This window comes from Paraburkholderia tropica (genome assembly GCF_914484835.1).
Classification (GTDB): Bacteria; Pseudomonadota; Gammaproteobacteria; order Burkholderiales; family Burkholderiaceae; genus Paraburkholderia; species Paraburkholderia tropica_A.
In genome coordinates this window covers 1-57,671 of record NZ_CAJZAR010000054.1, presented here as the reverse complement: position 1 = coordinate 57,671, position 57,671 = coordinate 1, and the positions used below count along the sequence as shown (strand labels likewise).

The window sequence follows — 57,671 nt, the reverse complement described above, 5'->3', positions numbered from 1 at the left end:
CACGAAAGGCGCACGCCAAACGCTAAAACAAGGAACGCACACGATGGAAACCGGCATGATCGACACGCAGGAATCGCTGCAATTCGCGGGCATGGCTACGCGCGTGATCGCGGGGCTGAGTACGGCCGCCCCTTACACAGTGATGGAGATGCGCGTGGAGCCGGGCGGCGGCGCGCCCCTGCATCGCTCGCTCGACGAGGACAAGACTTTCGTCGTGCTCGAAGGCGCGCTGGATTTTCGTTTCGGCGAGAACGTGCGCGAGGCGGGCGCGGGCGAGACGATCGCGGTCGCGCCCGGCGACGTGCACGGTTTCACCAATCGCTCGGCGACGTCCGCGCGCGTGCTGCTGGTCGCCTCGCCCGCGCGACACGATGCCTTCTTTCGCGCGATGGCCGCGCTGCCGGTGCCGCATGAACCTGACGCCGTGCGGCGCGTCTGCGCGCAATTCCGGCAGCAGATCGTCGGGCTTTAGTTGCTTGAGTTGCCCGAGTTCTTTCCCGCGCGCGCCTGGCGTTCGTGGATGCGGCCCGCTTCGTCGGCGATGTCGAGTTCCTTGCGTTCGCGGCGCTCCTCGTTGCCGCGCCGCGCGCGCATGCGCTGACGCGAAAGCACGCTGATGATCTCGCCGGTGCTGGCGTTTTCGGGGATCTCGTTGCGGATCACGTTGGGCACCATCGGCAGTCCTTGACGCTGCCGGCGCAGCGCCTGCGAGATCGCGCGACGGCAGTCGTCGCCGTGGCAATCCCACTCGTCGCGCAGCTTTCCGCAATATCGGCATTTGTCCATCGATTGAGTTTAACCGGAATCGCGGCCCGCCTTTCGGGGCGCGAGCACGCCCGCGCACGCACGAACACGCGCACGCGGCGCGCTGCGTGCGCAGGCCGACGCAGCGCAGCAATCGGGGAAACGCGCGGAGTTTCGACGGCGCTATCATCGGCGATGACTCGGAGCGGGAGCGGCCCATGACGGCGACGGCGGCGCACAGCGGCAAAATCGGCACGGTCCTGTTCGACATGGAAGGCGTGCTTTCGCACTACGACCGCGACGCGCGCGCGGCGCGGCTCGCGGCGCTGACCGGCACCACGCCGGAGGCCGTGCGCGCGGCGATCTGGGGTTCCGGCCTGGAGACGCGCGCCGACGCGGGCGAACTCGCACCCGACGCCTATCTGCGCGCGCTCGGCGAACTGCTCGGCTGCGCGATGGACCGCGAGACGTGGCTCGCGTCGCGGCGCGCGTCGATCACGCCCAACGACGCGACGCTCGCCCTCGCGGCGCGTGCCGCGCGGCGCTGCCGCATCGCCGTGCTGACGAACAACGGCCGCCTCGTCACCGATCATCTCGACGTGTTGAATCCGCCGGTCGCGCGGCTGTTCGGCGAGCGCGTCTACGGCTCGGCGGCGTTCGGCGCGCTCAAGCCCGACGCGCGGGCCTATCTCGGCTGCCTCGCGCAGGTAGGCGCGACGCCGCCCGACACGCTCTTTATCGACGACAGCGAAGCCAACGTGCAAGGCGCGCGCGACGCGGGCCTGCACGCCTGCGTCTTCGTCGATGCCGCCACGCTCGAACGCGATTTGCGCCGCTTCGGCGTGCTCGACGGCTGAACGGGCCCGCACACATGCACGCGCTCGAACCCCTGCGCGAGCGCAGCTTCAGGGCGGATCCGGCTTGAGCGCGGCGCGTTTCGCGACTACGCTGCGACATTCAAAAAACGCATTCTCATCGATGGGAGCTTGCAAGGCATGCATGACCTGAGTGTCCGGCGTTTGAGCCACGTGGTCGCGCTCGCGGAGGAGCGCAGCTTCGCGCGCGCGGCCGAGCGCGTGCATCTGAGCCAACCCGCGCTGAGCCGCAGCATCCAGGCGATCGAGGAGGAACTCGGGCTGCGCCTGTTCGACCGCGCCGTGCGCGGCGTCGCGGTCACGCAGGCGGGCAAGGCCGTGGTCGAGCGCGCGCGCCGCGTGCTGTTCGAGGCCAATTGTCTGACGCGCGACGTCGAGCTGCTGAAGTCGCACGAGGCGGGCGAGGTGCGCATGGGCCTCGGTCCGTATCCGACGATGGTGCTGATGCCCGACCTGCTGGTGGAGTTTTCGCGCCGTCATCCGGCGGTCGAGATGAAGGTGTCGGTGAATCAGGGCATGCATATGGTCGAGATGCTGCTGGCCGAACAGCTCGACTTTCTGGTGACCGACCGGCGCGTGCTGCCCGACAATCCCGCGATCGCCATCAAGTCGCTCAAGCGTCACGAAGGCGGCTGGTTCGCGCGCGCGGGGCATCCGCTCGCGCAGCGCGGGCCGGTGACCGCGGCGGCGGCGCGCGCCTATCCGCTGGTGTCGGTGCCGCTGCCGCCGTTCATGCGCGCGGCCGTGCATCGGCTCATGAAAATCCGCTCGCACGAGCCGATCGCCGTGCAGCTTGAATGCAACGATCTGCAGGTGCTCAAGTCCTTCGTCGAGCAGACCGACGCCTTGCTGTTCGGCACGGTCTCGTCGGTGCGGCGCGAGCTGGCGGCGGGCACGATCGAGCGCATCGAGGTGGCCGATTCGCCGCGCATGGGCCTCGATATCGCCATCGTGGTGCTGGCCGAGCGCACGATGTCGCCGGCGGGCGAAGTGGCGCTCGCGCTCGCCCAGGACCTGCTCGGGAATGCGCAGAAGGCGAGCGCCGGGCTCGGGCAGGCGAGCGCCTGAGCGGCGGCTGGCTTTGCGCGCGCGGCACGGTTGGCAGGCAAACGGAACACGTCCCGCGCCGCCGCTATGATGGGCGAATCCTCAACCGCTGGAGGCTGCGATGAGCCTGCCCCGATGGCCGATCGTGCTGGCCGCGCTGTGGTTCGGCGCGGGTGCGGGCGCCGCGTGCGCGCAATCGTCGGCGCCTGCCGAAGCGGCGCCGTCGGCCGTGCCTGCCGCCGCGCCGCTCGTCTACGTGAGCGACTTCGAACTCGACGCCGCGAACGTCACGACCGATCCGAATCCCGTCGATCAGGCGCGTCATCTCGGCGGCGGTCTGCTGCCGCGGCCCTTGTCGCGTCTGCGCGGCGAGGACCCGCAGGCGAAGGCGCGCGATATCGTCGAGGAAATGGCGTCGACGCTGGTCGCCGATCTGCGCCGCGCGGGCGTCGATGCGCGCCGCCTGCCGACGGGCGCGCCTACGCCCGCGCAGGGCTGGCTCGTGCGCGGGGTGTTCCTGCAGGTGGACGAGGGCAACCGGATGCGGCGCGCGATGGTCGGCTTCGGCGCGGGCGCGAGCGAAGTGCAACTGGCCGTGGCGATCGACGATCTCGCGGCTCACGCGCCTGCGCCGCTTTATCAGGTGATCGACACGCAGTCGAGCCACAAGATGCCGGGCGCGGGCGCGGCCATCGCGCTGAATCCATACGTGGCCGCCGCGAAGTTCGTGATCGCGCGCGGCGATCAGCGCCTGACTGTGGAGCGCGCGGCGGGGCAGGTCGCTGATACGGTGTCGGCGCGCGTGAAAACCGCGCCGTGAGTCACGGGTTGAAGCGCGGTATCACGCGTGATTTAACGCGTGATTTAACGCGTGACGCAAAGCGCGCCATCAAAACGCGCTAACAGAAACGCCGCGCTCAATCGCGCTTACACGCGCTTCGGAATTTCCAGTCCGCGCTGCACGGCCGGACGCGCGACGAACGCATCGAGCGCGCGCTTGACGTTGCCGAACGCGTGGAAGTCCACGAGATCGCCCGCTTCGTAAAAGCCCACCAGATTGCGCACCCACGGGAACGTGGCGATATCGGCGATCGTATAGTCGTCGCCCATGAGCCACGCGCGGCCTTCCAGGCGCTGGTCGAGCACCTTGAGCAGACGCTTCGACTCGGCGATATAGCGGTCGCGCGGACGCTTGTCCTCGTAGTCCTTGCCCGCGAATTTGTGGAAGAAGCCCACCTGGCCGAACATCGGGCCGATGCCGCCCATCTGGAACATCACCCACTGGATCGCTTCGTAGCGCGCGGCGCCCGAGCGCGCGAGCAACTGGCCGGTCTTGTCGGCGAGATAGATCAGGATCGCGCCCGATTCGAACAGCGGCAGCGGTGCGCCGTCCGGGCCGTGCGGATCGAGAATCGCCGGAATCTTGTTGTTCGGATTCAGCGAGAGAAAGGCGGGCGACAGTTGATCGTTGGTGTCGAAGCGCACCAGATGCGGCTCGTAAGGCAGGCCGATTTCCTCCAGCATGATCGACACCTTCACGCCGTTGGGCGTGGGCAGCGAATAGAGCTGGATGCGCTCGGGATGCTGCGCGGGCCATTTCTCGGAGATCGGGAAGGTCGAAAGTGCGTTCATGCGGTTCCTATGGAGGGTCGGGTCGCGCGTGCGCGGCGACAATGGCCGCCTAGTGTAGAAGAATTACGGCGAGCGCGTTGGACGCGGCCGGATTCACACGAGCGCTTACACGCTGCCTTCCTTTTCGATCACGAGAATGCGCGCCTCGCCGCGCGGATGCGCCACGTGCTCGCAGCCCACCTGCGCGTAAAACACATCGCCGGTTTCGAGCACGGCGACGTGTTCCGAAATGCCTTCCCCGCTGCGTTCCCGATAGTGCATCTCGACGATGCCGTCGAGCACGGCGAACACTTCCTCGCCGTCGTTCACGTGCCATTTGTAAGGCTGATCGGTCCAGTGCAGGCGCACGGTGGTGCCGTTCAGATTCGCAATGTCGAGCGCGCCCCAGGCGCGTTCGGCGGTGAAGTTTTTGCTGCGGATGATCTTCATGATGGCGTGAAAAATGCGGCGGGCAGTGAGGTGCTCGGTGTGGCCTTCAGTGCTGCGCCGGCAACGATTGCTGGAAGCTGAGCAGATTGAGCGGCGCGACGCGGATAAAGCCGCCGCGCGGGCTGTCGATGTCGGCGATCAGGGTCAGCGAGAGCGACACTGTGATCGGCAGCACGAACAGCAGGATGCGTTTGCCGTGGTCGCCGCGCGCGCCATAGCCCTGCATCAGATTGCTGAACAGCGCGATGATGACCATGAGGATCCACGCGGCCACCGGAATGCGGTTGATCCACGCGGCCTGCGTATAGCCCTGAGAGTTGATGACGTCGTTCATGCCCGCGACCACGAGCGCGGTGACCGGATTCGGCTGCGCCGCCGCCGCGTCGCGCACGCCGTTCCAGAGCTGCGTTTCGAGATCGGCGGTCTCCCGGTCGATCTGCGCGAGTCCTTCGCGGTCGTGCGTCGTGTAGTAGCGCACGCGGACTTCCGTGTACTTCGCGAGCAGCGTTTTCAGATGCTCCGCGCCCGCGCCGCCGACCAGATCCGCGCGCAGATACTCGGTGCCGATCGCATTCGCTTCCTCTTCCTCCAGATTCTTGCGCTGGTCGTAGCGGCCCACCGCCATCGACAGCGTGAAGCCGATCAGCAAGGCCAGCAGCGTGAGCGTCGCGCCTTGCACGACGTTGTAGTTTTCGCGTGCCGAGTCGGAGAGCGGAAAGCGCCGGTTGAGCAAGACGGCGCCGAGCGCGGCGGCGAGCGGCAGGCTGACGATCAGCGTGATGAAGAGATAGATCGGGTGCTGAAGGTATTGCGTCATGGAGGCTCCGAGTATCGTGAGTCGAAGGCGCGTGAACGGCAATAAGCGTCGGCAATCAAGGCGTTTCGGTGAGGCGATTCTACGCGTTCGCGGCGTCTTCGCGTTCGATCTCGTTCAGATGCACGGCGCGCAGATCCTCGATGAAGGCGCGCTGAATGTCGCCCGCGTTCGTCATGCGCCGCGTGACCATGTGGAAGGTCACGTCGTAGCGCAGCGCCGCCGGATTCACGGCGCGCAGCAGGCCGCCATCGACATAAGGCTTGGCGAAATGCACGGGCAGATAGCCGAGATGATGGCCCGAGAGAATCAGCAGCGCGACGGCTTCCATGTTGTCGGCGATGGCGGTCACGTTGCGCTCGTGCGTGGAGTGCTGCGCCTCGGGCAGCGGATAGCTGCGCCACGCCCACTCGCAGGCGGCGGCTTCGGCGGCGCCCACGTCGCCCGGATGATCCGCGTGCGCCGCGCGCTCGAACAGCGCGTGACGCGCGCCGCAATACGCATACTGGCGTTCGATGAACAGCGCGGTGTAATCGAGGCTCGGCACGCGGTGCCAGAAATAGCCGATCGCGATATCGACCTTGCCGTTGAGCACCTGTTCCTCCAGTTCGCCCGGCGAGCGGATCTGGATGTTGAAGCGCACGGCCTGGTCGCGCTGGCGAAAGCGCGCGATGGCGTCGCTGATGCGCGCGTTCTGGCTGAACGGCGTATGGCCGATCAGGCCGAGATTGAGTTCGCCCACGAGCTGGCGGTCCATGTTCGCGGCTTCGGCGCAAAACGTATTGGTCGCCATCAGCAGCCGCCGCGCCGACATCGCGAAGCGCTCGCCCTTGGCCGTGAGCTTGAAGCCGCCGCGCCCGCGTTCGCAGAGCCGGAAACCGAGCCGCGTTTCCAGCGACGCGAGCTGCGTGCTGATGGTCGATTGCCCGACGTTCAGCGCCGCCTGGGCGGCCGTCAGCCCGCGCGCGTCGACCACGGCGAGAAAAACGCGGATCAGCCGCAAGTCGAAGTCGGTCAGGTTGGCGAGCATGCTGCGGTCCTCACATTGATGCGAATCGATGTAAACATCATCAGGCCGTCATTTTATCCATAATTTTTTCCCCCTAGCATTGCCAGCATTGGGTTTCATCCCACTGCTCCTATCGATGTTTTCAGGGTTTATACGGATATGAACGACGCGCAACACCCCTCGCTGAACCAGCCGCTCTCCGGCAACGCCATGCCGCGCTTCGGCGGCATCGCCTCGATGATGCGTCTGCCGATCGCCGCCACGAGCGCGGGGCTCGACGCCTGTTTCGTGGGCGTGCCTTTCGATCTGGGCACCTCGAACCGCAACGGCGCGCGCCTCGGCCCGCGCCAGATCCGCGCCGAATCGGTGCTGCTGCGGCCCTATAACATGGCCACGCGCGCCGCGCCGTTCGACTCGCTCCAGGTGGCCGATATCGGCGACGTGGCGATCAATCCGTTCGACATCCACAAGGCCATCGCCGATATCGAAACGGCTTACGACGGCATCATCGCCGGCGGCTGCAAGCCGGTCACGCTGGGCGGCGACCACACGATCGCGCTGCCGATCCTGCGCGCGATGCACAAGAAGTACGGCAAGGTGGGCGTGGTCCACGTGGACGCGCACGCCGATGTCAACGACACCATGTACGGCGAAAAGATCGCGCACGGCACGCCGTTTCGCCGCGCGGTGGAAGAGGGCCTGCTCGATTGCGACCGCGTGGTGCAGATCGGTCTGCGCGGCACCGGCTATCACGCCGACGATTTCGACTGGTGCCGCGATCAGGGCTTCCGCGTGGTGCAGGCCGAGGCGTGCTGGAACCGCTCGCTCGAAACGCTGATGAAGGAAGTGCGCGAGCAGATGGGCAATGGCCCGGTGTATCTGAGCTTCGATATCGACGGCCTCGATCCGGCGTTCGCGCCGGGCACGGGCACGCCGGAGATTGGCGGCCTCACGGTGCCGCAAGGTCTGGAAATCATTCGCGGCCTGCGCGGGCTGAATCTGGTGGGCGCGGATCTCGTGGAAGTGTCGCCGCCGTATGACCCGCAGGGCACGACGGCGCTGCTGGCCGCGAATCTCGCGTTCGAGATGCTGTGCGTGCTGCCCGGCGTGGCGTATCGCGCCTGAGCGAAACGTCGAACGACGCCAATTGATACGGCATCCGAAATAAATGAAAACATTGCGCCAGATTCCCGGAGAGCGTGCATGAGCGAGACCCAGACTGAAACCCAAGCCGCCGTGCTGGCCGCCGCCGATGCGCTGATCGCATCGTTCGCGCGCCACGACCGCGACGCCTATTTCGCGGCTTTCGCGCCGCACGCCAATTTCGTGTTTCATCACGTGAGCGAGGCGCTGCCCACGCGCGCGGCCTATGAAGCGCTGTGGCGTCAGTGGGAACGCGACGACGGCTTCGCCGTGATCGGCTGCGAATCGAGCGAGCGCGTCGTGCAGTGTCTCGGCGACGTGGCGATCTTCACGCACAACGTGCGCACGCAGGTGAGCACGCACGCGGGCCGCGAGACGCTGGTCGAGCGCGAGACCATCGTGTTCGCCCGCGAAGGCGGCAACTGGATCGCCGTGCACGAGCATCTGTCGCCGCACGCCTGCGTGGCCGTGCAGCACGAGGTGAATGAGGTGAACGCGGTGGAGGCGTCCGCATGAAGCGCGAGACTGTACTCGCCGCCGTGGAGCCGGGCGTATTCGTCGATGGCGAATGGCGACACGGCGAAGGCGCGACGCTCGACCTGATCGATCCGTGCAGCGCGCAGTCCATCGCGCGCGTCTCGGCCGCGAGCACCGACGATGTGGATGAAGCCGTCGCTGCCGCCGCGCGCGCCTTGCTCGGCTGGCGTAAGACACCCGTGACGGCGCGCGGCGATCTGCTCGAACGCATCGCGCAAGGCATCGAAGCGCGCAGCGTCGAACTGATCGATTTGCAGATGCAGTGCAACGGCAAGCCGCGTTTCGAGGCGCAACTCGACGTGAGCGATGCGGCGGCCACGTTCCGTTATTACGCGCAACTGTGTCGCGAAGGCGGTGTGGCGACGTCGTCGACTGTGGCGCTGCCCGATCCCGGTTTCGTCGCCGAGGTGCGCCACGAAGCCGTGGGCGTCTGCGCGCTGATCGTGCCGTGGAATTTCCCGCTCGTGACGGCCGCGTGGAAACTCGCGCCCGCGCTGGCGGCGGGATGCACGGCGGTCATCAAGCCGTCCGAACTCACGCCGCTCGCCGAGCGCGCTTTGGTCGACATCGTCGCGGCGGCGGGCGTGCCAGCGGGCGTGGTGAATCTGGTCGCGGGCGCACGCGAGGTCGGCGCGCATCTGGCCGCGCATCGCGGCGTGGCGAAGGTTTCGTTCACGGGCAGCACCGCCGCAGGACAAGCCGTGATGCGCGCCGCCGCCGACCGCATGCAGCGCGTCTCGCTTGAACTGGGCGGCAAGTCGGCGCTGATTGTTTTCGACGACGCCGATCTCGACGAAGCCGTCGAACTCGCCTTCAACGGCGCGTTTTTCAACGCGGGGCAGATGTGTTCGGCGACCTCGCGCGTGCTGGTGGCGCGCGCGCTGCACGACGCGTTCGTCGAGCGGCTCGTGGCGCTGGCGCGCACCGCGACGGTCGCGGCTCCCGACGACGCCGACGCGCGCATGGGACCGCTGATCAGCGCGGCGCAGCGCGAGCGCGTGCTCGGCCTGCTCGCGCGCGGCAAGGACGAGGGCGCGCGCGTGTTGTGCGGCGGCGCGCTCGCGCGTCCCGGCTTCTTCGTTGCGCCGACGGTCTGCGCGAACGTCGCGCCCGACAACGTGCTCTGGCGCGAGGAGATCTTCGGCCCGGTGGCGCTGGTGCGCGCGTTCGACACGGAATACGAGGCCATCGCGCTCGCCAACGACAGCGACTACGGACTCGTCGCCACGGTCGTGACCGCCGACGCCGAACGCGCCGCGCGGGTCGCCGACGCCTGCGAGTCGGGCGTGGTGTGGGTGAACGCGCCGCAGGTGATTTTTCCGCAGACCGGCTGGGGCGGCCGCAAGCTCAGCGGCATCGGCCGCGAACTCGGACCCTGGGGCGTGCGCGCTTACCAGGAAATCAAGCATGTGATCCGCGCGCGTCCGGCCGGCGCGCCGCCATCGCCGCCATCGCCGTCAGCGCCGCAATCTCAGCAACAACCGTAACCACGAACCCAGCCGTCAACGCTCTCGCTCGCACGCCTCGCGCGCGCGGGCGGGCGCGCACCCCACAGGAAGAGACAGATGAACACTGACAACGTCAACGGTTGGGCGGCCGACGGGGCCGAACCGCCACGCAGCATGGACGCGCCTGGCGCCGCCGCGCCCTCGAAATGGCGCAAGATCGAAGTGCGTTCGATCGACTACGTGCCCGCGCACGAACGCCACGGCAGCGTGGCCGGGCAGGGGCCGTTCTGGTTCCTCGGCAACTTCCAGTTCTTCACGATCGCCATCGGCTTCGTGGGACCGAGCATGGGACTCTCGCTCGGCTACACGATCCTCTCGGGCGTGCTCGGCATTCTGTTCGGCACGCTGTTCATGGCGTTTCATGCCTCGCAGGGCGCGCATCTCGGCCTGCCGCAGATGATCCAGTCGCGCGCGCAGTTCGGCTATCGCGGCGTGGTGCTGATCCTGATCGCCACGCTGTTCACGTTCATCGGTTTCAACGTGGTCGATACCGTGCTGATGGCGAGCGGCGTGAAGGGCATCTTCGGATGGTCGCCGACGCTCGTCACCATCGTCACGGCGCTGATCGCGCTGGCGCTGGCGATCTACGGTCACGACTGGCTGCATCGCGTGTTCAAGTGGCTGCTGGTCGCGAGCCTGCCGCTCTACGTGCTGCTGACGCTGTGGATCCTGTTCGGCGCGGTCGGCGTGAAGCCCGGCATCGTGCATGCGGGCGGCTTCTCGCTCGTCGCGTTCGCCGCGCAGTTCGCCGCGAGCGCGAGCTACAACATCACGTATGCGCCGTATGTCTCCGATTACTCGCGCTATCTGCCGCGCGATACGAAACCGCGCGCGATCATCGCGGCGGTGTTCGTCGGCGCCTCGGCGTCGGCGATCTGGCTGATCGCGCTGGGCGCATGGCTTGCGACGCGTCTCGGCGCGTCCGATGGACTCGTCGCGCTCTACGATGCGGGCAACGCGATGTTCCGCGGCTTCGGCGTGCTGATCTCGCTGGCGTCGGTGGGCGCGATGGTCGCGACGATGGGCCTGAACGCCTATAGCGCGATGCTCACGGTGGTCACGGCGGTCGATTCGTTCAAGCCCGTGAAGCCGACGCAGACGGTGCGCGTGGTCACGGTGCTCGCGCTCGGCCTCGTGTGGGTGGCGATCTCGCTGTCGCTGTCGGGCAACGCCATCGACATTCTGTTCGCGGCGCTCACGATCATGCTGTATCTGCTGGTGCCGTGGACGGCCGTGAATCTCGTCGATTACTTCTTCGTGCGGCGCGGCCATTACGCGATCACGCAACTCTTCACGCCGCGCGGTCTGTATGGCGCGTGGGGCGCGCGCGGGCTGATCGCCTACGCGGTGGGTTTCGCCGCGACGGTGCCGTTCTTCGTGCTGCCGGGCATCTACACGGGGCCGCTCGCGGCGCGCATCGGCGGCGTGGATGTGGCGTGGGCGGTGGGCCTCGCGGTGTCGGCGATCGCGTATCTCGTGCTGGCCCGCTCGATCGACGCGGCGCGCGAGCGCAAGGCGGTCCAGCAGAGCGAGCGCGAAATCGCCGAACTCGATAATGCGATGAAGCGCGCGCATTGAACGCGGTAGCGTCGTGTACTTCACGACGCTGAAAAAAACGACGCGGCGCACGTTCGAAAACGTGCGCCGCGTTTTTTCATGCATTCAGCGTGAGGCGGCTAGCGTGAAGCCGCCGCGCTCAGCCTTGCTTCCAGAGCGTGCGGCCCCAGAACGTGAGCGTGCGGTCCCACGCCTGCTGCGACCAGACCGGATCGAACTGCGTATGCGCGATGCGGCCCGGGCCGACGGCTTCTTCGTTCGCGAACGCATGGTAGGCGAGGTAGCGATGGAACTCGACGTTCACGCCGCCGTCCTTGAGCTTCTTTTCGAGTTCGTCGACGGTCTCGATCTTGAAGAAGCCGTCCTGCGTGCCCCAGTGGCCGAGCACCGGCGCGGTGATCTTGCTCGCGTCGAGGTATTCGAGCGGGGGGAAACCGTACCACGTGACCACGCCCGCGAGGTCGGGGATCTGGTTCGCGGCCAGCAGCGTGAGCGCGCCGCCCATGCAATAGCCGGTCACGCCGATGCGGTCCGTGAGCGTGCGTAGATGATCGACCGCGCCGCGGATGTCCTGCGAGGCGGCGTCGCCGAAATCGAGGCCCGTCATCAGGTGATGGGCTTCTTCTTCCTCGACCGTGCTCTTGCCGCGATAGAGGTCGGGCACGAGCGCGTAGTAGCCGGCCTGCGCGAGACGGTCGGCCACGCCGCGAATCTGGTCGTTCAAGCCCCACCATTCCTGAATCACGACGATGGCGGGCGCGCCCTGCGTTTTGGCGGGCGTGGCCAGATAGCCTTGCAGCGATTTGCCGTCGGGGCGATTGAAGGCAATCATCGAGCCGGTGGTCTTTGTCATGAGTTATTCCTTGAGGGTTCGGTGGATCGGTTCGGAAACGAAAGAATCAGGTGAGAAGCGAGTCAAAACCGGTGCCGGAAAAGCGCAAGCCGTAGCATAGCCTCTGCGCGCAAGCTTTGCTCGGATGCGCCTGACGCGCGTTGAGGTCCGCTGAGGTTCGTTGAGGTTCGCTAACGGCGTGCGGCGTGCGGCGCGCCGTCATTCGCCGATCAGGTGCAGCACGATATCGCGCGTCGAGGCGTGACGCCGATGCTCGAACAGATAAATGCCTTGCCAGGTGCCGAGCACCGGGCCGCCGAACTCGACGGGAATCGAAAGCTGCGTCTGCGTGAGCGCGGTGCGCAGATGCGCGGGCATGTCGTCGGGGCCTTCGGTGTCGTGCTCGTAGCGCTGCGGGTCCTCGGGCGCGATCTCGTCGAAATAGCGTTCGAGGTCGCGGCGCACCGAGGGATCGGCGTTTTCCTGAATCAGCAGCGAAGCCGAGGTATGGCGGCAGAACAGCGTCAGCAAACCCGTGCCGATGCCGGTTTCGCGCACGAAATCGCGCACCTGCGCGGTGAAATCGACGAGCCCGCGCGAGCGCGCGTGCACGTGCAGATGATGGATGGCCTGGCGCATGGTTTTCTCCGGTAAGGCGCGACGCGAAGTCAGTCGGCGGCAGATCAAAGGCGCGGCAGCCGGGCCGAGGCCCGCCCGCACGGCCGCCGCCGCATGCTGGTAGGATACCGGCCTTGCCGCCGCGCTGGCGGCCGACGTCAGACCTCGCATCGATTCAGGAGAATGTTTTGAACCTCACCCGCTTCGCCAAGTCGCGCCATTCGACCAAGTCCTTCGATCCCGCCCGCAAGATTCCGGCCGCGGTCATCGACGAGCTGAAGGAACTGATCCGCTTCAGTCCGTCGTCGGTGAACTCGCAGCCGTGGCATTTCGTGGTGGCCGAAAGCGATGCGGCCCGCGCGCGCGTGGCGAAGTCCATGCAGCCGGGCTACGCGTACAACGAGCCGAAGGTGCTGAAGGCGTCGCACGTGCTCGTGCTGTGCGTGCGCAAGGACATGGACGAGGCGCATCTGAACGCCGTGCTCGCACAGGAAGAGGCCGATGGCCGCTTCGCGAGCGCCGAGGCCAAAACGGGCCAGGCGAACACGCGCAATTTCTACGTGAACCTGCACCGCGAGCGCAACGACCTGTCGGCGTGGATGGAAAAGCAGGCCTATCTGGCGCTCGGTTCGGTGCTGATCGGCGCGTCGACGCTCGAAATCGACGCCTGCCCGATGGAAGGTTTCGACGCCGCCGCGCTCGACGCGGAACTCGGTCTCGACGCGCAGGGCCTGACCTCGCTCGTCGTGATCAGCCTCGGCTACCGCAGCGCCGACGACTTCAACGCGAAGCTGCCGAAGTCGCGTCTCACGGCGCAGGCCGTGTTCACGGAACTCGCGTAAGTCTGTCCGGCACCTGAATGCCGTGAAAGCCATGAAAGCCGGGGGCGGTGCGGTGGTACCATCGTCGCTTCCGGTTTTCCAGGCAAAAACGCGCAGGAGCGTTCACGGCATGCAGGGAATCAAACGCAGGATCGTCTACGTCACGCTGTTCGAGGGGATCGCGATCCTCATCACCAGCACGAGTTTCGCCTCGCTCTCGGGCCGAGGCATGGACCGCGCGGGTGCGGCGGCGATTTTCTCGTCGCTGATCGCGGTGATCTGGAACGTCGTGTTCAATACGCTGTTCGAGCGCTGGGAAGCGCGCCAGACGAAGCGCGGACGCAGCGTCGCGCGGCGCATCGCGCATGCCGTGGGTTTCGAAGCCGGCCTGATCCTGTTTCTCGTGCCGATGATCGCGCTCACGCTGCGCGTGCCGCTCGTCGAGGCCTTCATCATGGACATCGGCCTCTCGGTGTTCTTCCTCGTCTACGCCTACGTCTTCAATCTGATCTTCGACCGCGTGTTCGGCTTGCCTGCCTCGGCGCTGCCGCTGGAGCCGCGCGCCGGATCGGAGCCTTGTGCGTGATTATGGGTGATTGTGCGTGCGCCTCAGTGCCACGCGCTGCCCACCTGGATATAGAACGCGTTCTGTCCGGGACCGTGCGCCACGTCGATCCCCATCGAGAGCCCGAGCTTGCGTGCGATCAGATAGCGAAAGCCGGTGCCGAAGCCGAAGGCCGTGGGCGCGTCGCTGAACGAATGCAGATTGCCGTAGGCTTTGCCCACGCCGCCGAAGCCGAGCACCGCCCAGCGCGGCGTGACGTTCCAGCGTAGCTCCAGTTCGCCGGTGAGCTGATTGCGGTCCTGGAACTTCGCATCGGAGACGCCGCGCAGATTCACATAAGGCTGCGCGAAAAAGGGGATGTCGCCCTGCGAGAAGCCGGTGTCCACGCGCAGTCCCAGCACCCAGCGCGGCGACAACTCGATCCAGTGGTACGCCCTCGCTGCTTGCATCTCGAACGCATTCGAACTGCCGAAGCCGCCGCGCGCGAATTCGGCTTCGAATTCCGCGTAGGTGCCGCGGCTCGGATAGAAGATGTTGTCGCGCGTGTCGTAGTCGACGACGATGCCGCCTTTACCCACGCGCACGTCGCGTTCGAAATTGTGGATGCCGTTCGGCACCAGCGGGTCGAAGCGCGTGGCCGAATCGAAGAACGTATAGCGCGGCCCGACGTACCACGGACTATTGGCAATCCTGAACAAAATCTGCTGCACCAGGGCGACGCCGCTCAACTGGTAGGCATTGGCGTTGCCTTGCAGCCCATAGTAGTTCAGATGCAGATTCACTTTGCCGATCACACCGAGATAACGGATGCGGTCCTCGTCCCAGGTGTGGAAGTGCACGAGTCCCACGCCCCAGCTTTGCGTGCCGGTGATGAAGCCGCCGACGGCCGTGATGTTGGGCGGCGACATTTTCGGTTTGGCGTTGGCGGGTTCTTCGCTGGCGTCGCTTTCATCAACGTTTTCGCTGGCCGCGCGTTTGGGCGCGGTGAAGTAGAGCAGCGCGAGCCCGAAGCCGTAGCCCACGGCAGGTTCGGTGATGATGACCGGCACCGGCAGCACGCCCTTGTGAGTGAGCAGCATGTCGCTGAGGTCGAACGCGCCGTCCTCGGTGTCGCGAAACCGCGAGAACCAGGACGGATGCGCCTCGCTGGCGGCGTTCGCGATGTTCGCGGCGTCGCCGGTGCGGTTCGCGTTGGGTGTGTCGTCGGCGTGGGCCGCGGCGGCGAGCGCGAGCAGCGCGCAAAGCGCGACGGACTTCGAGTGCCGGTGGCGTGCCATCGTGGCGAAATCTCCCGCATCGGATTGGCGCCGATGCTGACGTGCTGGCGATGATCGATGCGGCGCACGGCGGCGCGCGCGGTGAAATGACGAAGTAGCAATGGCGCGATGTCGCGAGCCGTCATGCGCAAAGCAGACCGCAAAGCAGACGAAACGGACGATGCGCGATGAATCTATCGCCACGCTGCTGACGCGCCAGCATAGCGCAATCGATCTGACGAACGGTTGCGCTTGCCACGAAGAAGAGGGGATCGGACGGGCTGCATCAAGGCGCATGCACGAACGGCATGCGCGGCGCATCGAAGCGCGGCGAGTCTCGCGAAAATCAGCGCGCGGCGCGGCAAGCCCGCCTGCGCGCCAACCACCGCGACCGCGTTTTACGGACTCGGCACGGCGGCTTGCGCGCCGCTGGCCGCCGCCGCGCCGCTGGCTTGCGCGGGGGCAACCGCGCTGGCGGGCGCGCCCCCATTCGCGCCCGTATCGACGCGATCGGGATGACGCACATCGTGCAACTGGCCGTTCCAGCCGCCGCCCAGATCGCCGATCAGCGAGGCCGCGTCGAGCAGACGGCTCTGCTGCACCGTGAGCGCGCTTTGCTGCGTGCTCAACTGCGTGGCCTGCGCGGTCACGACCGTCGTGTAATCGACCGTGCCGGCCTCGTATTCGTTTTGCGCGATCTGCGTGGCGCGCGTGGCGTCGCGCACGGCCGATTCGAGCACCGCCGCTTGCTGCGCGAGAATGCGCAGGCCGGAGAGATCGTTTTCGACGTCCTGGAACGCCGTGAGCACGGTGCCGCGATAGTTCGCGACCGAGGCGTCGTAGCTCGCGCGCGCGGCGTCGACGTCGGCGCTGCGCAGGCCGCCGTCGAAAATCGTTTGCGTCGCGCTCGCGCCGAGCGACCACACATAGTTGCTGATATGCAGCAGCCCCGACAGCGGCGACTGCGTGAAGCCGTCGAGCGCCGAGAGCGAAATGCTCGGATAGTACGCCGCCACGGCCACGCCGATCGCCGCGTTCGCCGAGGCCATCTGGCGCTCCGCAGTGGCAACGTCGGGGCGGCGTTGCAGGATCGTCGACGGCACGCCTGCGGGAATGTCCGGCAGGATCGGCATGCGCTCGCTATGCGGGATCGTCACGTCCTCGGGATTGCGACCCACCAGCACCGCGATCGCGTGCTCGTATTGCGCGCGCGAGACGCCCAGCGCGATCAGGCTCGCCTGCGCGTTCTCCAGCTGCGTGCGCGCCGTGATCAGATCGGACGGCGAGACGGTGCCCGCCGCGTCCTGATCGCTGACCACGCGCAGCGAGTGCTTGTACGCCTCGACCGTTGCCGTGAGCAGGTCGATATCGGCGTCGGTCACGCGCAGATTGATCACGGCGTTCGCGAGCGCAATCTGTTCGGATAGCTGAGCATTCGCGAGCGTGGCTTCGCTCGCCTGCGCGGTGGCCGACTGTTCCTCGACCTGGCGGCGCACCTCGCCCCAGAGGTCGGGCGCCCAGCTCACGTTCGCTTCGAGCGAGCCCGCATTGACGACGCGCGCGGCGCTGCCGCTCGTGGTGGTCGCCGAGGCGCGTTCGCGCGTGGCCGAACCGGTCACGCCCAGCGTCGGAAAGAGGCCCGCGCGCGCCACGCGCACTTCGGCGAGCGCTTCCTGATAGTTCGCGTAGTTCTGCCGCACGGTCTGGTTCGAGACGGTCACGAGCGGTTCGAGCTCGTCGAGCAGCGGATCGTGGAAGGCGGTCCACCAGTCGCCCTTCGGGGCTTCGGCGGCGCCCGGCTCGGCCTGGGTCCAGCCCGGCAGTTCCTTCCATTGCGTGGGCACGGAAACCTGCGGGCGATGATAGTCGGGGCCCACCATGCAGCCGCTCAGCGCGAACGTGAGGCCGGCGGCGAGCGCGAGCGGCAGCACGCGCCGCGTGCGCTGCATCAGGTGGGGCAGAGTCAGGTCAGTCGTTTTCATGATGCGGTCTTCATGATGCGTTCTCATCGGCCTGGCGATTCCAGGGCAGGCGTGCGGCCCAGCGTGCGAGACGGGCGCGCAGGCGGTCGAGGAACAGATAAATCACGGGCGTGGTGTAGAGGGTGAAGACCTGCGAGAGAATCAGGCCGCCCATCACGGTCACGCCGAGCGGCTGGCGCAGCGACGCGCCCTGGCCGATGCCGATCGCGAGCGGCACTGCGCCCAGCACGGCGGCGAAGGTCGTCATCATGATCGGGCGCAGGCGCACCACGGCGGCGTCGTGAATCGCGCTGCGCGCGTCCATGCCGAGATTGCGCTGATTCTGGATCGCGACGTCCACCATCATGATGCCGTTCTTCTTGACGATGCCGATCAGCAGAATGATGCCGATCATCGCGATCACCGAGAACGGCGTGCCGAAGATCAGCATCGCGAGAATCGCGCCGATGCCCGCCGACGGCAGCGTCGAGAGAATCGTGAGCGGGTGGATGGTGTTCTCGTAGAGCACGCCCAGCACGATATAAACCACGGCCAGCGCCGCGATGATCAGCAACGGCACGGTGCCCATCGACTGCGCGTAGGCCTGGGCCGCGCCCGCGAATTCGCCGTGAATCGCAGCGGGCATGCCGATGTCGCGCTCGGCCTGTTCGATGACCTTGCCCGCTTCGGAAAGCGAGCCGCCCGTCGGCAGGTTGAACGAGATCGTGCCCGCCACCTCGCCGCTCTGGTGGTTCACCTGGGTCGCGGTGTGGCTGATGCTCCAGTTCATCATCGCGGTGACCGGCACCATGGTTTCGGCGGCCGTGCTGTCCGCGCTGCCGCTCGAACTGCCGCCCTTGCTGTTGGAGATCGCGTTGTTCTGCTGATTCGCCACGGCGTCGGCGTTGCGCGAGTTGGTGCTGCTGCTCGAACTGCTGGTGCTGGTGATCGCGCTGTATGCGGTCACGCCCGAGACCGTGCTGCTCGACATCTGCGTGGACGCCGAACCGCTCGCGTTGCCCGCCGCCGTGCTCAGATAAATGCGGTCGAACGACTGCGGATACTGCCAGTATTGCGGCGCCACTTCCATCACCACGAAGTACTGGTTGATCGCGTTGTAGATGGTCGAAACCGTGCGCTGGCCGAAGGCGTCGTAAAGCACGCTGTCGACCTGGTTCGGGTCGAAGCCGTAGCGTTTCGCGGTCTGCCGGTTCACGGTCACATAGGTCTGCAAACCGTTTTGCTGCAGGTCCGAGTTCACGTCCATGATCGTGCCGCGATGCTTGTTCAGCTCGGTCACGAGTTTGGGCACCCATTTGAACAGCGCGTCGGCGTCGTCGCTCGTAAGCGTGTACTGATACTCGGCCGCCGACTGTCTTCCGCCGATCTGCAAGTCCTGTTGCGCCTGGATGAACAGGCGCGCGCCCGAGACCGCATTGAGCTTGGGCCGCAGCCGGTTCACGACCTCGCTGGCCGAGAGCTTGCGCTGCGCGAGCGGCTTCAGTTCGATGAAGACGTTGGCCGTGTTGAGCGCGCGTCCGCCCGTGAAGCCCGCCACCGACGCCACCGCCGGGTCCTGCTGCACGATCTGCTGCAACTGCGCGAGCTTCTTCTCCATCGCCGTGAACGAGATGCTCTGGTCGGCGATGATCTGCCCGATCAGAATGCCCGTGTCCTGCTCGGGGAAGAACGTGCCCGCGAGCAGGCGCGCGAGAAACACATTGCCGACCAGCAGCGCGAACAGCAGGAAGATCACGAGCTTCGCGTGATTGAGCGCGACGTCGAGCGAGCGCGAATAGAACTGCTTGAAGCGCTCGAACTGCGCGTCGATCCACTTCGCCGCGCGCGACGGCTCCTTGTGCAGCTGCTCGCGCTTGAGCACGTAGGCGCACATCGCGGGCGTGACCGTGAGCGAGACAATGAGCGAGATGATGATCGCGATCGAGAGCGTCATCGCGAACTCGTGAAAGAGCAGGCCGACGATGCCCGGCATCAGCAGGATCGGCAGGAACACGGCGATCAGCGAGAGGCTCATCGAGAGCACCGTGAAGCCCACTTCGCCCGCGCCGCGCAGCGCGGCTTCCTTCGGATCGAGCCCGGCCTCGATATGGCGCACGATGTTTTCGAGCACGACCACGGCGTCGTCGACCACGAAGCCGGTGCCGATCGTGAGCGCCATCAGCGAGAGCGAGTCGATGCTGTAGCCGAGCAGGTACATCGGGCCGAAGGTGCCGATGATCGAGAGCGGCAGCGCCACGGCCGGAATCAGCGTGGCGCGCGGCGAGAGCAGGAACACGAACACCACGCCGATCACCAGCAGCACGGCGATGAAAAGCGTGCGCTCGGTGTCGGCGACCGAGGCGCGCACCGACTCCGAGCGGTCCACGGCCACGTTCACCTTGATGGTGGCGGGCAGGGCGGCCTCGATGTTGGGCAGGCGCGCCTGGATCTGCTGGACCGTCTTCACGACGTTGCTGCCCGGCATCGGATAGACGATCACGAGCACCGCCGACTTGCCGTTGTAGAGGCCGGCGTTGCGGATGTTTTCGTTCGAGTCGCGCACGGTGCCCACGTCGCGCAGATACACGGGCGCGCCGTCGCGATAGGCGATCACGACGTCGCGGAACGGCGCGGCGTTGCTGATCTGATCGTTCGAGGTGACGACGAAGCGCTGGTCGCCCTGATCGAGATGGCCCTTCGCGCTGTTCGCGTTGGCCGCGCCGATCGCCGCGCGCACGTCCTCCATGCCGATGCCGTAGCTATTGAGCTTGCCCGGCTCCAGTTCGACGCGCACCGAAGGCAGCGCGCCGCCGCCGAGCGTGATCTGGCCCACGCCGTCCACCTGCGAAAGCTGCTGCATGATCACCGAATCGGCGGAATCGTAGAGCTGGGCTTTCGTGAGCGTGTCGGACGTGAGCGCGAGCACCATGATCGGCGCGCTCGCGGGGTTGTACTGGCGGTAAGTCGGATTGCTGCGCAAGGTGGTGGGCAGGTCCGCGCGCGCGGCCTGGATGGCCGCTTCGACGTCGCGCGCGGCGCCGTTGATGTCGCGGTTCAGGCCGAACACCACCACGATCATCGACGAGCCCACGTTGTTGATCGAGGTGAGCTGGCTCACGTCGGCGATGGTGCCCAGACGCCGCTCGAGCGGCTCGGCCACGGTGGACGCCATGGTGTTCGGGCTCGCGCCCGCCATGTTCGCCTGCACCACGATCACCGGATAGGCGATGTTGGGCAGCGGCGCCACGGGCAGGCGGAAGAACGCGAGCGTGCCGGCGAGCAGGATCGCGATCGCGAGCAGCGACGTCGCGACCGGTCTGCGGATAAAGAGCGCCGACAGGTTCACGGTGCCGCCTCGGGCGCGGGCGGTGTCGGGGGCGTGCCGCCATCCGCATCGCCTGGCTCGCCGCTGTCTTCATCGCGATTGCGCTTGCGGCCGAAACGCTCCGCGAGACGATCGAACAGCAGGTAAATCACGGGCGTGGTGAACAGCGTGAGCAGTTGCGAAACCGTCAGGCCGCCGATGATCGCGAGGCCGAGCGGGCGGCGCAGTTCCGAGCCCGTGCCGGTGCCGAGCAGCATCGGCAGCGCGCCGAGCATGGCCGCGAGCGTGGTCATCAGGATCGGGCGGAAGCGCAGCAGCGAGGCTTCGAAAATCGCCTCGCGCGGCGGCTTGCCGTGCACGCGTTCGGCTTCGAGCGCGAAGTCCACCATCATGATGGCGTTCTTCTTGACGATGCCGATCAGCAGCACGATGCCGATGATGCCGATCACGTCGAGATCCTTCCCCGCGATCATCAGCGCGAGCAGCGCGCCGATACCCGCCGAAGGGAGCGTCGAGAGAATCGTCACCGGATGCACGTAGCTCTCGTAGAGCACGCCCAGCACGATATACACGGCCACGATGGCGGCGATCAGCAGATAGACCTCGCTGGAGAGCGAGTCCTCGAACGCCTGCGCCGCGCCCTGGAACGACGAGGTGATCGACGGCGGCAGCTTCGCGTCGGCCTCGGCCTTGCGGATGTCGCGCACGGCGGAGGAGAGCGACGCGCCATCGGCGAGATTGAACGAGATCGTCACCGAGGGGAACTGCGCGAGGTGGCTGATCATCAGCGGCGAGCGTGTGATGCTGATGGTCGCGATGCCCTTGAGCGGCACCTGGCCCGTGCTCGCGGTCTGGCTCGGCAGATAGATGTCGCCGATCGAATCGACCGTCGGCAGCGACTCCGGCTTCGCGACCAGAATCACGCGGTACTGGTCCGACTGCTGGAAGATGGTCGAGACGATGCGCTGGCCCAGCGCGTCGTAGAGCGCGTTGTCGATGGTCGCCGCCGTGATGCCGTAGCGCGCCGCGAGCTGGCGGTTCACCTGCACGTTCACGGAGAGACCGTCGGTGTTGAGGTCGCTCGTGACGTCGGCGATCGACGGAATCTTCTTCATGCGCGCGACGAGGTCGGGCACGTATTGCGTGAACGCTTCCTGGCTCGGGCCGCGCAGCACGAAGTTGTACTGGCTGCGCGACACGGTGGTGTCGAGCGTCAGATCCTGCTCGGGCTGCACATAGAGGCGGATGCCCGGCACCTTCGCGACCGACTGCTGGATGCGCCGGCCGATTTCCTCGGCGCTTTCCGAGCGGTCGTCGTGCGGCTTCAGGTTGATCAGGAAGCGGCCGTTGTTGAGCGTGTTGTTGATGCCGTCGATGCCCACGTAGGAGGTGAGCGACTCCACGTCCGGGTCCTTGAGGATCTGCTCGGCCAGTTCGGCCTGGCGGCGCACCATCGCCGAATACGAGACCGAATTGTCGGCCACGCTGACGCCCTGGAGCACGCCCACGTCCTGCACGGGGAACAGGCCCTTCGGAATCATCACGTAGAGCAGGCCGGTGATGGCGACCGTGAGCACGGCCACGACGAGCGTGAGCGTCTGATGGTCGAGCACCCAGCGCAGGCCGCGCTCGTAGGCGGCGAGCGTCTTGTCGAACAGCCCTTCGCTGATGCGCTCGAAGCGGCTCGGATGGCGCTCGGCCTGGGCGCGCAGAATCCGCGCGCACATCATCGGCACCACGGTCAGCGAGACCACGGCGGAGAGCACGATGGTGACCGCGAGCGTGACCGCGAACTCGCTGAACAGACGCCCGATCACGCCGCCCATAAAGAGCAGCGGAATCAGCACAGCGATCAGCGAAATCGTCAGCGAGAGAATCGTGAAGCCGATCTGCCCCGCGCCTTTGAGCGCCGCCTGCAAGGGCTTTTCGCCTTCCTCCAGATAGCGCACGATGTTTTCGATCATCACGATGGAATCGTCGACGACGAAACCCGTGGCGATAATCAGCGCCATCAGCGAGAGATTGTCGATCGAGTAGCCCAGCTCGTACATGATCGCGAGCGTGCCGATCAGCGAGACCGGCACCGAGATGCTCGGAATGATCGTGGCGGGCAGATTGCGCAGGAACACGAAGATCACGGCGACCACGAGCGCGACCGCGAGCACGAGTTCGAACGCGGCGTCATGCACCGAGGACTGGATCACGCCCACGCTGTTCGACACCACCGTGACCTTCATGCCGGCGGGCAGCGTCGCTTCGAGCAGCGGCAGCTGGCGCATGATCTGGTTGACCGTGGCGATCACGTTCGCGCCCGGCTGGCGCTGCACGTTCAGCACGATCGCGGGCTGCTTGTTGTACCAGGCGCCGCGCTCGACGTCCTGCGCAGCCGTGGACACGCGCGCCACGTCCTTCATGAGAACCGGCGCGCCGTTCTGGTAGGCGATGACCGTTTCTTCGTAATCCTTGGGATCGGAAATCTGGTCGTTCGAATTGATCGTGTAGTCGAGCTCGGGGCCGTCGAAGTTGCCCTTCGGCGCGCTCACGTTGACGTTGGCGAGCAGCGTGCGCAAGTCGTCGAGATTGAGGCCGTAGGCGGCGAGCTTTTGCGGATCGGCTTCCACGCGCACGGCGGGCACGTTGCCGCCGGCCGTGCTCACGAGACCCACGCCCGGCACTTCGGAAATCTTGGTGGCGAGGCGGTTGTTGGCCGCGTCCTGCAACTGCGTGAGCGACATCGATTTCGACGTGATCGCGAGCGTGAGGATTGGCTGGTCGGCGGGATTGACCTTGGCGTAGGTCGGCGGCGCGGGCAGGCCGGTCGGCAGATAGCTGTTGGCCGCGTTGATGGCCTGCTGCACGTTCTGCTCGGCGACGTCGAGATTGAGCGAGAGGTCGAATTGCAGCGTGATGACCGAGGCGCCCTCGGAACTGTACGAGACCATCTGCTGCAAGCCCGGAATCTCGCCGAGCTGCACTTCCAGCGGCGCGGTGACGGTGGTCGCCATCACGGTCGGGCTCGCGCCGGGGTAGAAGGTCTGCACCTGGATGGTCGGATAGTCGACCGCGGGCAGCGACGAGACCGGCAGGAACTTCATCGCCACGAGGCCCACCAGCACCATCGCGATCATCAGCAACGATGTCGCGACGGGCCGCAGGATGAAAAGACGCGAAATATTCATCGGTGCGGGACTGGCTGCTTAGGACGCTTGCGAAGCGGAATCGGCCGGGGCGGCGCTGGCGCCCGATGCGGCCGATGCGGCTGATGCAGCGGACGCACCCGATGCCGCGAAGCTCGCGCGGGCATGCGCGTGCGCGGCGTTGCCCATGCGCGCTTCCGCGCCGGTAGCCGCGTCGGCGCCGCTGGCGCCGCTTGCACCATTGGCCCGGCGCGCGCCCGCGGGCTGGATCTTCGCGCCGTCGTTGAGGCGGTCGAGCCCGTCGGTGACCACGCGTTGTCCCGCGTTCAGACCGGAGACGATCACCGTATGCTGGCCGTCGCTCGGCCCGATCGTGACCTTGTGGACCGACACGGTGTTGTCGTCGTTGACGAGATACACATAGTCGCCGGGCGCGCCCGACTGCACCGAGGGCGTCGGCACGAGCACGGCGTTCTGCATCGTGTCGACGAGCAGCTTCACGTTGACGAACTCGTTCGGGAACAGCGCCTCGTCGTCGTTGGGGATGCTCGCGCGCAGCGTGACCGTGCCGGTGGCCGTCGCCATCTGGTTGCTGATCGCGTAGAGCGTGCCGGTGGCGAGCTGCTTGGTGTTGTCGGCGCTATAGACCGTGACGGGCAGCTTCGCGCCCGCGGTCGTGCGTTGCAGCACATCGGACAGCGCGTTCTGCGGCACCGTGAACTGCACGGTGGTGGGCTTCATCGTCGTGATGACGGCGATGCCCGTGGAACTCGACGCCGTCACGTAATTGCCCGGATCGACGAGACGCAGGCCGACGCGGCCCGACACCGGCGCGGTGATATGGCAATAGATCAGATCGAGTTCGTACTGCTTGATGGTCGCGAGGTCCGACTTCACGGCGGCTTCGTCCTGCGCGACGAGGAACTTCTGGTCGGCGTAGGTCTGCTCGGCGATCGACTTCTTCTCGTTCAGTTGCGTGTAGCGCGCGAGGTCGGCACGCGCCTGGGCAAGCGAGGCCTGATCCTTGGCGAGCGTGGCCTCGGCCTGCTCCTTGTTGATCTCGTACTGGCGCGGATCGATCTGCGCGAGGAACTGGCCTTTGACCACGTCCTGGCCTTCGCGATAGCCGACTTCCGTGAGATAGCCGCTCAATTGCGGCAGCACCGTGACGGTGGCGACCGGCGTGACCGTGCCGAGCGCGTTGAGCGTGACCGGCATCGCGCCGAGCGCGGCGGGCGCGACCGTGACGACCTGGGGCGCGGCGCCGCGCTCGGGCTTCTTGCGGTGCAGCACGTGCACCACCACGAGCACGATCAAGACGAGGATGACGAGCGCGAGAATCCAGACGCCGCGCCGCTTGCGCGCGGGGGCGGGCGGGGGTGGCGGCGGGGTTTGCGGAGCGGTGGGCAGGTTCGGCGTATCGCTCATGCCAGTCTCCCGGTCGATGCGGCGGCGCCGTCGAAGCCGCGGGCCATGCTGTGTGCAACGCCGTCGCCAGCGCGATGGTCATCGTGTGCGGCGCGCGCGTTCGCGTGCTTGCAGGGGCCATGTGCGGGACACGGCGTTTTTCCCGCTTCGGGAACGTGCCGTTCGACGTCGATTCGCATACGCATTCTCGTGTTTGTTGTGGGCCGCCCAAGGCCGCGCGGCACGCAGCGAGAGGCGAGACTCGCAGTCTAACCAACTCGCGCGCTAATTTCGAAACGTTAGTTTTTTGAAAGGTTTTGCCTTATTACAAGGCCTCGAATCCGTCGTGCGCCGTGACAAAGGCGAGCCGCGCGACGGCTTGCCAACGCATTGGAAACCGGCGGTGCCAGGGCATGAGCAGAGCATGACCCGGGCATGACCAGGGTTTCAACAGGGCGTAACGCACGCTAACGGAATAGTCTTGCAAACAGCTTTCGATTGCGTGCCGAGGGGCGCGCTTCGGGGCACTTTTTCCCGCGCCTTTGCGATGTGCCGCGTCCGCACTATGTATCGCAATGTATCGGGACGCAGATACGACATACACGCTTGCAAATTGGCACGCGCGCGGAAACAAGCCAGATACATCGCGGCGTTCAAATAACTCCTGTGCACGGTTGATACCTCATCCACTGCATCACACCCACTCAATGCCAGGAGAAACACCATGAAACTCGTTCAATCGCTCGTCGTTGCCGCTCTCGTCGCTGTGCCCGCGCTCTCGTTCGCGCAGTCCAATGTGCAGAACGCGCCCATCACCCGCGCCGAAGTGAAGGCCGAACTCGTGCAGCTCCAGCAGGCGGGCTACAACCCGGCCAGCGACAACACCCAGTACCCGGCCAATCTGCAAGCCGCGCTGGCGCGTGTGAGCGCGGCCAACGGTGAAACGGCGGTCGCGTCGTCGTCGGCATCGTCGGCGTCCGCATCTTCGTCATATGGCGGCGTGGCGCAGGGCGCATCGGCATCGGGCAGCCGCGCACCGCGCGTCCACGTGAGCGCGCCCGACGCGGACGTGCCCGGCCTCGGCCCGATCTACGCGCACTCGTGATGCGCGTGCATGGCTCACGCATCGCTTGAACCCGACGCATCAGACACACACGACACACCCGAAGCACCCGGCACGCGCGCGGCCCCGCCGCGCGCAGCCCTGATACGCTGCCGACCATCCGCCTCATTCACTGGCCGATCATTGCCACCGACCGGGAACCCGACCGTGCGCCCGATACACGCCGCAATCATGCTCATAGGTGTGCTGCTCGCTTCAGGCGGCTACGGGGCGACGTTTCTGTTCTCGATGCACGTGCGCGCGATCGGCGGCACCGACTTCGACACCGGCGTGGCGCTCGCGGGCGCGGCGCTCGGTACTTTCGCGGGCGTCTCGCTGACCGGCTGGGTCGCCCAGCATGTGGGCGCGGCGCGCATGGCCGCGCTCGCGGCGCTCTGCGTGGGCGCGGGCGTGGTGGGCTTCGCGCTCATGGCGCACGCGAGCGGCATCGACGCGCTGCCCGGTTTTCTCGTCGGCCTCGGCTGGGGCGCGTTCTGTCTCGCCGCCCCGATGGCGCTCGCCGAACGCACCAGCGACGCCGACCGCAGCCTCTGGTTCCTGCGCTTCGCCACGTTCCAGATGGCGGGCGTGGGCGGCTGCCCCGCGCTCGCGGCCTTCGCGATGCGCTTCTGGCGCATGCCGCTCGAAGGCGTGCTCTACGCGATCGGCGCGCTGTGCCTGATCGGCGCGCTCACGCTCGAAATCTTCGGCCGCCTCGCGCGCGTGCAGCCCGCGCAAGAACGCTGGCTGCGCAGCATCGGCGCAATCGCGCGCACGCGCGCCGTGTATCCGATCGTCATCATCGCGCTCGGCGGCTGTGTGTTCTCCGGCCTGATGACGTTCCAGATGTCGCTCGTGCAAGGCACGCAGGCCAAGGCGAGCACCTTCTTCAGCCTGTACACGATCACGGTGATCGCCACGCGCTGGCTGCTCGCGCGCCTCGTGGTGCGCATGCGCGCGGCGACGGCGACCAAGGTCCTGCTCGCGATGATGGTGCTCGGCAGCGCCGCGATGTTCGCGGTGCCGTACCACGCGGGCTTCCAGGCGCTGGCCGCGGTGCTGCTCGGCACCGGCTACGGGCTCGCCTATCCGATCGTGCAGGTGCAGGCCATCGACGACTCCGCCGCCGCGCACCGGCGCGCCGCGCTGACGTGGTTCGTGGCGGCGTACTTCGTCGGCGCGTTCGGCTTTCCGTCGCTGGGCGGCTGGGTGCTCGTGCACAACGGCAAGGGCGCGCTGCTCGCGCTGATCGCGGGCTGCGGACTGGCCGCGCTCGCGCTGGCGATCCTGCGCGACCGGCGGCGCGGCGGCACGCTTTCGGCGAGCGCGTGAGCCGTCGTCGAACGTAGCGAATTTTGGTTTTTTACCCGACGCAACATCCCTCATCCCACAGAAGAACCGGAGGAAACGTGACTGAACTTTGGCGACTATCGGCAACGGAACTGGCGAAGCGCATTCGAAGCCGCGAAGTCTCGGCCCGCGAGGCCGCGACCGATGCGCTCGCGCGGCTCGACGCCGTCAACCCGCTCATCAACGCGGTGGTCGCGCACGACCCCGCGCGGGTCTACGAGCAGGCCGACCGCATCGACGCGGCCATCGCGCGCGGCGAGGACCCGGGCCCGCTCGCGGGCGTGCCGGTCACCACCAAGATCAACGTCGATCAGGCGGGCTTCGCCACCACCAACGGCACCGTGCTGCAAAAGGAGCTGATCGCGCCCGCCAACAGCCCGGCCGTCGACAACCTCGTGCGCGCGGGCGCGGTGCTGCTCGGCCGCACCAATTCGCCGACCTTCGCGCTGCGCTGGTTCACGAGCAATCAGGTGCATGGCGCGACGCGCAATCCGCGCAACGCCGCGCTCACGCCGGGCGGATCGAGCGGCGGCGCGGCGGCGGCGGTCACGGCGGGCATCGGCCAGATCGCGCTGGGCACCGATATCGGCGGCTCGGTGCGCTATCCGGCCTACGCGTGCGGCGTGCACGGGCTGCGCCCGAGCCTCGGACGCGTGCCCGCGTTCAATGCGTCGTCGCCGGAACGGCCGATCGGCGCGCAACTGATGTCGGGCGCGGGCCCGATGGCGCGCAGTATCGACGATGTGAGCCTCGCGTTCGCGGCGCTCGCGCAGCCCGACATGCGCGACCCGTGGTGGGTGCCCGCGCCGCTCAAGGGGCCGGACGCGCCGCTGCGCGCGACGATCTGCCTGCGCCCCGGCGGCATGACGATCACGAAGGAGGTGGAGGACGCGCTGCTCGACGCGGGCCGCCGTCTCGCGGATGCGGGCTGGCAGGTCGAGCAGATCGACGACACGCCCTCGATGCGCGACGCCGCCGAAGTGCAGGAGCGTCTGTGGCTCGGCGACGGGTATCCGGCGCTGGTCGACGCGGTGCTGCGCGACGGCGATCCCGGTGCGCGCGCCGTGGTGGAGGGCGTGCGCGCGAAGGTGGCGGCGATGCCCGAGGACGTGGTCAGCAAGTCGCTGGTGCGCCGCACCACGCTCGCGCGCCAGTGGCGGCTGTTCTTCGCCGAGCATCCGGTGCTGCTGCTGCCGGTGTCGGGCGAATTGCCGTTCGCGGACGGGCTCGATCTGCAGGGACCGGAGGGCTTCCAGCGCGTCTGGGATGCGCAACTGACGCTGCGCGCGTTGCCGGCGGTGGGCTTGCCGGGGCTGGTCGTGTCGACGGGCATGGTCGACGATGTGCCGGTGGGCGTGCAGATCGTCGCCGGGCATTATCGCGAGGATCTGTGCCTGCTGGCGGGCAAGGCGATCGAGGCGCGCGGCGCGCCGCCTTCGCCGATCGATCCGGCTGTCTGACGCGCGGCGGCTTAGCTGGCGGGTTGGTGCCCGTCGTCCTGGCTTGCCGGGGCGGCGGATGCCGAGGTCGCCGAGGTCGCCGATGACGCCGATGACGCCGATGAAGCGAGCGTCAGCGTATCTTCCGGCCGATAGTCGCTCGGCGAGACGCCCAGTTCGCGCCGGAACATATCGCTGAAACTGCTGGGCAGATAGCCGAGCAGCCGCGCCACGGCGCTCACGGGCTGGCCTTCCGCGAGCCGCGATACCGCGATGGCGAGCTGCACCTGCCGCCGCCATTGCGCAAAACCCACGCCCAGTTCACGCGTGAAGAGGCGCGCGAGCGTGCGCACGCTCGCGCCCACCGACGCCGCGTGCTGCTCGAAAGCGATCTCGTTCGACGGATTGTCGATGACCGCGCGGCACAGCATCGAGAGACGGCGGTCGGCGCTGCCCGACGCATCGGGCAAGGGAATGCGCAGCGTCGAGCGGCGCGCGTGCGCCAGTTCCATCCCCGCGAGACGCGAGGCGGCGGCGCGCCAGGCATCGTCGCGCTCGTGCTCGCGTTCGGCGAGATTCTTGATCAGCTCGCGCAGCAGACCGTCGACTTCGAAGACCTCGCAGCGCGTGCTCAGATGCGGGATGTCGTGCTCGTGCAGATAGAGATTGCGCATCTCGACCGCGCTCATCATATGGATCGCGTGCGGCGTGCCGGGCGGCAGCCAGACCGCGCGCTGCGGCGGCACCACGAGCGCCTCGCGGCCCGCTTCGACCCACATCACGCCGGAGACGGCGTACAGCACCTGCGCCCACGTGTGCGAATGCGGCTCGATCTGCAAGCCGCGCGGATAGTGGCGCGCGAGCGAGCGGGTGTGGCCGGGCGCGTCGTCGAGGGTGGGCGGGGTGGCTTGGGGCATGGAGGGCGTGGCGTGCGTGGCGTGCGTGTTGCGTATAACGCTAACACGGTGTGGCAGGTGAAAGACGCGGGCGGCGCGGATTGGTTTTAGTGTGGATTGGCGCACCTTTCCAAATTCCGGTACGCATTTCCTTTTTCTGCGATTGATTTGGTGCGGGCGATGAGTTGGCCGAAATTATTTTTATCAATATTAATTGCTTCGACATCAAAAAATAATCTATAACTGCAGAGCGATCCAGCTTGAATGATATTTATTCGTCAGATCAATCCGATTGCGTAGCACCTGGCAGTTTGAATGCAAATGAAGAACTACTCGGGATGCTGCCATGAAAAAGCCCGTGCGGCCTGTACTCGATGCCCTGAGAAATGCTGCCGAGGAAGTCGCTGATCATATCGGTCCAGTGGGAAGGCCATTCTGGGAATTCACGACCAATATCGGCCCGGCGTTGATTGCAATCGTATTGTGGTGGGGACATCAGCGCGAATTTGAAATCGTCTGGATCTCGGTTGGTTTTGCTGCAGGCGCCGTGCTCCTTGCAACGTTGCCAGTCTGGTTGAATTCCCGTGAATCGTTGAGGGATGCGGCCCGTCCGGCCGAGCGTATGCAGCCGGTATTCGACAAGCTCAGTTGGGTGCTTATGGCAGTGGTTTTGCTGCTTAGTGCAGTTGACGCGGCGAGTCGTGCATTTTACGACGAAGGGGTATCAGGCATTGCTTCGCCAGATTATCGTTTGTGGAATAGCCGTTGGACGTTCAGTGAACTCGATATTTATTCGCTTACGTTTGGATTGGTGACCATTGTTTCTCCTATTTTCCTGGAGTGGCTTGCAAGAGCTGGAAAAGTCACAAAGGAACGGAATTTAACGCATTTCGCGCTTGCTGCATTGCCGTTCGTCCTTGCCGCTGCGTGGCTCTCCAGCCGTTATCTTATGAAGGTGGCTATCGAAGCGCAGGCGTGTCAACCCGGTCATGCAACGGCAATGATTGCTGGCGTAGAGCGATGTGTCGCTGTGCCGTCTCTACAAGCGCTGACTGATGGCCAACTCGAACTGGCGGCGGTGGGCATTGTTCTGTTTTTGATCAACTATCTGGGCAGGCATCGCACGCTTGTCGAAATGTTAGGCTGCAAATGTCACGCTGATGAGCACACACCAGAGCAAAGTGTGCAGGGCAGCACGAGCGACTCCACGGCAACGCAGCAAGACGTCGATGCAGCATTAGACGACGAACTGCTCTGGGCGAAGACGCTCCGCGCACTGGTATTCGAAACAGTGGTGTTGCCGCCCCTCATCGTTAGCGCGGCACTGGTCAGCTCGACGCTCGACGAAGCGACTGCTGCGGTGTATGGCGTGTTTGTGTACAGCGGATTCAGTGTGTGGAATCTGTCGGCCAAAGTGGTGAAGGGCGCGAAATCCCGTTTTCGAGGTTTGATTGCAGTCCTCATTTTGCTGATTCAAGGCCTTTTTCTCACGGTACTTTGGTCTATAGCACTGGCTAACCTCGGTGCGGCCGTCGATCCCGAAAAGTTCGACGCTGTGCTGCGCATTGCATTGGCTGCGATTTTTGTTCAGGTGGTGTTCGGGCCGGTTTACCAGAATGCATGGGGCAGGACGCTGAGCGATCGATGGATGCTGGAGGGCCCGGAATATGTGGTGGTGGCCACAATGATTTGTGTAGCGCTTGGTGCGATGCACCCGGACGACGGTAAATGGGCATGGGCGCTCGGTATTGTGGCGGTTATGGTCTTTGCCCCGGCGTGGGCGCTCCGTCGTACCTTGGTTGCCTACATTTTGATGCGCGTTCAACCCGGACGAACTCCGCATGTGCGCAAGACGCTGGCGGCTTCCGAGATCCAATCTGCAGTTGTCTATGGCGACTACGATTTGCTGGCCAAAATTGAGGTGCCGGGTAAGTTGCGATTTTTCGCGCGGCGCGCAGATGTTGACAGCAGAAACCTTGGCGTCCTTGCTGCGTTAGTCAAGAGTGTCGTGCGCAAAGGTCGAGCTGGTGTTATCGAAACACAGACGTTGCTCGACTTCTCTGATTTCGTCCCCATACCAAGTATGGATGAGCCGAAAGTGAAACGGTCACGCGCAAGGGGCGGCGAATCAAAAGCCGCCATGTACACGGATTCAGATGCGAAGTATGCCGAAGGCTATTACGGAGCTTGAACTCGTTCTCTTCAAAAGGGATTGATCGTGCCGCTATGCTATAGCTTCTCTACTGCCGCCAAAGGCGCTAGCGCGCTCACTCAAGAAGAAGTCAAAGAGGCTGCCGCGGCCTTGATGGCGCGGCTCAATGGACCTCGCACGCCGACAAGTCGACACCTCTGCGCAACCCTCGAGGGTGAATATGATTATCTACTCAAATTCGAATACAGTGCTTTGGCGGATGTTGCTAAGGCTATTCTCGATAACCGTCGTCGGTTCGGTGCGGGGTTGTCCAGTACGCTGACGATGCTTCAGTACTCCGACGGGATTTCCCTGGTGCCACATCGCGAGACAGGAGCCTGCTTCGAGGTGCCAGCGTTTCCCCGCGGGTTGCTGCTGCTTCAAGAAAAATTGCAGGATGGTTACGGAACATCGAGGGCTGTCGTGGCGCAACTCGGAACTCGCCTCGATATTGTTCAGTGCATCGACGTATTCGGTCCGTTTGATTACATCGTTGAATTCAATGCACCAACAGCGATGCTCTGTGAGACGCGAGCGCGTGCGGTAGCCGATCTGATCGGTAAGCACGTTATCCGCTCGACAGTCTTGTTCTGCAAGCCATTCACACACGAGAGCATCGCGATAGATTGAACGGCAGCGTGGTCGGGGAGCGCGACAGCGCGCTGCCGTTTCTCCCGATGTTTCGATTCAAGTTACTCAGTAACGATTTCGATGCTATTCAAGCTAGCGTCGGCGCCTTGTTGCGAAAAATATCCCACCTCAATTATCGAACGTCCCCTGATACTTCGGCGCCGCATCCTGACGCGTGTTCAATTCGAACATCACGCCGCCCGGTGCGCGGCAGAAGAACCGCGAGCCGCGCCCGTTATTGAACACGTCGGTTTCCATCTGCACGCTTTCGGCCTTGAAGCGCGCATGAAGCTGCTGCACGTCTTCGACGCCAGGCAGTTCGAAGCCCACATGAAAATTCTCCGGCCAAACCGGCGTTTCGCTGCTCGTGTGGTCGATCACCACGTCGTAGCCGGGGCGCTTGAGAATATACGACTGCTCCCACGAACCGGCGATCGTGAAGCCCAGATAGCGTTCGAAGAAGCGCGCGGTGGCGGCGGTATCGGAAGAGGGGAAGCTCAGATGGTTGAGCTTCATGGTTTGCGTGACGTCGGTCATTCCTGGTCTCTTGTGCGGTGGCGACGGCCCCATGCCGTGTTCGCCCGAGGACTTCAGAATATAAGCAAACGCTCGCATTCGATACTCGCATTGGGCGCGCGAGGCGCGTGCGATAAAACCCCGCTAAAACAAGCGATTTTCTGCATGTTGGCGAATGCGCGGCGCGAGCCATGCTCGCGTTCGGCACGCCATTTTCGTGCTCGCAAAGCGTTCGTGCCCGCCTCGGTTCGCGAGGCGGGCACGTGACATACACTCCATACACTCATTACGCCGACACGTTTCTCAAGCGCCGAACCCGCCGTCGATCGTATGCATCGCGCCGGTGATGCCGCTCGCGTGCGGACCCGCGAGATACGCGACGAGGCTCGCCACGTCCTCGGCCGTGCCGTGACGCTTGAGCGCCATGACGCTGTGCATCATGCTCGCCATCGGACCTTCGGCGGGGTTCATGTCGGTGTCGGTCGGGCCCGGCTGGACCACGTTCACGGTGATGCCGCGCGCGCCGAAATCGCGTGCGAGCCCGCGCGCCATGCCTTGCAGCGCCGACTTGGTCATGCCGTAGGCGGTGAGGCCCTCGAACGGGATGCGATCGCCGTTGACCGAGCCGATCGCGACGATGCGCCCGCCATCGCGCATCGTGCGCGCCGCTTCAACGGAAGCGTGATACGCGCCGCGCACGTTCACGTCGAGCATGCGATCGACGTCGTCGGCTTCGATCGTCAGCGGATCGCCGACCACCAGCAGCCCGGCGTTGTACACGAAGACGTCCAGCGGACCCGCTTCCTTGACGGCGGCGATCAGCGCGTCGCGGTCGGCCGCGTCGGCCTGCACGGCGCTCGCGCCGGTTTCCTTCACCAGCGATTCGGCGGCTTCGCGCGAGCCGGCGTAGGTAAAGCGCACCTTCGCGCCGCCTTCGGCGAACACCTTCACGATAGCCTTGCCGATGCCGCGGCTGCCGCCGACGACCAGAACCGATTTACCTGAGAACTGCGTCATGATGGATGACCTCCTTGAATTAAAGTAGTGACCACTATATATTTCAGGTACGGGTAAGGCAAGGACTTTTTATAGTGGTCACTAATTTAAATTCAGGACACAAGCCGGGCCGTGGCCGGCCAAGGGTTTTCGACCCTGAGGCGGCGCTGGCAATCGGCGAGCGGATGTTTCACGAGCACGGCTACGACGCCGTGGGACTGGCTGCGCTCACGGAAGAACTGGGCATCAAGGCGCCGAGTTTCTACGCGGCGTTCGGCAGCAAGGCGGCCTTCTTCGAGCGCGTGATGGAACGTTACGCGCAATCGGCGTTGCCTGCCGCCGATCTGCTCGCGCCGGGCCGTCCGCCCGCCGAGGCGCTGGCGGACCTGCTGGAGCGCGCCGCGCGCACGTACGCAAAAGATCCGCGCCGCCGCGGCTGCCTGGTGCTGGAAGCGGCGCGCGGCGCGGGCGATACCGAAAGCGCGCTGCTCGCACGCCGGATCGCCGAGGAACGCCGCGCAGAGATCCGCGCTTACGTCGCCGCCACGCATCCCGACGCCGCCGATGCCGTGACCGATTACGTCGCGAGCGTGATGTCGGGCCTCTCGGGCAGCGCGCGCGAAGGCATGAGCGAAGCGCGTCTTGCCGCCGTCGCTCGTGCGGCGGCGGGCGGCTTGCATGCGCTGCTCGACTGAGCACTTAAGTGCTTAAACCTTCAGACGACGATGCACGGAGAACCGCGCATCGCTTGCGCATCGCCGCATAAATTAATCAGTCATGCTGATCGATGGCGCGAGGCACGGGCCCCTCGCCATCGTTTTTTGCTCCTCGCGATCCATCAGGCAAGAAAATTGCTGTCTCCCTCGATGCAGGCGCGGCAGCGGTGCGCCGCATCCGTTCAAACCCCGTACACGGATTCCAAACATCTCCGGTACCATGGAGTCGTTCGCCCGTCATGGCTTCGGCGCGCCGCAGCAGCGGCGTGAACGCCAGGCCAGGCGGGGCAGCGCAGCCGGAACCGAATCAGTGAAGCCGCTTCAATGAAGCCGATTCATTGGAGCAGAGCGGCGTCTTCGGCCCATCCGCACCTTCGGGTCGATCGGGAGCGAAGACGTGAACCCAAAGGAGTCATCACGCATGTCCGGAGTGCCGTCCCGAGACAACCTGGCGAGCGAGTCATCCGTGCGCGATCTGCGCCGGGTCCCCATCCATCCCGACTTCTGGTATCCCGTCGCGTGGTCCAAAGAGGTGAAGCGCGGCAAGGCGCATGGCGTGCATTTCGCGGGTGAACCCATCGTGCTCGCGCGCACCGAATCGGGCCGCGTGTTCGCGCTCGAAGACCGCTGCGCGCATCGTCAGGTGCCGCTGCATGCGGGCGTGGTCGAAGGCGAGGGCATTCGCTGCGGCTATCACGGCTGGACTTACGACTGCAGCGGCCAGTGCGTCGACATTCCCTATCTCGGCCGCGAGCGCCTGCCCAATGGCGTGCGCGCGTATCCGTGCCGCGAGGCGCACGGCATGATCTTCGTGTTCCCCGGCGACGCCACGCTGGCCGAGCAGACGCCGTTTCCCGAGATGCCCTCGGTCACCGACAAGGCGTACAAGACGCGCCGCTTCGGCCGGCCCGTGAAGTGCCATTACTCGTTCATGCACGAGAATCTGATGGACATGAACCATCAGTTCCTGCATCGCCGCCAGATGGGCCAGATGCGCGCGCGTTCGCTCGGCCGCCGCCGTGGCGAAAACTGGATCGAAGTCGATTACACCTTCATGCGCGAGGCGGGCAAGCAGCCCGCGGGCGAAGCGCTCGTGTTTGGTTCGAGCAAGCGCAGCGACGACCAGAGCGACCGCAGCGTCATGACGATCCGCACCGGCTATCCGTATCAGACCTTGCAGATTCGTTCGAGCGACGACACGCTCGTGATGGACCTCTGGATCGTCTACGTGCCGCTCGACGCGCAGCAGCGCACCAACCGCACCTTCGGCATGCTGTCGATCCGCAAGCCTTCGGTGCCGCTGCTGCTCGACGTGGCGTGGCCGCTGCTGGTGTGGTTCACGGAGCGCATCTTCAAGGAGGACCGCGCGATCGTCGAACTGGAGCAGGCCGCGCACGACAGTCAGGGCGCCGACTGGAATCACGAGGTGTTTCCGGTCATCAACGAATTGCGGGATGTGCTGCGCAATTGTGGTGCGCGCGCGGTCATTCCGATTCACGCGGTGGACGATCTCGCGTAGCGGCGCGGCGGTCCGCTTGATGTCGTGAAAAAGGTCCAGCGGGTAAGATGATCCGCTGGACCTTTTTTTGCGCGCCGCGCCTTTCAACCCGATGAACGCCACGCCTCTTGCAGTTCCCGACGACGGCCCCGAAGGCATCTACACACGCGGCTCGGGCGCCGCGCGCGAATGGTGGCGCGTCTCGCTGTCCGAACGCGCGCAGATGTTCCACATCGAGCATGGCCATGGCGAAATCGGCGCGGGCCAGGTGGACATCGACACCGTTGTCGATCTGGATAATCTCGAAGCGAAGCTGCTGAAGTGGCGTCGCGAAGGTTTCGTCTCCGAAGCGGAGGCTGAAGCCGCGCGCGAGGACGAGGCGCGCGCCGCGCGTGCGGGCAGCGTGTTCGCGGCGGATCTGCAACGTGCCGTGCGGGCGGCGCGCGAGATCCGCGAGGCCAGCGAAGCGGCGCGTCCCGCGAACGCGGCGCGCAAAACCGCGCACATCGGCAACGTGGAGATGCCGGTCGCGAACGATGCGAGCGATGCGCTCGTTCCGCGCCTGAACGAAGCGTATCTTTTCACGCCGCGCGCGGACGACATTGCGCTCGACATCGTCGAAAACCGCCGCGTGATGCTGATCGGCCACACGGGTTCGGGCAAGACCAGTTTCGTCGAGCAGGTGGCGGCGCGCACCGGCCACGGCGTGCTGCGCGCGAACATGAACGGCCAGACGACCGTCGGCGACTTCGTGGGTTTCTGGACGGTGAAGGGCGGCGAGACCGTGTGGGTCGACGGCGTGCTGCCCGTGGCGATGCGCGAAGGCTACTGGCTCATCATCGACGAACTCGACTTCGCCGAGCCCTCGATTCTCGCCGTGCTCACAGCGGTGCTCGAACCGAACGGCAAGCTGCTGCTCAAGGAGCGCGGCAACGAGATCGTCACGCCGCATCCGTCGTTTCGCCTGTTCGCCACCGCGAACGCGGCGGGCGCGATGAGCGCGTACCGGCACCTCTATCAAGGCGCGAATCTGCTCAACGAGGCCTTTCTCGACCGCTGGCGCGTGTATCTTTTCGATTACCTGTCGAAAGATGAGGAAACCGAAGTATTGCTGCGGACCTTGCCCGCGCTCACGCCTGCGCTGGCGCGCACGCTTGCAGCGATTGCCGCCGATTGCCGCGCCGCGTTCGCGCGCGAGGATCTGGCGAGTGCGTTTTCCACACGCCGCCTGATCGACTGGGCCGAACTGATGCTGCGTACCGGCGACGCCGAGCGCGCCGCCGCGCCCGCGATCTACGCGAAAGTGAGCGCCGAGGACGCCGCGCTGATCCGCAGCATCATCCGCCATCATGCGATTTTCGACGCATCGCCCGATGCGCCCTCCGCGTCCTGATCGGCGCACGCGATGGACACCGCCCAGATCGACGAACTCGAAACGCGGCTCGGCAAGCTCGCGCGCGTGTTGACGGGCGAGCCGCGCGTGGCCGTGTCAATCGGCGCGGGCGGCCCGAGGGTGGAGCGCGATCGTTTCGTGTTGCCGACCCACGCGAGCGAGCCCGACGAAGACCTGCTGCTCGGCTATCTCGATCTGCTGGCGGCGCGCTGGCGTCATAGCGCGATCCGGCGTCTCGATACCGCCGAGGCGGGCGTGACGGGCCGCATCGCGCAGGCCGTCGAGGACCGGCGCGTGCTTGCGCGTCTGCTCGACGACTATCCCGGCGCGCGGCGTTACGTCGAGCGCTGGCGCGCGCAATCGGAACCAGCCACGCACGATGCGGCGCGGCGCTCGCCGCCGCTCGCGTGGCGCGAACGGCTCATCGGCGCGATCGAACACGCGCTCTGGAACGAGCCGCTCGCGCTCGCCGGTCCCGACGCGGACACGCTCGCGGTGGCGCTGCGCGTGCTCGAAGGCGCGGGCGGCGCGTTCGACATGGCGCGCGCGAGCGGTTCGACTGCGCAGAGCGTGCAGGCCGCGCGCGCGATCGTCGCGGGTGTGCGCTCGCTGGCCTCGAGCGGCGCGAACAACATGATGCAGACGGCCGGTCCCGATCAGACGCTCGATGAAGCGGCGCTCGCGCGCGAGCTTGACGCGTTCGGCGAGCACGACGACCTCGCGTTCGCGCTCGAACTCGATAGAGCGCCAGCCGGGCAGCCAGCCGATACGCAGACGCCCGGCCAACCCGGCGATGCCCGCAACGACGCCGCCTCGGCGCCGGGCGCGACGCTTTCGGATGCGGACGCTGCCGCGTCGCCGCGTGCAACAGGCACCGCATCGGTGCACGGAAAACCGCTGCGCTCGATCCCGCTGACCACGGCGTTCGACCTCGTCACCGATCTCAGCGGCAGCGGCGACGCCACCGCCTGGCGCAAGCTGCGCGCGCTCGCCCGCGCGGAAACCGGCGCGCTGAAAACACATCTCGAACGCGTGCTGAAAGCCGACGAACTCACGCACTGGAAGCGCGAGCAGGAGCGCGGCGAGATCGACCGCGCGGCGCTGGCGCGGCTCGCGGTGTCGCCCGGCTATCGCACGCCGTTTCGCGTGAGCACGCGCGCGAGCGGGCGCGACGCGGCCGTCACGCTGCTGCTCGACCTGAGCGGGTCGATGGCGGGCCGCAAGATCGAGCTCGCGCGGCTGTGCGCGGCGGCACTCGCGGACGCGCTCGCGCAACTCGGTTTCGACGCCGAGGTGCTCGGCTACAGCTCGATCGAATCGCCGGCCATGCGCGCGTACACCGAGCGCGCGGCGCACACCGATCTGCACGGCTACAACCGCTTCGTCGAGCGGCTCGATCTGCGCGTGTTCAAGCGTTTCGACGCACGCGACCTGAGCGGACTCGCGCGCATCGAATGCGGCCACGAGAACCCGGACGGCGAGGCGCTGACGTGGGCCGCGGCGCGGCTCATGGCGCGCAAGGCGCGGCGGCGTCTGTTGTTCGTGCTCTCGGACGGCTCGCCTTCCACGAGCGATGGCGATCCGGCCGTGTTGCGCAGCGACTTGCACGCGTGCGTGGCCGAGGTGCGCGAGCAGGGCATCGAACTCGTCGGCATCGGCATTCAGGACGATGCGGTGGAGGCGTTCTATCCGCACGCGGTGGTCGTGCGCAAGCTGCACGAATTGCCCGCCGTCGCGTTCGCTACATTGAGCCGCCTGCTCGCGCAGCGCACCCGCCAACGCTGACGTCGACGCTGACGTTGACGTTGACGCCGAATATCGCACCGCCGCTGTTGCGCGCGCGCCGCGCTTTTCTTGCGGCGCGGCGAGGCGTGTTTTACCCTTGTGCGCATCGCTTGTCGTACGCGATCGACTCGCCGCCAAAGCGTGGCCGATCTGCGATTCGACTGAACAAACCCCTTGAAACAAGGCTTCGGACATGCCCGCTCCCCATCCGAGGACCCACGCAGACTACGACCGCCTCTATTACCGGCTCGAACTGGAGCCCGGCGCGAGCGCGGCCGATATCAAGCACAACTACCGTCAGCTCGCGCAGATTTTCCATCCCGACAAGTGGCGGCATCCCACGGCCGCCTCGCTGCATTGGGCCGACGAGCAATTCAAGAAGATCAAGGAAGCGCGCGAGGTGCTCGAAGGCTACTGGCTCGCGCATCACGAGGCGCCTGCGAGCCGCGCGGCGCTGAGCGAGCCGCAACTCGCGCGCGCGCTCGATCAGGTGCGCGACCTGCAATTGCGGCGCGAGCGTCTGCGCGGCGAACTCGACGCGCTGCAAAGCGAGCAGGCGCGCGGCGTCGCCGAACTCACGCGCATGCAGGCCGAGCGCGAACGGCTCGCGAGCGAACTCGTGCATTTGCGCGACGAAGTGGCGAGGGCGCGCGCAAGCGAGGCGGCGCGGCGCGAGATGGAGCTCGCGCAGCAGCGTTCGCGCGAGCGGGCCGCCGAGGCGCAGCGCGAGCGCGACGAAGCCGAGGCGGCTTCCGCTTCGGAGGCGGCAAGCCAGGCGGCGTCGGATGCGGCGTCGCATGCCACGCGCGACGCCGCGATGGCGGCCGGTCCGTGGCCGCCCGCGCGGCACGCATTGCGTGACGCCTGCTTCGCGCGTCTCGACGATCCCTCGCGCGGCTGGCTGATTACGCTGAGCGGCATCGTCGTCGCGTTGATCGTGCTGTTCGTCGCGACGCACCGGATCGTGTTCAGCGTGTTCGACGCGACGGGCGGCTGGCGCTGGCTCGGCGACACGCTGCAAGCCGTGCTGATCGCGGCGGGCGTGGTGTTCGCGGGCGGTTTCGCGTGGGCGCAGCGCGGCTTCTATCGCGCCGACCGCGCCGGACGCGCGCATAACGTCGCACTGCCCGCGCACGAAACGTGGCAGCGCGTGAACGCGGCGCTGCGCGGCACGGGCCGTTATGGCGCTTCGTGGCGCATCGAATCGTGCACGGTGTCGCCCGGCGACGCCGGTTTCGATCTGCGCGCGGTCCTTAGTTATTCGACGAAAGCCGACGCCGATTCGCAGACGAATCAGACGCTGCGCTTTCATTGCCGCGCGCAGCAAACTGGTGAGGGCGGCGAGGGTGGTGTGGGTGGTGTGCGGGAAACGCGCCTCGCCTGGGGCTTCACCGTCGAAGCGCCGACGTGGTGGCTCGTGCCCGCCGCGAAGATCGTGCGCGATCTGCGCCGCCGCGTGGAAGCGGAGCTGGCGGCGCGCGTCTGAATCACGCGTCTGAATCACGCGTCTATGCACGTGTTGATTTCGGACGCTTGATTTCCAGTCTCAATCCTCTTCGACCGCGCCGCGCCGTTCGTCGATCTGCTTCATGTTGTCGAGCAGCTTGAGCAGATAGTGCAGCGTGTGCGTCATGTCGTCGACGGAAAAATTCCCAAGCACTTCCTCGTAATACGCCTGGATCTTGGGCGTGGCTTCGTTTAGCCAGAGCTGACGGCCCGACTCGCTCATGCGCACGCGGCGCGAGCGGCGGTCCTGCGCGTCGGGCGTCGCGCTCAGATGGCCGTCGCGTTCCATGCGGCTCAGCAGGCCCGAGAGATTCTGGCGGCTCACCAGCAGATAGCGCGCGAGGTCGCCGACGCTCATGCCGTCGCGCGCCTCGTCGCGCGAGAGCGCGCCCAGCACGGCCCATTGCTGCGTCGTCAGTCCTTCCTCTTCCACTGCGCGCGTGCCCGTTTTATGCAACATATTGGCGGACTGGTAGAGGCGGAAGAACAGTCTGTTAGCCAACTCGAAGCGCGTCGCGTCATCCGATTGAACGGTTTTTTCTGGCGTTTTTGCGTGTTTCGTCAAAGGGTTTCTCCTGGTGTTGCCGCGCTTGCCGACGCTGGGTGGGCTGCCTATTATACGTCAATATGTTGACGTATTTAGCGCGAGTCGAAAGATCGCGACCACGTCGACGGACTCCATGGTAACAACCCGGCAACGAAAGGAGGCACGATGAATCGGTTCGAAGGCAAGACGGTCGTGGTCACGGGCGGCGGTGGCGGCATCGGCGGCGCGGCGTGCAGGCGCTTCGCGGCGGAGGGCGCGCGCGTAGCGGTGCTCGATCTGTCGCTCGACGCGGCGCAGCAGGTGAGCGCGCAGATCCTCGCGCAAGGCGGCACGGCGCTCGCGTTGCGTTGCGATATCACGCAGCGCGCCGACGTGAACGACGCGCTCGCGCAGATCGAATCGCAACTCGGTCCGGTCGATGTGCTCGTCAACAACGCGGGCTGGGACGTCTTCAAGCCGTTCACGAAAACCACGCCCGCCGAATGGGAGCGGCTCATCGCCATCAACCTCGTGGGCGCGCTGCATCTGCATCACGCGGTGCTGCCCGGCATGGTCGCGCGCAAGCGCGGCAGCATCGTCAATATCGCCTCCGATGCGGCGCGCGTGGGCTCGTCGGGCGAGGCCGTCTATGCGGCGTGCAAGGGCGGGCTCGTGGCGTTTTCGAAGACGATCGCGCGCGAGCATGCACGCCACGGCATCACGGTGAACGTGGTGTGCCCGGGGCCGACCGACACCGCGCTCTTTGCCGATTACAAGGAAGGCGCGGGCAACCCGGAGAAACTGCTCGAAGCGTTCCAGCGCGCGATTCCGCTCGGGCGCATCGGCCAGCCCGACGATCTGCCGGGCGCCATCGTCTTCTTCGCCAGCGACGACGCGCGCTATATCACGGGCCAGGTGCTGAGCGTATCGGGCGGCCTGACCATGGCGGGCTGACGCGTGCGCGCGCCCGGCATTCCCTCACATCACCAGGACATCGACGATGCAATACGACGACATTCTCTACGAAGTGCGTAACGGCGCGGCGTGGATCACGATCAACCGGCCCGAGAAGATGAACGCGTTTCGCGGCCGCACGTGCGACGAGCTGATTCACGCGATTCAGCGCGCGGGCTATACGCGCGAGATCGGCGTCATCGTGCTGGCGGGCGCGGGCGACAAGGCGTTTTGCACGGGCGGCGATCAATCGGCGCACGAAGGGCAATACGATGGTCGCGGCACGATCGGCCTGCCGGTCGAGGAATTGCACAACGCGATACGCGATGTGCCGAAGCCGGTGATCGCGCGCGTGCAAGGCTATGCGATCGGCGGCGGCAATGTGCTCTGCACGATCTGCGATTTCACGATTGCCTCGGAAAAAGCGGTGTTCGGGCAAGTCGGGCCGAAGGTCGGCTCCGTCGATCCGGGCTTCGGCACGGCGTTTCTCGCGCGCGTGGTCGGCGAAAAGAAGGCGCGCGAAATCTGGTATCTGTGCCGCCGCTATCCGGCCGCCGAGGCGCTGTCGATGGGCCTCGTCAACGCGGTCGTGCCGCATGACCAGCTCGACGCCGAAGTGCAGAAGTGGTGCGACGAAATCATGGAGAGAAGCCCGACGGCCATTGCCATCGCCAAGCGCTCGTTCAACATGGATACCGCGCATCAGGCGGGCATTGCGGGCATGGGTATGTACGCGCTGAAGCTCTATTACGATACCGAGGAATCACGCGAAGGCGTGAGGGCGTTTCAGGAAAAGCGGCCGCCGGAGTTTCGCAAGTACGCGAAATAAAGTCGTATTCGTATTAATACGGATAACTGAGCGATTAATCGATTGAGCGATGCTGGAGCCAACGTGAACCCCTATATCGACGAAGACCTCGCCGCGCTCGGCGAGCATGCGCAGCGTTTCGCGCGAGGGCGCGTCGCGCCCGGCTTTCTGGAGCGCGATCGCACGCGCGTGCTCGACCGCGATCTGATGCGCGAAATGGGCGAGATGGGTTTCATCGCGCCCGAGTTGCCCGAAGCCTATGGCGGACAAGGGATGGGCTGCCTCGCGGCGGGCGTGATCCACGAAGCCATCGCGGCCGCCGACCTGAGTCTTTCGTACATCAATCTGCTCGCGTCGCTGAACGGGCAGATTCTCGCGCAGCACGCGCGTCCCGAGATCGCGCGGCCGTGGCTCGAACGGCTCACGCAGGGCCGCGCGCTGCTCGCCATCGCGCTCACGGAACCGCGCGGCGGTTCGGATGCGGCGAATCTGCGTCTGAAGATGGAGCGCGTCGGCGACCACTATGTGCTCAACGGCGAAAAGACCTCGATTTCCGCCGCCGATCAAGCTGACGCCGCCGTGGTCTTCGCCCGCAGCGGCCGCGTGGAAGACGGCGCACGCGGCATCTCTGCACTGCTCGTGCCGATGGATCTGCCGGGCATCACGCGCACGCGTTTCGATTGCCACGGCCAGCGCGCGATAGGACGCGGCTCGATTTTCTTCGACAACGTGCGCGTGCCCGCCGATCACCGGCTCGGCGACGAGGGCAAGGGCTTCGTGCAGGTGATGCAGGGCTTCGATTTTTCACGCGCGTTGATCGGCTTGCAGGTGCTCGCGGTCGCGCGCGTGAGTCTCGAAGAAACGTGGGCGTGGGTGGCGCAGCGCGAGGCGTTCGGCAAGCCGCTCGCGGCGTTTCAGGGCGTCTCGCATCCGCTGGCCGAATACGCGACGCAGGTTGAAGCCGCGCGCCTGCTTTGTCTGCAAACGCTCTGGCTCAAGGATCGTGGTCTGCCGCATACGGCCGAAGCCGCGATGTGCAAATGGTGGGGGCCGAAGCTCGCCTATGATGTGGTGCATCAGTGCTTGCTGTCGTTCGGCCACGGCGGCTACGATCGCGGACCGATGGAGCAGCGCCTGCGCGACATCCTCGGTTTCCAGATTGGCGACGGTACCGCGCAGATCATGAAGACCATCGTCGCGCGCGCGAACGCGGGGCGCGAGGCCGTGTCCGCGTGACGACGCCAATCGTTAGAATACCTGACGAAATACCCAGTAGAGCGCGCCGGCGAGCGCAATGGAGGCGGGCAGCGTGAGCACCCACGCGAGCGCGAGATTGCGCACGGTGGCCCATTGCAGGCCCGAGCCGTTTGCGGCCATCGTGCCCGCCACGCCTGATGCGAGCACGTGCGTGGTGGAAACGGGCAGCCCGTAGATATCGGCCATGCCGATGGTGAGCATGGCGACCGCTTCGGCGGACGCGCCCTGTCCGTAGGTCAAGTGCTGCTTGCCGATCTTCTCGCCCACGGTCACGACGATGCGCTTCCAGCCGACCATCGTGCCGAGACCGAGCGCGATCGCCACGGCCACTTTCACCCACGTCGGGATGAATTTCGTCGCGTGATCCATCTCGACGCGGAAGGCGTCGAGCGTGGCGGCGTCGGCGGGCGCGAACGCGGGCGCGTGTGCCTTTTCCATCAGGCGGATCGCCTCGGAGGCCACGTACATGTTGTTGCGCACGTTATCGACGATCACGTCCGGCACCTTCGCGAGCGAGCCGGAGAGGCTCACCTGGTCGCCGATGGTGTCGGTGAGCGCGCGCAGCGCGGGCACGGTTTGCGGTTGCAACTCGCGCGTGCGCACATATCTTTCGACCTCGGCGCGCGGATCGGCGGGCGCGGCGGCGGCCCTGGCGGTGGCCCTTGCAACCAGCCCGGCGGCCGGATCGGGTGGCGCATAGTGCGCGAGCGTGAGCGACGCCGCGCGCGCCGTGGCCACGAAGGCTTCGGTCTGCTGCGGCGTCACGGCCTTGTTGAGCGCGTAGGCGGTCGGCACCACGCCGATCAGAATGAGCATGATGAGGCCCATGCCTTTCTGGCCGTCGTTCGACCCGTGCGCGAACGACACGCCCGTGCAGGTGCCGATCAGCAGCAGGCGAATCCAGAACGGCGGCGGCTTACCCGCCTCGGGTTCGCGATAGAGACGCGGCGCGCGCACGGCGAACTTCAGCGCGAGCAGCACGAGCGCCGAGAGCACGAAGCCCACCACGGGCGAGAACAGCAGCGCCTTGCCGACGCCCGCGGCCTGCGCCCAGTCCACGCCGCTCGTGCCGGACGGCCCGCTGATCCACTGATTCATGATGCCCACGCCGATGATCGAGCCCACCAGCGTGTGCGAGCTCGACGACGGCAGGCCGAAATACCAGGTGCCGAGATTCCACACGATGGCCGCGATCAGCAAGGCGAACACCATCGCGAAGCCCGCGCTGCTGCCCACCTGGAGAATGAGTTCGACGGGCAGCAGTTGCAGGATGCCGAACGCGACCGCGCCGCTCGACACCAGCACGCCGAGAAAATTCCACGCGCCCGACCACGCGACGGCCACGTGCGGTTCGAGCGAGTTCGTATAGATGACGGTGGCGACCGCGTTGGCCGTGTCGTGAAAGCCGTTCACGAATTCGAAGCCGAGCGCGATGAGCAGCGCGAGCCCGAGCAGCACGAAGGGCAGCGCGGAACTCTCGCGCACCGCGCGCAGGTCGACGAACAGATGATCGAGAACATAGAGCGCGCCGACCGCGATGATCGCGAAGAACAGCACGACGGCGAGGTTGCGGCGGCGCGGCGGGGCGGCGCGTAGCGGATGGGGCGCGGGAGGTAAGGGAAGGTCCGGCATGACGGTGCGGGCGAATCGCTGGGCGAATGATCGGGCTCGTGAGCCTCGCGCGCGCCGCGCCGTGAATCATCGCGCATGACGACGCGGTTTGCGAACGTCGTCAGCGGATTCGGGAGCTGCTCGATCGAGACGAAACAGTTTCGCATATCGACCGGAATCGGCGCGCGAGCCGGGCAGCGCGCCGATATGTCCAGGGGTGCGGCAGACCGCGCGACGCCCGTGGGACGGGACGCCGCGCGTGCTTTGCGTCGTATTGACGCGCCTGCGTCAGAACAGGAAGGCGATGCCCGCCATGCCGACGAACTGCGAGTGCGTGCTCGACGGCGTGCTGTTCTGCGAATCGCCCACGGACGGCGTCGCGTCAACGATATCGCCCGCGCCGGTCGCGCCCAGCGTCTGGCCGCTCGCGTGCTGATAGCCTTGCAGCGCGTAGAGCGAGGTGCGCTTCGAAAGGTGGTAGGTCTCCTTGAGCGAGACCTGCTGATAGCGCGCGGCGTTGGTGATGCCGTTCGCCTTCGAAGCCATCGTGTACGCATAGCCGCCGCCCACGTCGAACGCCGGCGTGAAGCGATAGAAGGCCAGCGCGGCCCACGTGTTGAAGACCGCCGTGTTCGCGAACACCGACTTGCCGCCCGGCAGATACTCGACGTTCGAATACGAGGCGCCGAGCGTCAGGTTGCCGATCGCGTAGTTGCCCGCGACGGCGACGTGCTGCACCGAGCGCGCCGACACATAGCCCGTGTTCAGCGACGACTTGCCGAAGCTCGCCGTCGACGAACTGTCGAAGCCGCTCGTGATCGCCGCGTTGTCCATGCGCAGGTAGGCGGCCGCGAGCGAGAGCGGGCCGTTCAGGTAGCGCAGCGCCGCGCTCCACGTTTGCCCCTTGCCGGTGCTGCCCGCGATGCCGCCGAACGCGTACATCGCGCTCGCCTGCAGTCCGTTCCACGACGGCGAGGTGTAGACCGCCGAGTTGTTGATGCGCACGGTGGTGTCGAGGCCGTCGATGTCGCCCGGGTGCGCGCCGGTCGCGCCGGTCAGCCAGTTGCTGCCCGTGAGCGGGCCGACGAACTGGTAGTAGGGCGTGTACTGGCGGCCCATCGTGAAGGTGCCCGCGCTGCGGTTTTGCAGGCCCACGTAGGCCTGGCGGTTGAAGATGAGTCCGCTCGACTGCATCGCGCCGGTGTTCGGGTCGAAGCCGTTTTGCAGGTCGAAGATCGCGAAGGTGCCGCCGCCGAGATCTTCCTTGCCCTGGAAGCCGAACTTCGAGGCGTAGACGTTACCCTGGCGCAGATAGACGTTCGACTTGCCGTTCTGGTTGTTCACGTAGGTGATGGCGTCGTCGATGGCGCCGTACAGCGTGACGCTGCTCTGCGCGAAAGCGGGGCTGGCGATCAGGGCGGCGCCGGCGGCGATAAACAGGCCGGGACCGAAGGCGGATTTCTTCATCGTTGTGCGTCTCCAAGGAAAGTAGGAATACTTATTGTTATGTGCCCTTTTAAGAGCACTTATAAGTTCTTTGCGAGAAGTGGGCGCGGCGGGTGCCGCGCCGGTGTTTCGTACTGCGTTTTAGGGGGTGTTTACTTCTGCGGCTGCGCGCTCTGCGCCGCCTGGGTGACCTGGGCGCGCTGACGCGCCTGCGCCGCGAGACGCACGGCGGCATTCGGCGCGCCGTAGCCGTCGTAGCCGCCGCGCCGCTCGACGAGTTCGAGGAAGAAGCGCTGGTCGAGCGTTTCCGTGTAGGCGTGCAGGAATTCGCCGCCGTGTTCGTCGCGGTCGTAGAGCAGATTGTGCTGACGCAGCGCATCGAGGAAGTCGCCGCTCAGCGCGAAGCGCGCGTCGAGATCGTCGTAATAATTCGCGGGCACGCGCAGCAGCGGCACGCCCGCGGCTTCGAACTCGGTCACGGCGCGGAAGATGTCCGGGGTGCTGAACGCCACGTGGCTCAGGCCGCTGCCGTGATAGGCGCGCACGGTTTCCGCGGCGGCCGTGTGCTGGTCGACCGAGGCGTTGAGCACCATGCGCAGGCCGCGGTCGGCGCTGAAGAGTGCGCGGCTGCGCACGAGCCCGTACGGGTCGGGCAGCATCACGGGCGCGCTGGCCTGCAGGCCGAATACCGACTTCAGGAACAGCACCCACGCGTCGAACGAACCGGCAGGCAGCGAAAGACTCACGTGATCGATGCCGGCGATCGGGCCGACCTCGGTCGGGCCGTCCACATCGGTGAGCACGAAATCGGCTTCGAACAGCGTCGGCTGGCCCGGTTCTTCGTTAACGAAGTAGTTAAGACTGCCGTCCGGTCCCTGGACGGCCGGCACCACGCGCTCGTTCGGTCCCACGCGGCCGGAGAACGGCTGATAGCCGAAACCGGCGGCGCGTTCGAGCGCCAGTTGCGCGTTGTCCACGCGCAGCGCGGAGGCGCACAGCGAGAGGCCATGGCGCTGGAAAAAGGCGTCGGCGAACGAATCGCGTTCCGCGTTCAGCACGATGGCGGCCGAGCCGTGCTGATAGAGCGTGACGTTCTTCGAACGATGCTGGCCCGCGCGGCGGAAATGCAGCTTGCCGAGCCAGTCGGCGACCTGCGCGCGCGCCGTATCGTTGACGGCGAATTCGAGGAATTGCCATTCCGTATGCGCGGGCGCGGCGGGCGGATGATAGAGCGGCGCGGCCTGCGCGGTGTCGTTCTCCGCTTCGAGCGTGTCGCGCGTGAGCGCTTCGAGCAGCAGCAGCGAGCGATGGCCGTCGGCGGCCGTGGCCGCGGGCGGCGCGCCGCGAAAGCCGTCGTTGAAGATTTCGAGCGAAAGCGGGCCGGTGTAGCCGCTTTTCACGACCTGCGCCGTGAAATCGGCGAGCGCGAAGTCGCCCTGGCCCGGGAAACAGCGGTAATGGCGGCTCCATTCGAGCACGTCCATCTGCATCTTCGGCGCATCCGCGATCTGCACGAAACCGATGCGGTCGCCCGGAATCTGCGCGATGGCGTCGGGCGTGTCGTCGAGCGAGAGCGTGTGGAAACTGTCGAGCGCGAGCGTGAGATTCGGGTGATTCACCGTGTTCACGAGCTTCCACGCGTGACGGTAGGTCCGCACGTGACGGCCCCATGCCAGCGCTTCATAACAGGTCACCACGCCCGCTTCGCCAGCCGCCTTCGCCAGCGCGCCGAGTTGTTCGGCGACCAGTGCGTCGTCGGCGATCGTGTCGGGCGAGACGTTGCTGCACACCAGCAAACGATCGGCGCCCAATTCGTGCATCACGTCGAATTTTCGCTTCACGCGCTCGACGTTGCGCGCGAGGCGCTCGGCGCTCACTCCCTCGAAATCGCGGAACGGCTGATAGAGCACGATATCGAGGCCCAGATCGGCGGCCATGCGGCGCACGTCGGCGGGCGAGCCTTCGAAATAGAGCAGATCGTTTTCGAAGATTTCCACCGCCGTGAAGCCCGCGGCGCTGATGGCGGCGAGCTTCTCCGCGAGCGTGCCGCTAATCGAAACCGTGGCGATCGAGCGGCGCAGGGGCGCGGGAGCGGAGGCGTGGAGCAGCTTGGACATGGCGTAAATGCAGCAATAACTGTGACCGGTAAGAGCCGTGCGACCCGGGACCGGCGGCGCGGATACAGATGCCCGCCGGAGTGTCGCAAGAATAACCAAACTAACCAGTTAGTACAAATTCTCGCAAACCCCAGGGTGACCCCGGGGCCCGCGCGCGGCACACTGGCGGCCATGCGTGGGATGCCATGCGGCCGATCAATGTCAGGAAGCTTATTTAGCGCCTTCATGCGCTGCGAATCAACCGCAAATCGGATCGCAACCGAAGTTTCCGCGCCTGCCAAACCGTTGTTGTGTGCTGTTGTGGAGTGTGTGTGATGCAATTGCCGTCGGTACTGGTCCTCAACGGGCCGAATCTGAATCTGCTGGGAACGCGGGAGCCCGCGATATACGGGGCGGAAACCCTCGACGACGTGGCGCGGATGTGCCACGAAGCGGCGGCCCGGCTTCATCTCGAAGTCGACTTTCGTCAGTCGAACGCCGAGCATCAACTGATCGACTGGCTGCACGAGGCGCGCACGCGCGTCGACGGCATCGTCATCAATCCGGCCGCTTATACGCATACGTCGGTGGCGATCGCCGATGCGCTGTCGGCCATCGCCAAACCCGTGATCGAGGTCCATATTTCCAACGTCCACAAGCGCGAGGCCTTCCGGCATCACTCGTTCGTTTCGCCGATCGCCGAGGCGATCATCGTCGGCTGCGGCACGCAGGGCTACGTGCTCGCGCTCGAACGCATGCAAACCTTGTTGACCACGAAATACGCAAAGCAGGTGAAGCAATGAGCCAGCACGACAGCAACAAGCCGCGCTCGTTTCTCTGCGGGCTGATCGGCAAGGGCATCGGTGGCTCGCTGACGCCCGCGATGCACGAGAAAGAAGGGCGCGAACTCGGTTTCAACTATGTGTATCGGCGCATCGATCTCGACACGCACGACCTCACGCCCGCCGCGCTGCCCGAGCTGCTGCTCGCGGCCGAGCGCATGGGCTTCGACGGCCTGAACATCACCTATCCGTGCAAGCAGGCGGTGATCGAGCTGCTCGACGAACTCTCGGACGACGCCCGCGCGCTGGGCGCCGTCAACACGGTGCTGCTGCGCGACGGCAAGCGCATCGGCCATAACACCGACTGGTCGGGTTTCGCGAGCGCGTTCAAGCGCGGCCTGCCCGATGTGTCGCTCGAATCGGTCGTGCAACTGGGCGCGGGCGGCGCGGGCGCGGCGGTCGCGCACGCGGCGCTGCAGATGGGCGCGCGTGCGCTCACGCTGTTCGACGTCGACGGCGCGCGCGCCGAATCGCTCGCCGCCGAATTGCAGGCGCGCTTCCCGCAGGCGCGCGTGCGCGCGGGCGGCTCGCTCGAAGAAACGCTCGCGGTCGCCACCGGCCTGATCCACTGCACGCCGACCGGCATGGCGAAGCTGCCGGGCCTGCCGCTGCCCGCCGAGTATCTGCACGCGGGCCTCTGGGTCGCCGACATCGTCTATTTCCCGATTCGCACGGCGCTGCTCGAAGCCGCCGAGGCGCGCGGCTGCCGCACGCTCAGCGGCGGCGGCATGGCGGTCTATCAGGCGGTGGACGCGTTCCGCCTCTTCACCGGCGTCGAGCCGGATGCCGAGCGTATGTACGCGCATTTGCAGTCGATGCTGGCGCTGGGTTCCGCCCAGGGCGCCGGCCAATAACGAAGCCGGGCCAATCCGGCCACTTACAGGAATGGAGACAGACATGGCACCTCCCGTATCCACGGGGCGCGACGCGCCGACGCTTTCCTCGACGTCCGCCGAAGGCACAATGCGCCGCTCGAAAGCGCGCTATCGCATCCTCGGGCTGCTTGCCGTGGGCACGATGATCAACTATCTGGACCGCACGGTGCTCGGCATCGCGGCGCCGCAGCTCACCAAAGAGCTGGGCATCAATGCGGCGATGATGGGTCTCGTGTTCTCGGTGTTCTCGTGGACCTACGTGGTCGCGCAGATTCCGGGCGGTGTGTTTCTCGACCGCTTCGGCAGCAAGGTCACGTACTTCCTCGCGATGACCTTGTGGTCGACCTGCACGCTGATCCAGGGCTTCGTCGGCAGCGTGGGCGCGTTGTTTGCCTGCCGCCTGGGGCTGGGCGCGGCGGAATCGCCGTGTTTCCCGACCAACAGCCGCGTGGTCGCGACCTGGTTTCCGCAGCACGAACGCGCGTTCGCGACGGGCACCTACACCGTCGGCGAGTACATCGGCCTCGCGTTCTTCAGCCCGTTCCTGTTCGCGCTGATGGGCGCCTACGGCTGGCGCTCGCTGTTCTACGTGGTGGGCGCGGCGGGCATCGCCTTCGGCTTCGTCTGGTGGTTCCTGTATCGCGAGCCGCACGAGCACCCGGCGGCCAACCGCGCCGAACTCGACTACATCGAGGCGGGCGGCGGTCTGGCGAAGCACGAGCGCAAGGTCGCGAAGGAAGAGGCGGCTGCTGAGCAGGCGGGCGGTCAGGCCGACGGCAAGGCCGCGAAGAAGGGCTTCGACTGGCGCCTCGCGGGCCAGCTGGTGCGCCGCCGTCAGCTCGCGGGCATCTGCCTTGGCCAGTTCGCGGGCAACTCCACGCTCGTGTTCTTCCTGACGTGGTTCCCGACCTATCTCGCCACCGAGCGCCACATGGCCTGGCTCAAGATCGGCTTCTTCGCGATCATGCCGTTCATCGCCGCCTCGATTGGCGTGATGTTCGGCGGCACCTTCTCCGACTGGATGCTGCGACGCGGCTTTTCGGCCAACGTGGCGCGCAAGCTGCCGATCATCGCCGGGCTGCTGCTGGCCTCGACGATCATCCTGGCGAACTTCGTCGAGAGCAACGTGACGGTGATCGTGATCCTGTCGATCGCGTTCTTCGCGCAGGGCATGGCGGCGCTCGGCTGGACGCTGGTGTCCGATATCGCGCCGGCCGGCATGCTCGGCCTCACGGGCGGCATCTTCAACCTGGCGGCCAATCTCGCGGGCATCATCACGCCGCTGGTGGTTGGGCTGATCGTGGGCGCGACGGGCTCGTTCGTCTGGGCGCTGGTGTTCATCGGCGTGATCGCGCTGATCGGCGCGGCGTCGTATATCTTCATCGTCGGCGACATCAAGCGGATCGAGCTGGCCTGAAGCACGGGGCGGGCGCGGCGGCATCGCAACATCGATGCCGCCGTGCCGAAAGCTTCCGAAATCGCGTGCTGAAATCGCGCGCCGAAAGCGCGGTGCAACATCGACGAAAACCCGGCGAAATCTCGCCGAAATGCGGATGAAAAGCGGCGGCCGAACCGCCGCGATTCGCACGCAACGCAGGCGCGCCAGACAGCATCGGCAACACCGGCCGGCTTCGCCCGGTCAGGCGGGACGCGGCGCCCGCCATGCTAGAATCGGCCGCATCCCTCCCTCCCTGCGGTCCACAACAACGATATGGCAAGACCGGCGGCTTCGCCCGAACGCAACGACGCTCAATCCGAAAGTCGGCGCAAGTACGATCCCGAGCAGACCAAGCGCAACATTCTGGAAGTGGCGACCGCCGAGTTTTCGGCGATGGGGCTCTCGGGCGCGCGCGTGGACGCGATCGCCGAGCGCACGAACACCACCAAGCGCATGCTGTATTACTACTTCGGCAGCAAGGAAGGGCTGTACGAAGCGGTGCTCGACAAGGTCTACGGCGACATCCGCGCGCTCGAGCAAGACCTGCACATCGACGAACTCGCTCCCGAGGAAGGCCTGAAGCGCCTCGTCGAATTCACCTTCGACTACCACGACCGCCATCGCGACTTCGTGCGCCTCGTGACGATCGAAAACATCCACGGCGCCAAGTACATCGAGCGGCTCAAGACGTTCCGCACCCGCAACGCCAGCGTGATCCGCACGATCGAGGATCTGCTCGCGCGCGGCGTGGCGGCGGGCGTGTTCCGCACCGACATCGATCCGATCGACCTGCACCTGCTGATCAGCTCGATGTGCTTTCACCGCGTGGGCAACCGCCACACCTTCGGCGCCGCGTTCGGGCGCGATCCCTCGCATCCGCGCCTGCGCGCGCGTCATCGCGAGATGGTCGTCGACGCCGTGGAGCGCTTCGTGCGCAAGGCCGGTTAAGGGCCGATCGCGCGTCGATCAAACGTCGATCAAGCGCCGATTCTGGCTTGATCGCGCGCCGATCCCGCCCGGATCAGCGCCGATTTTCCTGCCGATTGCGCACCGCGAGCGCGCCAACCGCGCTCCGCCGCTGTATCGAAAAACGCGACAACCGTTGCCAGGCCGCCTCGCCTGGTAATCGCCTCATCGCATAAAAGTGCTCAAACGCATTACACTACGCCCCGGAAGCCCGTGTGACGGGCCTTCGCCGGGGCGTCTGTACGCTCGCGCACCTTGCGCGTCCGGCAAACGCCGCCTCTCGCCGCCAACCGGAAAAGCCCAAGCCTAATGAGCACAGCCATGCCCCGTTCCGGCTCAGCCGGCCTGCCGCGCCAGACCCAGGGTCGCTACACACTCGGGACGCGCATCGTCGTGAGTTTCGGCCTGCTGTTCGTGCTGATGCTCGCCACGGCCGCGATCTCGTGGGAGCGCCTGCGCGCCATCGACGACGAAGCCCTCAGCCTCACGCACGATTCCGTGCCGGGCCTGTTCTATGCGACTTCGTTGCGCGCCTCCGCGAACCAGACGTACACGCTCGTCGAGCGCGCCGCCTTCGTGGAAACCGATCCGGCCGGCGTGGCGCGCGCGCTCGCGCAACTGCCGGCGGCGGTCAATCAGACCGAGCAGAACGCCGCGCACTACGAGGCCTCGGTGTTCAGCGCCGACGACCGCGCGCGCTTCCAGCGTTTTCGCGACGCCTACGGCCGCTATCTGCCGCAATTGATGGCGATCGTGCGCGAGCTGCCCACGCAGCGCGCCGCCGCGCAGGCGCAGTTCGTGCAACTCGACGGCACCTGGCGCGAGGTGATCGACGCGGCCAACGCGGTCGTCGACGAGAACCGCAAGCGCGCCGACGAATCCGCGCTCGCGATCCGCAGTTCGGTCACCGGCACCGAAATCACGCTCGCCACGGCGCTCGGCATCGTGCTGCTGGCCTCGCTCGGGACCGGCTATCTGCTCTATCGCGCGATCACGCGGCCGATGGGACGGCTCGTCGAAGTGCACGATGCAATGCGCATGGGCAATCTTTCGCAGCGTCTGGAACTGGGACGCCAGGACGAATTCGGCGTGCTGGAGGACGGCTTCAACCGCATGAGCGACGAACTCGCGAGCCTCGTCGCGCAGGCGCAGAAGTCGTCGCTGCAGGTGACGACCTCGGTGGCCGAAGTGGCCGCGACCTCGAAGGAGCAGCAGGCGACCGCGAGCGAGACGGCGGCGACCACGACCGAGATCGGCGCGACCTCGCGCGAAATTTTCGCCACGGCGCGCGACCTCGTGCGCACGATGGGCGAGGTGGCGACCGTGGCCGAGCAGTCGGCGGCGCTCGCCACGACGAGCCAGAGCGGCCTCACGCACATGGAGGACACCATGCGCAGCGTGATGGAAGCGGCGGGCTCGGTGAACGCCAAGCTCGCGATCCTCAACGAGAAGGCCGTGAGCATCAACCAGGTCGTGGCGACCATCACCAAGGTCGCGGACCAGACCAATCTGCTCTCGCTGAACGCGGCGATCGAGGCCGAGAAGGCCGGCGAATACGGCCGCGGTTTTGCCGTGGTGGCGACCGAGATCCGCCGTCTGGCCGATCAGACGGCGGTGGCGACCTACGACATCGAGCAGACCGTCAAGGAGATCCAGTCGGCGGTCTCGGCGGGCGTGATGGGCATGGACAAGTTCGCGGAGGAAGTGCGCCGCGGCATGCACGACGTGCAGCAGGTGGGCGCGCAGCTTTCGCAGATCATCGGCGCGGTGCAGACGCTCGCGCCGCGCTTCCAGGTCGTCAACGACGGCATGCAGGCGCAGGCCACCAGCGCCGAGCAGATCACCCAGGCGCTGATCCAGTTGTCCGAGGCCGCGCAGCAGACGGCGGAGTCGCTGCGCCAGTCGTCGCAGGCGATCGACAATCTGACGCTCGTGGCGAACGAGCTGCGCACGGGCGTGTCGCGTTTCAGGATCGAGGCGTGATGCCCATGACGACGCACGCGACGATGCACACGACAGTGCGCCGCTGACCGGAGCCGCGATGCTCTTTCTCGTCTTCGAGCTGGATGGCGAACGCTACGCGCTCGACGCGCGCGAGATCGTGCGCGTGCTGCCGCTGCAGCCGGTGCGCGCGTTCGCGGGCACGCCGCCGTATATCGCGGGCGTGATCGACCACGACGGCGCGCCGGTGCCGGTCGTCGATCTGGCGATGCTGGCGCTCGGGCGGCCGTCGCGCGCGCTGATGTCGACGCGGCTCGTGCTGGTGAACGACCGTGACGGTGCGGTCGATACGTCGAGCGTCGATACCTCGCCGCGCTGCCTCGCGCTGCTGCTCGAAAGCGCGACGCGCACCCAGACGATCGCCGCCGAAGCCTTCGCCGAAGGCGGCATCGCCACGCCCGAGGCGCGTTGGCTCGGCCCCGTGGCCAGCGACGCGCACGGCTTCGTGCAATGGGTGAAGGTCGATCAGCTGCTCGACGCGCGCGTGCGCGCGCTGCTGTTTCCCGATCCGCCTTCGTGGCGCGGCGCGGCCACTCCCGGCGAGTTTGCGCGATGAAGACCACCGATCCGCGCTTCGCGACGTGGCTGCTCGACGAGACCGGCATCGACGCCGAATCGCTCGGCTCGCACGCACTCGCGCGTGCGGTGGCGTCGCGCGCGGCGGCGATGATCGCGTCGATGCTGGCGGCCAGCGAGGGCAGTGACGTTTTCGCTCAGGATCACGGAGTTCATCACAGCGCGCATCACGGAACCCATCACGGCGCGCATCGGACCTCGCATCACGGCAAGGATCGCGCGTCGCACACACCCGCGCCCGTTCCCGCGCAATGGGAAGGCGGCCTCGCGCTGCCCGAAAAAGTGCGCGACGCCTACTGGACTTACCTGACGACCGCGCCCGCCGAACGCCAGGCGCTGATCGACGCGCTGGTCGTGCCCGAAACCTGGTTCTTCCGCGAACGCGAGGCCTTCATGGCGCTCGCGCGCATCGGCGCCGAGCATCTGGCGAAGCGTCCGGGCGAGGTGCTGCGCGTGCTCAGCGTGCCGTGCTCGACGGGCGAGGAGCCGTATTCGGCGGCGATGGCGCTGCTCGACGCCGGGCTTTCGCCCGCGCAATTCGGCATCGATGCGCTCGACATCAGCGCCGCTTCGATCGAGGCTGCCGCGCACGCCGTGTACGGACGCAATGCGTTTCGCGGCGATGCGCTGTCGTTTCGCGAGCGCTATTTCCACGCGGGCCCGGACGGCTGGCGGCTCGCGGACAGCGTGCGCCGCGCCGTGCATTTCGAGCGCGCGAATCTGTTCGAATGGCTCGCGGCGCATCCGGTGCGCTACGACTTCATCTTCTGCCGCAACGTGCTGATCTATTTCGACCGCGCCGCGCAGGACCGCGCGATCGGTCTGCTGCGCGGGCGTCTCGCCGATGGCGGCATGATCTTCGTCGGCCCCGCCGAAACCGGGCTGATGATGCGCCACGAATTCCAGTCGGCGTATATCCCGCTCGCGTTTGGTTTTCGCGCGCCCGACACGACGCGCGCCGAGGGCGAGGCGGCGGGCTCGGAGGCGCTGGCGTCGTCGCTGGCGGTGGGCTGTCTGCCAGGCGCGGCCATGACGGCGAG

General features: G+C 66.3%; 48 protein-coding genes and 1 pseudogene. 30 read left to right on the top strand and 19 right to left on the bottom strand.

What is annotated here, in order from left to right; genetic code table 11:
* Window positions 1-43 precede the first annotated feature (43 nt).
* Complete coding sequence (locus LDO54_RS18520) at window positions 44-472, top strand: cupin domain-containing protein (protein ID WP_224012131.1); 429 nt, start codon at window positions 44-46, stop codon at window positions 470-472.
* A 62-nt stretch (window positions 473-534) separates the two neighbouring features.
* Here the strand turns inward: LDO54_RS18520 and LDO54_RS18515 are convergent.
* Window positions 535-786: pseudogene (locus LDO54_RS18515) on the bottom strand (hypothetical protein); the annotation flags it as partial.
* Window positions 787-962: 176 nt separating this feature from the next.
* Here LDO54_RS18515 and LDO54_RS18510 point away from each other — a divergent pair.
* From LDO54_RS18510 to LDO54_RS18500, 3 genes are all read left to right on the top strand, one after another.
* Complete coding sequence (locus LDO54_RS18510) at window positions 963-1,601, top strand: HAD-IA family hydrolase (protein ID WP_224012129.1); 639 nt, start codon at window positions 963-965, stop codon at window positions 1,599-1,601.
* Between the two features lie 138 nt (window positions 1,602-1,739).
* Window positions 1,740-2,687: a LysR family transcriptional regulator gene (locus LDO54_RS18505; RefSeq protein WP_224012128.1), complete on the top strand. Its 948-nt coding sequence runs from the start codon at window positions 1,740-1,742 to the stop codon at window positions 2,685-2,687.
* 100 nt (window positions 2,688-2,787) lie between these two features.
* Window positions 2,788-3,486 carry a DUF4410 domain-containing protein gene (locus LDO54_RS18500; protein WP_224012127.1) on the top strand — a complete coding sequence of 233 codons (699 nt, stop codon included), beginning with the start codon at window positions 2,788-2,790 and terminating at the stop codon, window positions 3,484-3,486.
* Window positions 3,487-3,593: 107 nt separating this feature from the next.
* Here LDO54_RS18500 and LDO54_RS18495 read toward each other — a convergent pair whose 3' ends face one another.
* From LDO54_RS18495 to LDO54_RS18480, 4 genes are all read right to left on the bottom strand, one after another.
* Window positions 3,594-4,298: a glutathione S-transferase N-terminal domain-containing protein gene (locus tag LDO54_RS18495; protein ID WP_224012126.1), complete on the bottom strand. Its 705-nt coding sequence runs from the start codon at window positions 4,296-4,298 to the stop codon at window positions 3,594-3,596.
* Window positions 4,299-4,403: 105 nt separating this feature from the next.
* On the bottom strand, window positions 4,404-4,727 hold the full coding sequence (locus tag LDO54_RS18490) for a cupin (protein ID WP_224012125.1): 324 nt from the start codon (window positions 4,725-4,727) through the stop codon (window positions 4,404-4,406).
* Window positions 4,728-4,773: 46 nt separating this feature from the next.
* Window positions 4,774-5,544, bottom strand: a complete 771-nt coding sequence (locus LDO54_RS18485; protein WP_224012124.1) for a hypothetical protein — start codon at window positions 5,542-5,544, stop codon at window positions 4,774-4,776.
* A gap of 79 nt (window positions 5,545-5,623) precedes the next feature.
* Window positions 5,624-6,571 (bottom strand): LysR family transcriptional regulator, encoded by a 948-nt coding sequence (locus LDO54_RS18480; RefSeq protein ID WP_224012123.1) that lies wholly within the window; start codon window positions 6,569-6,571, stop codon window positions 5,624-5,626.
* 138 nt (window positions 6,572-6,709) lie between these two features.
* On the opposite strand from LDO54_RS18480, the gene speB reads away from it, so the two are divergent.
* The 4 genes from speB (at window position 6,710) to LDO54_RS18460 (ending at window position 11,316) form a co-directional block, all read left to right on the top strand.
* Window positions 6,710-7,675, top strand: coding sequence for an agmatinase (gene speB / locus LDO54_RS18475; RefSeq protein WP_224012122.1), 966 nt, complete (start codon window positions 6,710-6,712; stop codon window positions 7,673-7,675).
* A gap of 78 nt (window positions 7,676-7,753) precedes the next feature.
* Window positions 7,754-8,209 carry a nuclear transport factor 2 family protein gene (locus LDO54_RS18470; protein WP_224012121.1) on the top strand — a complete coding sequence of 152 codons (456 nt, stop codon included), beginning with the start codon at window positions 7,754-7,756 and terminating at the stop codon, window positions 8,207-8,209.
* A complete protein-coding gene (locus LDO54_RS18465; RefSeq protein WP_224012120.1) occupies window positions 8,206-9,717 on the top strand; it encodes an aldehyde dehydrogenase family protein in 1,512 nt (503 codons plus the stop codon). The genes LDO54_RS18470 and LDO54_RS18465 overlap by 4 nt, the downstream gene beginning before the upstream one ends.
* Before the next feature lie 78 nt (window positions 9,718-9,795).
* Entirely contained in the window at window positions 9,796-11,316 is a 1,521-nt protein-coding gene (locus tag LDO54_RS18460; RefSeq protein ID WP_436975623.1) for a purine-cytosine permease family protein, read from the top strand.
* Window positions 11,317-11,434: 118 nt separating this feature from the next.
* On the opposite strand, the gene LDO54_RS18455 is transcribed toward LDO54_RS18460, so the two are convergent.
* Window positions 11,435-12,148 (bottom strand): dienelactone hydrolase family protein, encoded by a 714-nt coding sequence (locus LDO54_RS18455; protein WP_224012119.1) that lies wholly within the window; start codon window positions 12,146-12,148, stop codon window positions 11,435-11,437.
* A 198-nt stretch (window positions 12,149-12,346) separates the two neighbouring features.
* A complete protein-coding gene (locus tag LDO54_RS18450) occupies window positions 12,347-12,766 on the bottom strand; it encodes a secondary thiamine-phosphate synthase enzyme YjbQ (RefSeq protein WP_224012118.1) in 420 nt (139 codons plus the stop codon).
* Window positions 12,767-12,933: 167 nt separating this feature from the next.
* Between LDO54_RS18450 and nfsB the strand changes: the two genes are divergently transcribed.
* A complete protein-coding gene (gene nfsB / locus LDO54_RS18445; RefSeq protein ID WP_224012117.1) occupies window positions 12,934-13,587 on the top strand; it encodes an oxygen-insensitive NAD(P)H nitroreductase in 654 nt (217 codons plus the stop codon).
* A gap of 109 nt (window positions 13,588-13,696) precedes the next feature.
* A complete protein-coding gene (locus tag LDO54_RS18440; RefSeq protein WP_224012116.1) occupies window positions 13,697-14,152 on the top strand; it encodes a PACE efflux transporter in 456 nt (151 codons plus the stop codon).
* Between the two features lie 23 nt (window positions 14,153-14,175).
* On the opposite strand, the gene LDO54_RS18435 is transcribed toward LDO54_RS18440, so the two are convergent.
* The 5 genes from LDO54_RS18435 to LDO54_RS18415 form a co-directional block, all read right to left on the bottom strand.
* The gene (locus LDO54_RS18435) at window positions 14,176-15,408 is read right to left on the bottom strand and encodes a BamA/TamA family outer membrane protein (protein ID WP_224012115.1); all 1,233 of its coding nucleotides are present in this window, start codon (window positions 15,406-15,408) and stop codon (window positions 14,176-14,178) included.
* A gap of 377 nt (window positions 15,409-15,785) precedes the next feature.
* Window positions 15,786-17,336: an efflux transporter outer membrane subunit gene (locus LDO54_RS18430; RefSeq protein WP_224012194.1), complete on the bottom strand. Its 1,551-nt coding sequence runs from the start codon at window positions 17,334-17,336 to the stop codon at window positions 15,786-15,788.
* Window positions 17,337-17,379: 43 nt separating this feature from the next.
* Entirely contained in the window at window positions 17,380-20,694 is a 3,315-nt protein-coding gene (locus LDO54_RS18425) for an efflux RND transporter permease subunit (RefSeq protein WP_224012114.1), read from the bottom strand.
* The gene (locus LDO54_RS18420) at window positions 20,691-23,852 is read right to left on the bottom strand and encodes an efflux RND transporter permease subunit (protein WP_224012113.1); all 3,162 of its coding nucleotides are present in this window, start codon (window positions 23,850-23,852) and stop codon (window positions 20,691-20,693) included. Before LDO54_RS18420 ends, LDO54_RS18425 begins: the two co-directional genes overlap by 4 nt.
* Window positions 23,853-23,870: 18 nt before the next feature.
* Window positions 23,871-25,238: an efflux RND transporter periplasmic adaptor subunit gene (locus LDO54_RS18415; protein ID WP_224012112.1), complete on the bottom strand. Its 1,368-nt coding sequence runs from the start codon at window positions 25,236-25,238 to the stop codon at window positions 23,871-23,873.
* A gap of 703 nt (window positions 25,239-25,941) precedes the next feature.
* On the opposite strand from LDO54_RS18415, the gene LDO54_RS18410 reads away from it, so the two are divergent.
* The 3 genes from LDO54_RS18410 (at window position 25,942) to LDO54_RS18400 (ending at window position 29,129) form a co-directional block, all read left to right on the top strand.
* Complete coding sequence (locus tag LDO54_RS18410) at window positions 25,942-26,322, top strand: DUF4148 domain-containing protein (protein WP_224012111.1); 381 nt, start codon at window positions 25,942-25,944, stop codon at window positions 26,320-26,322.
* 189 nt (window positions 26,323-26,511) lie between these two features.
* On the top strand, window positions 26,512-27,651 hold the full coding sequence (locus LDO54_RS18405; protein WP_224012110.1) for an MFS transporter: 1,140 nt from the start codon (window positions 26,512-26,514) through the stop codon (window positions 27,649-27,651).
* A gap of 77 nt (window positions 27,652-27,728) precedes the next feature.
* Window positions 27,729-29,129, top strand: a complete 1,401-nt coding sequence (locus tag LDO54_RS18400; RefSeq protein WP_224012109.1) for an amidase family protein — start codon at window positions 27,729-27,731, stop codon at window positions 29,127-29,129.
* A gap of 11 nt (window positions 29,130-29,140) precedes the next feature.
* On the opposite strand, the gene LDO54_RS18395 is transcribed toward LDO54_RS18400, so the two are convergent.
* Window positions 29,141-30,025 (bottom strand): AraC family transcriptional regulator, encoded by an 885-nt coding sequence (locus LDO54_RS18395; protein ID WP_224012108.1) that lies wholly within the window; start codon window positions 30,023-30,025, stop codon window positions 29,141-29,143.
* Between the two features lie 325 nt (window positions 30,026-30,350).
* On the opposite strand from LDO54_RS18395, the gene LDO54_RS18390 reads away from it, so the two are divergent.
* The gene (locus tag LDO54_RS18390) at window positions 30,351-32,195 is read left to right on the top strand and encodes a hypothetical protein (protein WP_224012107.1); all 1,845 of its coding nucleotides are present in this window, start codon (window positions 30,351-30,353) and stop codon (window positions 32,193-32,195) included.
* Between the two features lie 27 nt (window positions 32,196-32,222).
* Window positions 32,223-32,825: a hypothetical protein gene (locus LDO54_RS18385; protein WP_224012106.1), complete on the top strand. Its 603-nt coding sequence runs from the start codon at window positions 32,223-32,225 to the stop codon at window positions 32,823-32,825.
* Between the two features lie 129 nt (window positions 32,826-32,954).
* On the opposite strand, the gene LDO54_RS18380 is transcribed toward LDO54_RS18385, so the two are convergent.
* The gene (locus LDO54_RS18380; protein ID WP_224012105.1) at window positions 32,955-33,362 is read right to left on the bottom strand and encodes a VOC family protein; all 408 of its coding nucleotides are present in this window, start codon (window positions 33,360-33,362) and stop codon (window positions 32,955-32,957) included.
* 282 nt (window positions 33,363-33,644) lie between these two features.
* Entirely contained in the window at window positions 33,645-34,358 is a 714-nt protein-coding gene (gene bdcA / locus LDO54_RS18375; protein ID WP_224012104.1) for an SDR family oxidoreductase, read from the bottom strand.
* Between the two features lie 164 nt (window positions 34,359-34,522).
* Here bdcA and LDO54_RS18370 point away from each other — a divergent pair, with 164 nt between their 5' ends.
* From LDO54_RS18370 to LDO54_RS18350, 5 genes are all read left to right on the top strand, one after another.
* Window positions 34,523-35,032 carry a TetR/AcrR family transcriptional regulator gene (locus LDO54_RS18370; RefSeq protein ID WP_224012103.1) on the top strand — a complete coding sequence of 170 codons (510 nt, stop codon included), beginning with the start codon at window positions 34,523-34,525 and terminating at the stop codon, window positions 35,030-35,032.
* A 442-nt stretch (window positions 35,033-35,474) separates the two neighbouring features.
* Entirely contained in the window at window positions 35,475-36,572 is a 1,098-nt protein-coding gene (locus LDO54_RS18365) for an aromatic ring-hydroxylating oxygenase subunit alpha (RefSeq protein WP_224012102.1), read from the top strand.
* A 91-nt stretch (window positions 36,573-36,663) separates the two neighbouring features.
* Window positions 36,664-37,944, top strand: coding sequence for an AAA family ATPase (locus LDO54_RS18360; protein WP_224012101.1), 1,281 nt, complete (start codon window positions 36,664-36,666; stop codon window positions 37,942-37,944).
* A 12-nt stretch (window positions 37,945-37,956) separates the two neighbouring features.
* On the top strand, window positions 37,957-39,729 hold the full coding sequence (locus LDO54_RS18355) for a cobaltochelatase CobT-related protein (RefSeq protein WP_224012100.1): 1,773 nt from the start codon (window positions 37,957-37,959) through the stop codon (window positions 39,727-39,729).
* Window positions 39,730-39,922: 193 nt separating this feature from the next.
* On the top strand, window positions 39,923-41,215 hold the full coding sequence (locus tag LDO54_RS18350; protein WP_224012099.1) for a J domain-containing protein: 1,293 nt from the start codon (window positions 39,923-39,925) through the stop codon (window positions 41,213-41,215).
* Window positions 41,216-41,275: 60 nt separating this feature from the next.
* Here LDO54_RS18350 and LDO54_RS18345 read toward each other — a convergent pair whose 3' ends face one another.
* Window positions 41,276-41,695 (bottom strand): MarR family winged helix-turn-helix transcriptional regulator, encoded by a 420-nt coding sequence (locus tag LDO54_RS18345; RefSeq protein WP_224012193.1) that lies wholly within the window; start codon window positions 41,693-41,695, stop codon window positions 41,276-41,278.
* 252 nt (window positions 41,696-41,947) lie between these two features.
* Between LDO54_RS18345 and badH the strand changes: the two genes are divergently transcribed.
* From badH to aliB, 3 genes are all read left to right on the top strand, one after another.
* On the top strand, window positions 41,948-42,715 hold the full coding sequence (gene badH / locus LDO54_RS18340; RefSeq protein ID WP_224012098.1) for a 2-hydroxycyclohexanecarboxyl-CoA dehydrogenase: 768 nt from the start codon (window positions 41,948-41,950) through the stop codon (window positions 42,713-42,715).
* Window positions 42,716-42,761: 46 nt separating this feature from the next.
* Complete coding sequence (gene badI, locus LDO54_RS18335) at window positions 42,762-43,544, top strand: 2-ketocyclohexanecarboxyl-CoA hydrolase (RefSeq protein ID WP_224012097.1); 783 nt, start codon at window positions 42,762-42,764, stop codon at window positions 43,542-43,544.
* Window positions 43,545-43,607: 63 nt separating this feature from the next.
* Window positions 43,608-44,759 carry a cyclohexanecarboxyl-CoA dehydrogenase gene (gene aliB / locus LDO54_RS18330; protein WP_224012096.1) on the top strand — a complete coding sequence of 384 codons (1,152 nt, stop codon included), beginning with the start codon at window positions 43,608-43,610 and terminating at the stop codon, window positions 44,757-44,759.
* Window positions 44,760-44,771: 12 nt separating this feature from the next.
* Here the strand turns inward: aliB and LDO54_RS18325 are convergent, their stop codons facing one another.
* The 3 genes from LDO54_RS18325 to LDO54_RS18315 all read right to left on the bottom strand — a co-directional run bounded on the left by LDO54_RS18325 (window position 44,772) and on the right by LDO54_RS18315 (window position 49,918).
* Window positions 44,772-46,412 (bottom strand): inorganic phosphate transporter, encoded by a 1,641-nt coding sequence (locus tag LDO54_RS18325; RefSeq protein ID WP_224012095.1) that lies wholly within the window; start codon window positions 46,410-46,412, stop codon window positions 44,772-44,774.
* A 267-nt stretch (window positions 46,413-46,679) separates the two neighbouring features.
* Window positions 46,680-47,858 (bottom strand): porin, encoded by a 1,179-nt coding sequence (locus LDO54_RS18320; RefSeq protein ID WP_224012094.1) that lies wholly within the window; start codon window positions 47,856-47,858, stop codon window positions 46,680-46,682.
* A gap of 131 nt (window positions 47,859-47,989) precedes the next feature.
* Window positions 47,990-49,918 (bottom strand): bifunctional sugar phosphate isomerase/epimerase/4-hydroxyphenylpyruvate dioxygenase family protein, encoded by a 1,929-nt coding sequence (locus LDO54_RS18315; RefSeq protein WP_224012192.1) that lies wholly within the window; start codon window positions 49,916-49,918, stop codon window positions 47,990-47,992.
* 350 nt (window positions 49,919-50,268) lie between these two features.
* Between LDO54_RS18315 and aroQ the strand changes: the two genes are divergently transcribed.
* The 7 genes from aroQ to LDO54_RS18280 all read left to right on the top strand — a co-directional run.
* Window positions 50,269-50,736: a type II 3-dehydroquinate dehydratase gene (gene aroQ, locus LDO54_RS18310; RefSeq protein WP_224012093.1), complete on the top strand. Its 468-nt coding sequence runs from the start codon at window positions 50,269-50,271 to the stop codon at window positions 50,734-50,736.
* Entirely contained in the window at window positions 50,733-51,629 is an 897-nt protein-coding gene (locus LDO54_RS18305; protein ID WP_224012092.1) for a shikimate dehydrogenase, read from the top strand. Before aroQ ends, LDO54_RS18305 begins: the two co-directional genes overlap by 4 nt.
* Window positions 51,630-51,672: 43 nt before the next feature.
* Window positions 51,673-53,067, top strand: coding sequence for an MFS transporter (locus tag LDO54_RS18300; protein ID WP_405045132.1), 1,395 nt, complete (start codon window positions 51,673-51,675; stop codon window positions 53,065-53,067).
* A gap of 294 nt (window positions 53,068-53,361) precedes the next feature.
* Window positions 53,362-54,036, top strand: a complete 675-nt coding sequence (locus LDO54_RS18295) for a TetR/AcrR family transcriptional regulator (protein ID WP_224012091.1) — start codon at window positions 53,362-53,364, stop codon at window positions 54,034-54,036.
* A gap of 327 nt (window positions 54,037-54,363) precedes the next feature.
* On the top strand, window positions 54,364-56,037 hold the full coding sequence (locus LDO54_RS18290) for a methyl-accepting chemotaxis protein (RefSeq protein WP_224012090.1): 1,674 nt from the start codon (window positions 54,364-54,366) through the stop codon (window positions 56,035-56,037).
* Window positions 56,038-56,095: 58 nt separating this feature from the next.
* Window positions 56,096-56,611 (top strand): chemotaxis protein CheW, encoded by a 516-nt coding sequence (locus tag LDO54_RS18285; RefSeq protein ID WP_224012089.1) that lies wholly within the window; start codon window positions 56,096-56,098, stop codon window positions 56,609-56,611.
* On the top strand, window positions 56,608-57,671 hold a 1,064-nt coding region (locus LDO54_RS18280; RefSeq protein ID WP_224012088.1), incomplete at its 3' end, for a CheR family methyltransferase. The genes LDO54_RS18285 and LDO54_RS18280, both read left to right, overlap by 4 nt.

Coding starts and splice junctions, on each gene's coding strand:
- LDO54_RS18520 (WP_224012131.1), top strand. CDS start 44: ATGGAAACCGGCATGATCGACACGCAGGAATCGCTGCAATTCGCGGGC.
- LDO54_RS18510 (WP_224012129.1), top strand. CDS start 963: ATGACGGCGACGGCGGCGCACAGCGGCAAAATCGGCACGGTCCTGTTC.
- LDO54_RS18505 (WP_224012128.1), top strand. CDS start 1,740: ATGCATGACCTGAGTGTCCGGCGTTTGAGCCACGTGGTCGCGCTCGCG.
- LDO54_RS18500 (WP_224012127.1), top strand. CDS start 2,788: ATGAGCCTGCCCCGATGGCCGATCGTGCTGGCCGCGCTGTGGTTCGGC.
- LDO54_RS18495 (WP_224012126.1), bottom strand. CDS start 4,298: ATGAACGCACTTTCGACCTTCCCGATCTCCGAGAAATGGCCCGCGCAG.
- LDO54_RS18490 (WP_224012125.1), bottom strand. CDS start 4,727: ATGAAGATCATCCGCAGCAAAAACTTCACCGCCGAACGCGCCTGGGGC.
- LDO54_RS18485 (WP_224012124.1), bottom strand. CDS start 5,544: ATGACGCAATACCTTCAGCACCCGATCTATCTCTTCATCACGCTGATC.
- LDO54_RS18480 (WP_224012123.1), bottom strand. CDS start 6,571: ATGCTCGCCAACCTGACCGACTTCGACTTGCGGCTGATCCGCGTTTTT.
- speB (WP_224012122.1), top strand. CDS start 6,710: ATGAACGACGCGCAACACCCCTCGCTGAACCAGCCGCTCTCCGGCAAC.
- LDO54_RS18470 (WP_224012121.1), top strand. CDS start 7,754: ATGAGCGAGACCCAGACTGAAACCCAAGCCGCCGTGCTGGCCGCCGCC.
- LDO54_RS18465 (WP_224012120.1), top strand. CDS start 8,206: ATGAAGCGCGAGACTGTACTCGCCGCCGTGGAGCCGGGCGTATTCGTC.
- LDO54_RS18460 (WP_436975623.1), top strand. CDS start 9,796: ATGAACACTGACAACGTCAACGGTTGGGCGGCCGACGGGGCCGAACCG.
- LDO54_RS18455 (WP_224012119.1), bottom strand. CDS start 12,148: ATGACAAAGACCACCGGCTCGATGATTGCCTTCAATCGCCCCGACGGC.
- LDO54_RS18450 (WP_224012118.1), bottom strand. CDS start 12,766: ATGCGCCAGGCCATCCATCATCTGCACGTGCACGCGCGCTCGCGCGGG.
- LDO54_RS18440 (WP_224012116.1), top strand. CDS start 13,697: ATGCAGGGAATCAAACGCAGGATCGTCTACGTCACGCTGTTCGAGGGG.
- LDO54_RS18435 (WP_224012115.1), bottom strand. CDS start 15,408: ATGGCACGCCACCGGCACTCGAAGTCCGTCGCGCTTTGCGCGCTGCTC.
- LDO54_RS18430 (WP_224012194.1), bottom strand. CDS start 17,336: ATGCAGCGCACGCGGCGCGTGCTGCCGCTCGCGCTCGCCGCCGGCCTC.
- LDO54_RS18420 (WP_224012113.1), bottom strand. CDS start 23,852: ATGAATATTTCGCGTCTTTTCATCCTGCGGCCCGTCGCGACATCGTTG.
- LDO54_RS18415 (WP_224012112.1), bottom strand. CDS start 25,238: ATGAGCGATACGCCGAACCTGCCCACCGCTCCGCAAACCCCGCCGCCA.
- LDO54_RS18410 (WP_224012111.1), top strand. CDS start 25,942: ATGAAACTCGTTCAATCGCTCGTCGTTGCCGCTCTCGTCGCTGTGCCC.
- LDO54_RS18405 (WP_224012110.1), top strand. CDS start 26,512: ATGCTCATAGGTGTGCTGCTCGCTTCAGGCGGCTACGGGGCGACGTTT.
- LDO54_RS18395 (WP_224012108.1), bottom strand. CDS start 30,025: ATGCCCCAAGCCACCCCGCCCACCCTCGACGACGCGCCCGGCCACACC.
- LDO54_RS18390 (WP_224012107.1), top strand. CDS start 30,351: ATGAAAAAGCCCGTGCGGCCTGTACTCGATGCCCTGAGAAATGCTGCC.
- LDO54_RS18380 (WP_224012105.1), bottom strand. CDS start 33,362: ATGACCGACGTCACGCAAACCATGAAGCTCAACCATCTGAGCTTCCCC.
- bdcA (WP_224012104.1), bottom strand. CDS start 34,358: ATGACGCAGTTCTCAGGTAAATCGGTTCTGGTCGTCGGCGGCAGCCGC.
- LDO54_RS18370 (WP_224012103.1), top strand. CDS start 34,523: ATGTTTCACGAGCACGGCTACGACGCCGTGGGACTGGCTGCGCTCACG.
- LDO54_RS18365 (WP_224012102.1), top strand. CDS start 35,475: ATGTCCGGAGTGCCGTCCCGAGACAACCTGGCGAGCGAGTCATCCGTG.
- LDO54_RS18360 (WP_224012101.1), top strand. CDS start 36,664: ATGAACGCCACGCCTCTTGCAGTTCCCGACGACGGCCCCGAAGGCATC.
- LDO54_RS18355 (WP_224012100.1), top strand. CDS start 37,957: ATGGACACCGCCCAGATCGACGAACTCGAAACGCGGCTCGGCAAGCTC.
- LDO54_RS18350 (WP_224012099.1), top strand. CDS start 39,923: ATGCCCGCTCCCCATCCGAGGACCCACGCAGACTACGACCGCCTCTAT.
- LDO54_RS18345 (WP_224012193.1), bottom strand. CDS start 41,695: ATGTTGCATAAAACGGGCACGCGCGCAGTGGAAGAGGAAGGACTGACG.
- badH (WP_224012098.1), top strand. CDS start 41,948: ATGAATCGGTTCGAAGGCAAGACGGTCGTGGTCACGGGCGGCGGTGGC.
- badI (WP_224012097.1), top strand. CDS start 42,762: ATGCAATACGACGACATTCTCTACGAAGTGCGTAACGGCGCGGCGTGG.
- LDO54_RS18325 (WP_224012095.1), bottom strand. CDS start 46,412: ATGCCGGACCTTCCCTTACCTCCCGCGCCCCATCCGCTACGCGCCGCC.
- LDO54_RS18320 (WP_224012094.1), bottom strand. CDS start 47,858: ATGAAGAAATCCGCCTTCGGTCCCGGCCTGTTTATCGCCGCCGGCGCC.
- aroQ (WP_224012093.1), top strand. CDS start 50,269: ATGCAATTGCCGTCGGTACTGGTCCTCAACGGGCCGAATCTGAATCTG.
- LDO54_RS18305 (WP_224012092.1), top strand. CDS start 50,733: ATGAGCCAGCACGACAGCAACAAGCCGCGCTCGTTTCTCTGCGGGCTG.
- LDO54_RS18300 (WP_405045132.1), top strand. CDS start 51,673: ATGGCACCTCCCGTATCCACGGGGCGCGACGCGCCGACGCTTTCCTCG.
- LDO54_RS18295 (WP_224012091.1), top strand. CDS start 53,362: ATGGCAAGACCGGCGGCTTCGCCCGAACGCAACGACGCTCAATCCGAA.
- LDO54_RS18290 (WP_224012090.1), top strand. CDS start 54,364: ATGAGCACAGCCATGCCCCGTTCCGGCTCAGCCGGCCTGCCGCGCCAG.
- LDO54_RS18285 (WP_224012089.1), top strand. CDS start 56,096: ATGCTCTTTCTCGTCTTCGAGCTGGATGGCGAACGCTACGCGCTCGAC.